The sequence below is a fragment of the Methanobrevibacter thaueri genome (assembly GCF_015062905.1).
GTDB lineage: Archaea > Methanobacteriota > Methanobacteria > Methanobacteriales > Methanobacteriaceae > Methanocatella > Methanocatella thaueri_A.
Genome location: NZ_SUTK01000011.1, coordinates 1 through 45,148 on the forward strand (window position 1 = coordinate 1; position 45,148 = coordinate 45,148).

Annotated in this window: 58 protein-coding genes and 2 rRNA genes; 17 read left to right on the forward strand and 43 right to left on the reverse strand. The window is 38.3% G+C overall.

Annotated features, from left to right (window positions below):
* Positions 1-87: 87 nt before the first annotated feature.
* The 33 genes from E7Z79_RS03500 to E7Z79_RS03655 all read right to left on the reverse strand — a co-directional run bounded on the left by E7Z79_RS03500 (position 88) and on the right by E7Z79_RS03655 (position 21,516).
* A complete protein-coding gene (locus E7Z79_RS03500) occupies positions 88-513 on the reverse strand; it encodes a DUF3021 domain-containing protein (protein ID WP_303738592.1) in 426 nt (141 codons plus the stop codon).
* Positions 514-521: 8 nt separating this feature from the next.
* Complete coding sequence (locus E7Z79_RS03505; RefSeq protein WP_303738593.1) at positions 522-962, reverse strand: LytTR family DNA-binding domain-containing protein; 441 nt, start codon at positions 960-962, stop codon at positions 522-524.
* 3 nt (positions 963-965) lie between these two features.
* Positions 966-1,238: a 2TM domain-containing protein gene (locus E7Z79_RS03510; RefSeq protein ID WP_303738594.1), complete on the reverse strand. Its 273-nt coding sequence runs from the start codon at positions 1,236-1,238 to the stop codon at positions 966-968.
* A gap of 1 nt (position 1,239) precedes the next feature.
* Positions 1,240-1,491, reverse strand: a complete 252-nt coding sequence (locus E7Z79_RS03515; protein ID WP_303738595.1) for a 2TM domain-containing protein — start codon at positions 1,489-1,491, stop codon at positions 1,240-1,242.
* Between the two features lie 126 nt (positions 1,492-1,617).
* Positions 1,618-2,316, reverse strand: a complete 699-nt coding sequence (locus E7Z79_RS03520; protein WP_303738596.1) for a diacylglycerol/polyprenol kinase family protein — start codon at positions 2,314-2,316, stop codon at positions 1,618-1,620.
* Positions 2,313-3,434, reverse strand: a complete 1,122-nt coding sequence (locus E7Z79_RS03525) for a tocopherol cyclase family protein (RefSeq protein WP_303738597.1) — start codon at positions 3,432-3,434, stop codon at positions 2,313-2,315. Before E7Z79_RS03525 ends, E7Z79_RS03520 begins: the two co-directional genes overlap by 4 nt.
* A gap of 234 nt (positions 3,435-3,668) precedes the next feature.
* The gene (locus E7Z79_RS09710) at positions 3,669-3,815 is read right to left on the reverse strand and encodes a DUF2116 family Zn-ribbon domain-containing protein (RefSeq protein ID WP_369693424.1); all 147 of its coding nucleotides are present in this window, start codon (positions 3,813-3,815) and stop codon (positions 3,669-3,671) included.
* Between the two features lie 12 nt (positions 3,816-3,827).
* On the reverse strand, positions 3,828-3,929 hold the full coding sequence (locus E7Z79_RS03530; RefSeq protein ID WP_303738598.1) for a zinc-ribbon domain-containing protein: 102 nt from the start codon (positions 3,927-3,929) through the stop codon (positions 3,828-3,830).
* Positions 3,930-3,940: 11 nt separating this feature from the next.
* The gene (locus E7Z79_RS03535; RefSeq protein WP_303738599.1) at positions 3,941-4,366 is read right to left on the reverse strand and encodes an EamA family transporter; all 426 of its coding nucleotides are present in this window, start codon (positions 4,364-4,366) and stop codon (positions 3,941-3,943) included.
* A gap of 21 nt (positions 4,367-4,387) precedes the next feature.
* Positions 4,388-6,295, reverse strand: coding sequence for a cysteine peptidase family C39 domain-containing protein (locus tag E7Z79_RS03540; RefSeq protein WP_303738600.1), 1,908 nt, complete (start codon positions 6,293-6,295; stop codon positions 4,388-4,390).
* Positions 6,296-6,411: 116 nt separating this feature from the next.
* Positions 6,412-7,407, reverse strand: a complete 996-nt coding sequence (locus E7Z79_RS03545; protein WP_303738601.1) for an NAD-dependent epimerase/dehydratase family protein — start codon at positions 7,405-7,407, stop codon at positions 6,412-6,414.
* 16 nt (positions 7,408-7,423) lie between these two features.
* A complete protein-coding gene (locus tag E7Z79_RS03550; protein WP_303738602.1) occupies positions 7,424-8,059 on the reverse strand; it encodes an HPP family protein in 636 nt (211 codons plus the stop codon).
* A gap of 14 nt (positions 8,060-8,073) precedes the next feature.
* Complete coding sequence (locus tag E7Z79_RS03555; RefSeq protein ID WP_303738603.1) at positions 8,074-8,904, reverse strand: 4Fe-4S binding protein; 831 nt, start codon at positions 8,902-8,904, stop codon at positions 8,074-8,076.
* A gap of 34 nt (positions 8,905-8,938) precedes the next feature.
* Positions 8,939-9,877: a carbohydrate kinase family protein gene (locus E7Z79_RS03560; protein ID WP_303738604.1), complete on the reverse strand. Its 939-nt coding sequence runs from the start codon at positions 9,875-9,877 to the stop codon at positions 8,939-8,941.
* 9 nt (positions 9,878-9,886) lie between these two features.
* Positions 9,887-10,777 carry a formylmethanofuran--tetrahydromethanopterin N-formyltransferase gene (locus E7Z79_RS03565; protein ID WP_303738605.1) on the reverse strand — a complete coding sequence of 297 codons (891 nt, stop codon included), beginning with the start codon at positions 10,775-10,777 and terminating at the stop codon, positions 9,887-9,889.
* Between the two features lie 8 nt (positions 10,778-10,785).
* Positions 10,786-11,829 carry a hypothetical protein gene (locus E7Z79_RS03570; protein ID WP_303738606.1) on the reverse strand — a complete coding sequence of 348 codons (1,044 nt, stop codon included), beginning with the start codon at positions 11,827-11,829 and terminating at the stop codon, positions 10,786-10,788.
* Positions 11,830-11,832: 3 nt separating this feature from the next.
* The gene (locus tag E7Z79_RS03575; RefSeq protein ID WP_369693425.1) at positions 11,833-13,203 is read right to left on the reverse strand and encodes a 4Fe-4S binding protein; all 1,371 of its coding nucleotides are present in this window, start codon (positions 13,201-13,203) and stop codon (positions 11,833-11,835) included.
* Positions 13,200-14,228 carry a 4Fe-4S binding protein gene (locus tag E7Z79_RS03580; protein WP_303738608.1) on the reverse strand — a complete coding sequence of 343 codons (1,029 nt, stop codon included), beginning with the start codon at positions 14,226-14,228 and terminating at the stop codon, positions 13,200-13,202. The genes E7Z79_RS03575 and E7Z79_RS03580 overlap by 4 nt, the downstream gene beginning before the upstream one ends.
* 1 nt (position 14,229) lies before the next feature.
* A complete protein-coding gene (locus E7Z79_RS03585; RefSeq protein ID WP_303738609.1) occupies positions 14,230-15,354 on the reverse strand; it encodes a nickel-dependent hydrogenase large subunit in 1,125 nt (374 codons plus the stop codon).
* Entirely contained in the window at positions 15,351-15,800 is a 450-nt protein-coding gene (locus tag E7Z79_RS03590; protein ID WP_303738610.1) for an NADH-quinone oxidoreductase subunit B family protein, read from the reverse strand. The genes E7Z79_RS03585 and E7Z79_RS03590 overlap by 4 nt, the downstream gene beginning before the upstream one ends.
* A gap of 35 nt (positions 15,801-15,835) precedes the next feature.
* On the reverse strand, positions 15,836-16,234 hold the full coding sequence (locus tag E7Z79_RS03595; RefSeq protein WP_303738611.1) for a DUF1959 family protein: 399 nt from the start codon (positions 16,232-16,234) through the stop codon (positions 15,836-15,838).
* Between the two features lie 4 nt (positions 16,235-16,238).
* On the reverse strand, positions 16,239-16,541 hold the full coding sequence (locus tag E7Z79_RS03600; RefSeq protein WP_303738612.1) for an energy-converting hydrogenase subunit EhaL family protein: 303 nt from the start codon (positions 16,539-16,541) through the stop codon (positions 16,239-16,241).
* 8 nt (positions 16,542-16,549) lie between these two features.
* Positions 16,550-16,804, reverse strand: coding sequence for a hypothetical protein (locus E7Z79_RS03605; protein ID WP_303738613.1), 255 nt, complete (start codon positions 16,802-16,804; stop codon positions 16,550-16,552).
* A complete protein-coding gene (locus E7Z79_RS03610) occupies positions 16,801-17,673 on the reverse strand; it encodes a respiratory chain complex I subunit 1 family protein (RefSeq protein ID WP_303738614.1) in 873 nt (290 codons plus the stop codon). The genes E7Z79_RS03605 and E7Z79_RS03610 overlap by 4 nt, the downstream gene beginning before the upstream one ends.
* 9 nt (positions 17,674-17,682) lie before the next feature.
* On the reverse strand, positions 17,683-17,898 hold the full coding sequence (locus E7Z79_RS03615) for a DUF788 domain-containing protein (protein ID WP_303738615.1): 216 nt from the start codon (positions 17,896-17,898) through the stop codon (positions 17,683-17,685).
* 7 nt (positions 17,899-17,905) lie between these two features.
* Complete coding sequence (locus tag E7Z79_RS03620; protein ID WP_303738616.1) at positions 17,906-18,577, reverse strand: hypothetical protein; 672 nt, start codon at positions 18,575-18,577, stop codon at positions 17,906-17,908.
* An 8-nt stretch (positions 18,578-18,585) separates the two neighbouring features.
* Positions 18,586-19,266, reverse strand: a complete 681-nt coding sequence (locus E7Z79_RS03625) for an EhaG family protein (RefSeq protein WP_303738617.1) — start codon at positions 19,264-19,266, stop codon at positions 18,586-18,588.
* Entirely contained in the window at positions 19,266-19,859 is a 594-nt protein-coding gene (locus E7Z79_RS03630) for an EhaF family protein (protein WP_303738618.1), read from the reverse strand. Before E7Z79_RS03630 ends, E7Z79_RS03625 begins: the two co-directional genes overlap by 1 nt.
* Complete coding sequence (locus E7Z79_RS03635) at positions 19,856-20,116, reverse strand: DUF2107 family protein (RefSeq protein ID WP_292886793.1); 261 nt, start codon at positions 20,114-20,116, stop codon at positions 19,856-19,858. The genes E7Z79_RS03630 and E7Z79_RS03635 overlap by 4 nt, the downstream gene beginning before the upstream one ends.
* Positions 20,109-20,378, reverse strand: a complete 270-nt coding sequence (locus tag E7Z79_RS03640) for a DUF2108 domain-containing protein (protein ID WP_369693426.1) — start codon at positions 20,376-20,378, stop codon at positions 20,109-20,111. Before E7Z79_RS03640 ends, E7Z79_RS03635 begins: the two co-directional genes overlap by 8 nt.
* Positions 20,379-20,380: 2 nt before the next feature.
* Positions 20,381-20,632, reverse strand: coding sequence for a DUF2109 domain-containing protein (locus E7Z79_RS03645; protein ID WP_303738620.1), 252 nt, complete (start codon positions 20,630-20,632; stop codon positions 20,381-20,383).
* Between the two features lie 4 nt (positions 20,633-20,636).
* Positions 20,637-21,134 (reverse strand): hypothetical protein, encoded by a 498-nt coding sequence (locus E7Z79_RS03650; protein ID WP_303738621.1) that lies wholly within the window; start codon positions 21,132-21,134, stop codon positions 20,637-20,639.
* Entirely contained in the window at positions 21,127-21,516 is a 390-nt protein-coding gene (locus E7Z79_RS03655; protein ID WP_303738622.1) for an energy-converting hydrogenase A subunit A EhaA, read from the reverse strand. Before E7Z79_RS03655 ends, E7Z79_RS03650 begins: the two co-directional genes overlap by 8 nt.
* A 112-nt stretch (positions 21,517-21,628) precedes the next feature.
* Here E7Z79_RS03655 and E7Z79_RS03660 point away from each other — a divergent pair, with 112 nt between their 5' ends.
* Both E7Z79_RS03660 and E7Z79_RS03665 read left to right on the forward strand, forming a co-directional pair.
* Positions 21,629-22,561, forward strand: a complete 933-nt coding sequence (locus E7Z79_RS03660; protein ID WP_303738623.1) for an NAD-dependent epimerase/dehydratase family protein — start codon at positions 21,629-21,631, stop codon at positions 22,559-22,561.
* A gap of 11 nt (positions 22,562-22,572) precedes the next feature.
* Complete coding sequence (locus E7Z79_RS03665) at positions 22,573-23,379, forward strand: CPBP family intramembrane glutamic endopeptidase (protein ID WP_303738624.1); 807 nt, start codon at positions 22,573-22,575, stop codon at positions 23,377-23,379.
* Between the two features lie 33 nt (positions 23,380-23,412).
* Here the strand turns inward: E7Z79_RS03665 and E7Z79_RS03670 are convergent, their stop codons facing one another.
* A complete protein-coding gene (locus E7Z79_RS03670) occupies positions 23,413-23,784 on the reverse strand; it encodes a hypothetical protein (RefSeq protein ID WP_303738625.1) in 372 nt (123 codons plus the stop codon).
* A gap of 226 nt (positions 23,785-24,010) precedes the next feature.
* Between E7Z79_RS03670 and E7Z79_RS03675 the strand changes: the two genes are divergently transcribed.
* Genes E7Z79_RS03675 through gatE form a run of 7 tightly spaced genes read left to right on the forward strand, consistent with a single transcriptional unit; the run spans position 24,011 to position 32,303 of the window.
* The gene (locus tag E7Z79_RS03675) at positions 24,011-24,562 is read left to right on the forward strand and encodes a helix-turn-helix domain-containing protein (RefSeq protein ID WP_303738626.1); all 552 of its coding nucleotides are present in this window, start codon (positions 24,011-24,013) and stop codon (positions 24,560-24,562) included.
* A gap of 21 nt (positions 24,563-24,583) precedes the next feature.
* Positions 24,584-26,248, forward strand: a complete 1,665-nt coding sequence (locus E7Z79_RS03680; RefSeq protein WP_303738627.1) for an AMP-binding protein — start codon at positions 24,584-24,586, stop codon at positions 26,246-26,248.
* A 9-nt stretch (positions 26,249-26,257) separates the two neighbouring features.
* A complete protein-coding gene (locus tag E7Z79_RS03685; RefSeq protein WP_296782758.1) occupies positions 26,258-26,533 on the forward strand; it encodes a 4Fe-4S dicluster domain-containing protein in 276 nt (91 codons plus the stop codon).
* Positions 26,534-27,649 (forward strand): 3-methyl-2-oxobutanoate dehydrogenase subunit VorB, encoded by a 1,116-nt coding sequence (locus E7Z79_RS03690; protein WP_303738628.1) that lies wholly within the window; start codon positions 26,534-26,536, stop codon positions 27,647-27,649.
* Positions 27,650-27,662: 13 nt separating this feature from the next.
* Entirely contained in the window at positions 27,663-29,102 is a 1,440-nt protein-coding gene (locus tag E7Z79_RS03695; RefSeq protein ID WP_303738629.1) for a 2-oxoacid:acceptor oxidoreductase family protein, read from the forward strand.
* A 9-nt stretch (positions 29,103-29,111) separates the two neighbouring features.
* A complete protein-coding gene (gene gatD, locus E7Z79_RS03700; RefSeq protein WP_303738630.1) occupies positions 29,112-30,422 on the forward strand; it encodes a Glu-tRNA(Gln) amidotransferase subunit GatD in 1,311 nt (436 codons plus the stop codon).
* Between the two features lie 9 nt (positions 30,423-30,431).
* Positions 30,432-32,303: a Glu-tRNA(Gln) amidotransferase subunit GatE gene (gene gatE, locus E7Z79_RS03705; RefSeq protein ID WP_303738631.1), complete on the forward strand. Its 1,872-nt coding sequence runs from the start codon at positions 30,432-30,434 to the stop codon at positions 32,301-32,303.
* A gap of 40 nt (positions 32,304-32,343) precedes the next feature.
* On the opposite strand, the gene E7Z79_RS03710 is transcribed toward gatE, so the two are convergent.
* Entirely contained in the window at positions 32,344-32,982 is a 639-nt protein-coding gene (locus E7Z79_RS03710; protein WP_303738632.1) for a queuosine precursor transporter, read from the reverse strand.
* A 183-nt stretch (positions 32,983-33,165) separates the two neighbouring features.
* Between E7Z79_RS03710 and E7Z79_RS03715 the strand changes: the two genes are divergently transcribed.
* On the forward strand, positions 33,166-33,396 hold the full coding sequence (locus tag E7Z79_RS03715) for a hypothetical protein (protein ID WP_303738633.1): 231 nt from the start codon (positions 33,166-33,168) through the stop codon (positions 33,394-33,396).
* A gap of 556 nt (positions 33,397-33,952) precedes the next feature.
* Here E7Z79_RS03715 and E7Z79_RS03720 read toward each other — a convergent pair.
* The 3 genes from E7Z79_RS03720 to E7Z79_RS03730 all read right to left on the reverse strand — a co-directional run bounded on the left by E7Z79_RS03720 (position 33,953) and on the right by E7Z79_RS03730 (position 37,091).
* Entirely contained in the window at positions 33,953-36,190 is a 2,238-nt protein-coding gene (locus E7Z79_RS03720) for a hypothetical protein (protein ID WP_303738634.1), read from the reverse strand.
* A gap of 237 nt (positions 36,191-36,427) precedes the next feature.
* Entirely contained in the window at positions 36,428-36,667 is a 240-nt protein-coding gene (locus tag E7Z79_RS03725) for a hypothetical protein (protein WP_303738635.1), read from the reverse strand.
* Between the two features lie 13 nt (positions 36,668-36,680).
* Positions 36,681-37,091 (reverse strand): C-GCAxxG-C-C family protein, encoded by a 411-nt coding sequence (locus E7Z79_RS03730; RefSeq protein ID WP_303738636.1) that lies wholly within the window; start codon positions 37,089-37,091, stop codon positions 36,681-36,683.
* Between the two features lie 79 nt (positions 37,092-37,170).
* Here E7Z79_RS03730 and trxB point away from each other — a divergent pair, with 79 nt between their 5' ends.
* Complete coding sequence (gene trxB, locus E7Z79_RS03735; RefSeq protein ID WP_303738637.1) at positions 37,171-38,085, forward strand: thioredoxin-disulfide reductase; 915 nt, start codon at positions 37,171-37,173, stop codon at positions 38,083-38,085.
* Here trxB and E7Z79_RS03740 read toward each other — a convergent pair.
* Complete coding sequence (locus tag E7Z79_RS03740) at positions 38,082-38,225, reverse strand: hypothetical protein (RefSeq protein WP_303738638.1); 144 nt, start codon at positions 38,223-38,225, stop codon at positions 38,082-38,084. The genes trxB and E7Z79_RS03740 overlap by 4 nt on opposite strands.
* Positions 38,226-38,292: 67 nt before the next feature.
* Here E7Z79_RS03740 and E7Z79_RS03745 point away from each other — a divergent pair, with 67 nt between their 5' ends.
* From E7Z79_RS03745 to E7Z79_RS03770, 6 genes are all read left to right on the forward strand, one after another.
* On the forward strand, positions 38,293-38,784 hold the full coding sequence (locus E7Z79_RS03745) for a hypothetical protein (protein WP_303738639.1): 492 nt from the start codon (positions 38,293-38,295) through the stop codon (positions 38,782-38,784).
* Positions 38,785-38,851: 67 nt separating this feature from the next.
* The gene (locus E7Z79_RS03750; protein WP_303738640.1) at positions 38,852-39,409 is read left to right on the forward strand and encodes a GMP synthase subunit A; all 558 of its coding nucleotides are present in this window, start codon (positions 38,852-38,854) and stop codon (positions 39,407-39,409) included.
* 8 nt (positions 39,410-39,417) lie between these two features.
* Entirely contained in the window at positions 39,418-39,678 is a 261-nt protein-coding gene (locus E7Z79_RS03755) for a hypothetical protein (RefSeq protein ID WP_303738641.1), read from the forward strand.
* 1 nt (position 39,679) lies between these two features.
* Entirely contained in the window at positions 39,680-40,606 is a 927-nt protein-coding gene (gene guaA, locus E7Z79_RS03760; RefSeq protein ID WP_303738642.1) for a glutamine-hydrolyzing GMP synthase, read from the forward strand.
* 48 nt (positions 40,607-40,654) lie between these two features.
* A complete protein-coding gene (locus E7Z79_RS03765; protein ID WP_303738643.1) occupies positions 40,655-41,836 on the forward strand; it encodes a hypothetical protein in 1,182 nt (393 codons plus the stop codon).
* Positions 41,829-42,776 (forward strand): DegT/DnrJ/EryC1/StrS family aminotransferase, encoded by a 948-nt coding sequence (locus E7Z79_RS03770; RefSeq protein WP_303738644.1) that lies wholly within the window; start codon positions 41,829-41,831, stop codon positions 42,774-42,776. Before E7Z79_RS03765 ends, E7Z79_RS03770 begins: the two co-directional genes overlap by 8 nt.
* On the opposite strand, the gene cgi121 is transcribed toward E7Z79_RS03770, so the two are convergent.
* From cgi121 to E7Z79_RS03790, 4 genes are all read right to left on the reverse strand, one after another.
* A complete protein-coding gene (cgi121, locus tag E7Z79_RS03775; protein WP_303738645.1) occupies positions 42,760-43,251 on the reverse strand; it encodes a KEOPS complex subunit Cgi121 in 492 nt (163 codons plus the stop codon). The two genes, E7Z79_RS03770 and cgi121, sit on opposite strands and share 17 nt — an antisense overlap.
* Position 43,252: 1 nt before the next feature.
* Complete coding sequence (locus E7Z79_RS03780; RefSeq protein WP_303738646.1) at positions 43,253-44,722, reverse strand: (R)-citramalate synthase; 1,470 nt, start codon at positions 44,720-44,722, stop codon at positions 43,253-43,255.
* 80 nt (positions 44,723-44,802) lie between these two features.
* Positions 44,803-44,920: ribosomal RNA gene (gene rrf / locus E7Z79_RS03785) — 5S ribosomal RNA — on the reverse strand.
* A gap of 134 nt (positions 44,921-45,054) precedes the next feature.
* Positions 45,055-45,148: ribosomal RNA gene (locus E7Z79_RS03790) — 23S ribosomal RNA — on the reverse strand; the annotation flags it as partial.

The window sequence follows — 45,148 nt, forward strand, 5'->3', positions numbered from 1 at the left end:
AAACAATACTTGTTTTAAAAAAATCGAATTGGAGAATTGAGTAATCTATATGAAAAAATAAAAAAAGGAAGCAAATAGCATAGCCATTTACTTATTTAGGATTTTCTTATTTATTTCACGTGCGACAAGATAATAATAGATGTAAAAACCGCACCATGAAATTGCCGCAAAAATGCATGCTATGATGATCCATTCAATGATAATGCCGATTCCCAAGTTGACCGGCATCCACTGAAGGTAAACGGCAACTATAAACAGAATCAACATTCCGATTCCCATTTGAAATGCAACCTGAAGAGAAAATGCGACATCTTCCCTTTCATATATCAGCCCAGTCAGGGAAAATCCCCAACCGACAACAATTGAACCTAAAAATGCATTTATTATTGTAACTCCGTCAAAATGAACATTTTGAGGGCCGCTCTGTAAAGAAATTAAGACCATAACAAGCATCACGATAAAACAACCGACAAAAGCGCCCATCGCTAATCTTTTAATCAAATCAATTTTCATTTTCTCACCTACAAATCCAAAGCCTGTTTAAATTCAGGCAAATATTTTCTTGAGATATTGTCCTTTAAGCCATTTTTCAACTCTATAAACATCATTCCCTTAAGTGAAGGGGCTACACGCTCAATCTTTTTCAGATTAACGATAGTGGATTTTGAAATTCTTACAAAATCACTGCTTAAAGTCTCTTCAACCTGATATAATGGCTTTTTAATCAGATACTCACTATTTTCAGAATACACTTTAACCTGCTTGTCTTCAACCCTGAACATGAATATCTCATCCATCTGCAGAAGTGCAATGTCAGATCCCTTCTTTACGGCAACCATATCAGATGATTCATCACTTTCCAGAATGGACATGGCTTTTGCAACATTATCCGTCAGTTCATTAGTGTGAATATCTGCATAAGGCTCTTCAATATCCCTTGAAACAAATAAGTTTACCTTCATAATCTATGCCTTCAATTTTTCCATTTCCTCTTGAATTTTACGTTCTCTGTAATCGTCACTGAACCTATCAACAAATACAAATGCCATTAAAAAGTCTTTAAAAACACCTATTCCCCAGAAAAATACCGGGAACAATACCCACCAGAATTCCGGTGTGAAAAACCAATTAATCACAGCCAAAAATGCATTGACTATAATATATGCTTGTAAATTCCTATAGAATTTTATTTTTTTCTCAACTATTTCTTCAGCTCGTTTGTATAAATTATCAGACATCTTATTCACCCATTTTTGAAATTTCCTTTTCAATCATTTCTTCTCGATAGTCTTTAATGGAATAGGCTTTGAAAAACTTATCCAAAACGTCAAATCCCCAAAAAATCATCACCAAGAACAATAGCCAAAAACTTTGCAGGAATAACAGGCAAATAATTGCTATTATTACATTTACGATTAAATATTTAAATAGATTTTCTTGAAATTCGATTTTCGCATCAACTCTTTTTTCAGCTCTTTGTCTTAAATCCATTTTTACACCTATTAACAATTCGTTAATATAACTTGGTAAAAGTCTATATAAATGGCTATTTGGCGATGTTTCCAAGATGCAAAAATTGGCCACTGAAATGCAAAAAAAAGATGTTAAAAATAGTAGCTATAATACAGCTACTAAATAATATAAAATTGCAGTTACTGCAGGAACTGACAAGTTGTCAATTCCACCATAACTGAACGCTTCACATATTGTTGCTACCGCTGAAATCAGCAATATGTTGACAATATTGAATTCAGGCATTGTACATCCGATTGATGTGAAAACCATCCAGACAAATACGCTCATTACGGAGGTGATTACGAACATGGTAAGTGATCCTTCAAGAGATTTTGTACCTCCGAACACTGTGTATTTGACCTTTCCGAATTTTTGACCTATCAATGCTGCAAATCCGTCACCGTATACCATAGGAACAATGGCCAATGCCACAATCCATATGTAGTATTTAGGATCGTTTGCCGGTGAAATCATTGCAAATACTGCAATCAATACTGTCCAAATCAGCGCATAGAAAAACAATCCCAACGCATGGCCGGATTCGGTTACGCTGTTTTCTATTTTGATTGGTGAGTATTCAGTCAAGAAGAACAGTCCTATTGTGATAGGCAGTGTTAAAAACCATACCATTACCCATGGATCTGAGAAAAACGGCATGGCAAATATCATGTTACCTACCATGATGTGCAGAAACTTACGTGAAACTTCAGGGCGAGTCTTTAAGACCATTTCCGCTATAACGAAAATGACCGCCACATAAACATATACTATAATTAATGCAATGATGTCTGTGAATATCATTCGTCATCATACTCCCCGTATTCACAGCCCGCATTTTCGATTTTTACATGGTCAATTAATGTACCGTCCTTTTTGTATAGTTTGATTTCGCCGTATCCGCTTCCACCATTCCATAGGCGGTTGTGTCGTTTTTTACCGTCTGGCGCTTCGTAGTTGAAAAGCATCATTTCATCACGTTTGCAGTAAAGCACCAGTTCCATTCTTGAGTTTCTGTTGCTTGCATTAACATGCCATGTGTGAACGTCTTCACCTTCCTGGAAATCAAAGTCTATTTTGACCATATTCCAGAATCTGGCGAAGTTGTATTCATACATTGTTCCTTCGTAGTAGAAGCCTATTAACAGCTTACGAGGCAGTTCGATACCAAATGCCTTTGGCCTTCCGCCTCCTGCCTCAAATGCGGAGTTATTCAATTTTTTACCGCTGATAAGGCTTGTTATATTACATGAGGAAATCCAAAGCCATGGTGAGGTGAAGTCCCCTCCCCAGTTCTTATCGGCATATCCGTATGATTTTTCAGGAATCACTTCATATTCTTCCCCATCCAGCCAGACAGTTCCGCTGTATTGGGTTTTGATTCCTTCTGCATGCCAGAACATTTCAAAGGAGTTCAGTTTTCTGAATAATGAGCTTGCACCATAACCCACGTTGAATGTGATTTGCTTGTCAATATCCAAATCCCACATCATGTCTCCTGCGTCGGACATGTATTCAGGGTGATTTTTGGCATCCTCTTCAGACACTCTTGAAAATCCGCTCATATGTGTTTCTGTCAAGCTGCAGTCCCCAACCTGGATGTTAAGCTCATCATCGGGGCAGTTGAAGTATTTCATTGAGTAAAAATTATGAATCTGTTTAGGTTCCTTACCATATGCTCCTGCCTTAATCATACAATATGACGGTTGTTTTCCTGCTTTTTGGTTTTCAGGATCCTGACCAAGGACAGGTTCGTCTTCAGCCAATGCAGGGTTGCATGTAAAATATTCTATGAAAAATGGTCTCGCTTCACCGGTTTTCTTATTGTAACCAGTGAATGAATGCCACCACCAATCATAACCCTTTTTGGCAAGTGGGCCCTTAAGCATGAAATAATCTCTTTTCAAATCACTTTTATTCATATTATTCCTCCAAATGTAAGATAATATGATATTTATTTAAAATCTTTTAAATAATTTATTATAAAAAAAGGAAAAAATAGAAAAAAGAAAAGAAAATTACAATTTGGGTTTATTTAATGCATATATTCACAATAATGCAATCTTACTGTTGAAATTATTAACAAAATGATAATAAAAACCCAAAATATTATATTAATTAAAAAAAAAATATGAATAAATTTAACAAAAAGTAATCTATAATAAAAGCAATGTCGAAAATGAAAAAATATAATGATTAATAAAAATCATCCTCTTCGTCGTCATCATCAGAATCATTATACACACATCAGGGCAAAATGGCTCACCCACATCAATCCAAGATCCGCATCTAGGACAGTTCATGAGTTCAACTTCCTAAAAATCATCTTCCTCATCAATACAGTAAACATCATATCCGCAATTCGGACAGTATTCCTCTCCCGGCTCAACCCAGGCACCACATACAGGACATCTCATATTATCACCATCTAAATATTAATCAGAACCAAACCAAACATGCAAAGGACTACTCCAACAATCTGATTGATTGAAATATTCTCTCTATATAGGAAATAGCCTACAAATATTAAAACGCATGCAAGGCCAATGTTTGCAACTACTGAAGCTGTGCTTACCGCCCAGCCTGCACGATATACAAATACGTATCCCACTTCAAGACCCACAATAGCCAATGCCAAAATGACAGATGTCCAGTTGATTTTAGACAATTCTGCACCCATATTTGAAGGTCCGACTGAAAATGCAAAAATAATCGCAGAAATAATGGCTGCAACAAGGTATGTAACCATCAGTGCACCAAACGGATTGACATCTGACGGCATTGATTTCATGCACACATTATAGAATGTGTTTGAAAGTATTACTATTAAAATCGGCCAAATCAGTCTCCACATAGTATCAAAAAGTAATTTTATTCATATTCCTCCAATGGATTGATGGGTGTCTTTTGCAACCCAATTTTTCCCCATGTTGGAATAATAATTATTAATCTTATTTTTTGTTGAATCGGACAGCTTATAATTGAGTTTTACAATCAGACTTTCGTCAATGTTGGAGAATTTCTTTTTCATGTAGCTGACCTTTACCCATCCTGTAGGGATATTATCGTAAGTGCCGTAGGAATTGCTTACCAATACCTTCTTGCCGTCCTTGCTGATGTCCAGAATGCTTACATAATGGTTATATGCATGGAATATTAAGGCAGCACCACCATTTTTGACTTCTTTCAATGCATATCCAAATGTGGACTTATAAAAATAATCAGCAGAGAACTTATTCTTTTCCATTGCCACAATCATATTGTTGCAGCTGGTTCCATATTCATCTGTCTTGGCCAGTTTTGCAAGGTATCTCTCACAGACATAGTTCTTTAAGACCTGGCTGCACATGCTGCATGAAGTCGGACCGCATGTGTGCCCATTATCCTGAGGGTCCCTTACCCATGGATACTTATATGATTTGCCCTTAAGTGAAACCGTTATCTTTTCCGGCCAAAATTTGTTCCTGTTCTTTTCAACCAGCATATAATTAATCTTCCTTTCTATGACGTTCCACTTTTCACGTTTGATAATGTGGTTTAAGGTATTATGATACTTGGTTTTGAAGAATGTATATTTTGTCAATTTACCATTTAAAAACAAGCAGTAGCTGTCCCTTTTTAAAACTTCACGATATTGTGATTTCTTGAGGGTGTATTTGGCATTTCCATCTCCCCAGACATAATTTTTTGGCATCAAATCAACATCTGGCTTGCCGTTCTTCAATGGAATGATTTCATTTAATGGATCCATAACATATCCATTGCGGCATTTGAGGTTTTTAGTTGAGTAATATTTGCTGTACTTGGCTTTAACATTATAAATTCCTGCCTTAAGATTTGGTTTGATTACTGCAATGCCTTCAGAATTGGTCTTTAGTTTAAATTTCTTGCCGCCAACTTTTATTGTGACTGTCTTTTTGGATATGGGATTATCCGCATGTTTCAAGTAAAACCTGATAAAACCATTTGTAAGAAACTTGGAATTGCCAATATTTATGGAAAACTGTTCTGTTACAACATAAAACTTTAATTTCTTGTATGAAGATGCGAACTGATTGTCCCCATTGAATTTTATCTTGATTGAATTCTTATATTTGTAGGACTTGATTTTTATTGAAACCTGCCCGTTTGAATTTGTCTTTCGGGTATAGGTCTTGCCATTAAATTTTATGCTAACCTTTTTTCCTGAAATGACATTTCGGTTGCTGTCGGTCAACTGGAAATAAAGATACTTATTCCTTTGTACAAAATTTGCGGATTCAGTGATTTGGGTTGACACCTTTGAGACTTTTATGGTGAACTCCTTAGTCACACCTTTGAAACTGTCATCCTCATCAAGAACAACCCTTAAATTATAGGAATTTGCAGGCAAGTCAATGTCTATCCTTGAAGATCCTTTGGAATCGGTTTTAAGCGAATATGTCTTTTGGTTCAACACTGCGGTGAATTGCTTTGATGTTATAGGGTCTCCTGTTGAATTCTTAATATATATCTCCAATGTGTCCTTGCTTTTTACATTGCTGGAGCTTAATGAGATTGCAGGCGTGGTCTTTTCAGTATCCTCATCCTCATTGCCTAGCGTGATTGAAGGAGATGCCTTTTCAATATCATCATCCAAACTCTCTTCGCTATTTAAGGAGGTCGCATTTGCATCCAATTCAAGAATATCCGCATTATCCAGTTCAATATTGTCAGTGGCGTTTGAATCATTAGCTGAAACCGCCGCAATATTGACGCATATGAAAACTAGCAAGATTAATAAAATTACCCTTTTACTTTGCATGAATTCACCTAACTATATTGAAATTTTGTTGAAGTGAATATAAATAATTAATGAAAATTAGAAAAGTTCCTAAAAATCATCAGATTTTCAGGAAAAATGGGGGGAAAAGAGTTCTTTTAGAACTCCGCTGATTTTTGAATGTTTTCCCAGTTCTCACAGAACCAGTCATGAGTCCTTTCAAGGCCGTCATCAAAGGAGACTTTAGGTGAATATCCTAAGATGTCTTTCGCCTTTTCGATTGAAGACAATAGCTTGGTTTTTGCATCCCAATCACGACGGGCAACATAGTTGATTCCGGCTTCGTTTCCGGTCAATGCGTTAACCTTGTTTGCCATGTCGATTACCCTGTGGTCTTTTCCGGAACCCAAGTTAATTGCTTCACCGATAGCTTCCTCTTCGACACCCATTGCAATTAAACCATTGCAGATGTCATCTACAAATGTCCAGTCCCTTGTTTCTGAACCGTCACCGGTAATTGGAAGCGCCTGTCCGTTTTTGGACCAGTACATGAAGTTTGGAATTACGTTTCTGTATTTGCCCGGAACTTCACCAGGACCGAATACATTGAAGAATCTTGCGTTTACGATATTCATGTCATATAAGTTATGGAAGTAGTTGGTGTAAAGCTCTCCTAAGAGTTTTGTTACTTGATATGGGGTGTGTAGTGAAATTGAAATATCATGTTCTTCAAACGGCATTTTGGAATCAAGCCCGTAAACTCCACAACCTGATGAAGAGTAAACAAACCTGTCAACGCCTGTGAGCTGCGCATACTGAAGCACCTTTAGAATACCGATACCGTTGACCATCAGGTCCTTTTCAGGATTATCGACACTGTTCTGGTTTGCAAAGTGTGCCGCCAGGTGGTATACATAATCCGGTTTTTGCTTGAATACCCTCTTTAATACGGCATCATCCAAAATATCTCCCTGAATAAATTCGATATTGTCCCTAGGGGAGATATTCCATTCGTAAGCTGATGAAAGATTATCCAATATGATTACTTTTCCAGCTCCTAAATCTGCAAATTTACGAGTCAGATTACTTCCAACGCAACCTGCTCCACCGGTTACAAGGATTGTCTTATCCTGATATTCATTATATTCACGCATAATTATCACTTTATATTTATTTTTTAGCCCTTCCTACACGGCGGGCAATTACCATTTCTCCAACGGAAATCAAACCGGCAAAGAATTTTTCAAGACCTCCGGTTGCCCAGATAGCTTCACCGAATGTAGAATCCATAATATTGGCTTCATATTCCTCAGGGGAAATCTTTTTACCTGTAGTCTTTTTAGATACCAATGCGGAAGCGGCCATTAACTCTTCCCAAGTTACGCCGTTAAGCTGGTTTTGCATTGCTTTGTATAGTTTTACAACCTTGATGTCATAAAGGTTGGACAGAAGTTCAACAATATCGCAGGCACGAACCATACCGATTACCTGATTGTCATCATTCACAACGGGAACGGTGACGAACTTGTTGTTGGCGGTTAAAATTACTGCCTTTCTTGCAGGATCATCTTCATGGACAGATGCAACTTCCTCACAACTGCTCATTACTTCTGAAATCTTTTCTTTACCTTCCCTTAAACCTTTTGTAATATCAAACGCTGTAATCCATCCTATTAATTGTTTTTTATCATTTACAACAGGACAGGTAAAACGCCTGACATCTTCCATAGCTTTTGAAGCGTCAATGACGCTGTCATCAGCATTCAAGTATACAAAGTCTTTATCCATTAATTCTTTAGCTTTCATAAACAGCCCCCATATTATTCAATTTCTACTCTTTTCAAAGCACCTACAGGACAATGATTTGTGCATTCAGTGCATCTTATGCATTTATCATTGTCAAGGATAACTTCACCATCTACCAGCTCTATAGCACCTGTCGGACAATTCTCTTCACATAAATAACAGTTTACGCAAGATTCATGGTTTATTTCAATCAATCTGGAGTGGATAATTGGTCCGATATACCGGTCCAGATTAATTGCAAAGTCATTTAGTGAGATTTCGCGACAGGCACCGCATCCGATACACATTTTCTCATGGATGTATGGATATAATTCATCGTCGATTAGCTCTATCCCCAAATCCATATTCAAATTCTCAAAGAATTCCTTAAATTCCATAGTAAATGCGTTAGTCGGACATAATGATGCACAATCATCCCAATTGTTATCATCGACCGAATAATCAATTGAAATGTCATTCATACGAATTACTCTATGAGCACAACTGACATTGGATAAATTATATTCAATTACCTCACGTTCGTCCTCATGGTCATAAGTGATTGAATTGTCAATCATCTTTATTGCGGAAACGGGACAAGTTTGAATACAAATTTCACATTTGACACATTTATCAGTTATTTTAGCCATCCTAAAGATATTGGCCGGTTCGATTGCATCAACTGGACATTCTCCGACACAGGTATTGCACCTTACGCATCTCGGTGAAACGGCAAATATCTCCTCATTAGCACTAAAATCATCTAGTTCAAATTGAAAATCGTCACCATCATCATCTAATTCAACAGATTTTAAAAGTACTTCTCGCTCCAAGTCCTTTATCTGTTTTATAAAAGATACATTCATTTTTATACCCACTGAATAATTTATTTAATAAAATTTATATTTTAAAAAAATCCTCCAAATCCTTTAGAGTTGGGAATTTTTCCATTCCAAATCCTTCAATAGCCCTGCTGGCCACCCAATTTCCGATTTTACAGGATTTCTCCAAATCATATCCTTTCAAATAGGAATATAAAAATCCGCTATTGAAACTGTCTCCGGCACCGGTAGTGTCGACAACACTGCATTCGAATGATTCAACCTCACATTCGGTGGAGTTGTTCATTGCAAATACTCCCTCTGCACCTTTCTTGACAACAACGGTTTCAATTCCCAAATCCAAAAATCCAATAGCCAATTCTTTTAAAGGACTTTTATTATTATTACATAATAATCTTAATTCTGCTTCATTTATCAATAATATGTTAGTTCTCTCAAGTATAGGTTTTAATTCGTCAAAACCTTTCTGGACGTATAGCATTCCAGGATCAAAACTTAATACGCATTGGTCGTTGAGCATTTCCAACAATTCGATTTGTGTTTTGAATGAATCTCCAACAAATGAGGTATAATGCATTATCTTGCATCTCATAATGTTCAATGGATTTATTTCACCTATTTTGATTTCATCATTTACTCCAGGGTCGATGTAAAGGCATCTTTCGCCGTCCTCGTCAACAAATCCGAGGCATTTTCCTGTTGAACCTGTTTCTGAGTAGATCAGATTATTTGAATAAACCCCATTAACAGCCAAATGGTATTCTATCAAATCCCCGTCCTCATCTTCAGCAATCTTTCCGATGATTGATGTTGAACATCCTAAGCGGGACAATCCCACTATAGTGTTGGCTGCTGAACCTCCAGGAGTGTCTGTTTCGCTTTTGATGAAACTTTCCTCATCCTTTGAGACTATATTTTCTACTGAATAGAGCTTGTCCACATTCAATGCTCCAAATCCAATGACTTCAGCATTTAAATCATTATCGAATATTTCCATTTTAAAACCTTACTTCAAGATATCTAATAAATTTATATTCTTATCCCCAAGTTTACCGTCAAAGTTACCTGCGGATATTCCAATTACGCCGTCAAATTCCAAAGCAGCATCTATTCCTGCCTTGACGGCCTTATTCATTGATTCCTCATCAATTGCATTTATGACAACTTCAGGAATGTAGTTGACGCCCTGCGGAACTTTGGATTCATCACCCAAGCGTTCCTTCAGTGAAGGGCAATAAAAGTGATTTGTTGTCGGACCGATTTCAGGGAAATTTGTTTCAGGCTTTGAAGCAGCTGAACAGATATCGAATGGTGCGGTTGCACCTTCAACATTCATGATGGCTTCAATGATAGCATCTCCTGCATTTATAACAGCTTCCGGAGTTTCACATAAATACCAGAAGTTGCCTCCCATGGTTCCGTCATTTATTTTGAATTTCTCTTCAATCTGGAAATCCGGCACGGCGATAGGCACATTAATCATCCTTCTTCCGTATTCCTCAACGATCCATTCGTATCCGTCACCGCAGTGACCCACAATGTCCATCATCTCAATATATTCGTCACTGTCCTTATCTGAGTAGTCAAAGATACGTGTGAATGGCTTGACCAATATGTCCTGCCTTAACCTGTATGACAGTTCAAATGCGAACTTTTCCACATCATCCCCGCCTAGCCAGTATTGCACTATTGCACCGAATCTGTTATCCGGAGTCTGTGACTCGTCCAAAAAGCCTTCCACTCCACCTTCAACCCTCCCTATTACTGCACTTGGAGTTGAAGTTGAATCATATGCTGCCCTTTTTACAATTGCCTCAGTAGGTCCTGTAATTAAAGCCCTTACATATTTTCCTTCGAAAGCTTCAAAGAATGTGTCTTCTACTTTATCATAATCCATTTTTACACCTAACCTAATTCGCCTATCTCCTGACCACGAATATTATTCCTCATTTCCTTGCTGACTTTCAATATGTCTTCAAAGTTTTCATCAGTCACTATCTGAATTACTGGACAGTCATCGTCAAATACTGAGAAAAACCTATTTTTGATTTCCTCGTCAATATTGTAGTCATCGAATAGTTTTTCTAAATCTTGTGAAATATTATAATCTTTAATAAATTCTAAAACTTTTTCCTTATCATGTTCTGCATAAATATTTGCAATTACGGCAGTTGTCACGGCACTTGGTGAGACAACAGCTATTTCAGCCACTTTTAAGGGATATTCATTGCCGTTGAATGATATGCTTATTCCATTGTTCCTGCGAGCGAACTCAAGCGGTTCGACATCAGTTATGCTGTCGCCTATATAGAGAATTTCGCCGGTGTCGATGCCGTCCCTTTCAATTATCCTATCAATGGCAAGCTTCTTTCCTTGCCCTCCAACAACTTCCACATCCTTGATTTTATCATATATTCCCATTTCTGTAATCTGGCCAAAGAAAATGTCGTCAAAGAGCTCATAGTCATCAGGATTATCCAAAATCAACTGCTTGAATTCCTTTACTTTTTGAATTTCTTCATCATTTAATTGCAGGGAATCTATATCAACATCTGTATAGAATGTGTTTTCAAAAGGCACTTCCATATAATCAGAGACAGCTTCGATATACTGGCCATAACTTGTACTGACAATGTATGTATTCATAGCTTCCTTCAAGTATTCCAATAGGAATTTTGAATCCCTGACTGCATAGATATTGTTTTTTGAAAACTCGATAAAATCAGAATTTGTGAGATTCTCGACTACAAAGAAAGGCAAAATCAACTTTAATGTATTGCCTGCCTTATAGTTTTCCTTTTTGACAATGTCAACTAGGTAATCATCATATAAACTGAGAATCCTGAATAATTCACCGCCGTCTTCAATGAATTTGGCTGCTATTTCAAAAGCGTTGTCGTTCAATGTCAGCGGTCCTTCACAATCTGTAATAAATGATTTTTCAAACATGATTCACCTGAAATTTACAATTCTTATAGCATCCAAAGGACAAATTGCTTCACAGTTTCTACAATAGATACATTTTTCGCCGTCGAATTCAATCTTATCATCATCAGTCAGTGTCAAAGCATCGACAGGACAGTTCTTGACACAAATGGCACATGCCTGACACTTGTCGTCTGAAAGTGAAAAGTCTCCAATTCTCTGCTTGTATAAGAATGATCTGGCATAGTATAAATCCTGATCTTTGCTGTAGAAATAATCGTCATAAGCGCCAATGGCATCAAACTGGCAAACTTCAACACATTTTCCACAATAGATACAATCATCATTGATTGTGATTGGGTTTGGACCGTTCTGCTCAATTGCATTTACCGGACAGACATTATAACATTCGCCACAGGCTATACATTTCTTATCATAAACCTCAATGTTTCTGTCCATAAGGTATGATCCGACCAATTTTGTGAACTTATCTATTTCAATGTTTGTGTTGAGGCTGATTTTCAGCTCCCTTTCCATCATGTCATTAACCTTGCATTCGATGAAATGTTCAAAGTTCTGGTCGTTGAATTCCAGGGCAATTGCCTTACCCACCTTTTGAAGAACCTTATTCAGACTGATCAAATCAAGGGATAATCTTTTAATGTCATAATCTATGATGCTGGATACGATATCATATGATTTTATCTCACTATACATCTTATAGGCCTTTTTACGTGAAGAGTACCTGATTGCCCCTGAAGGACAAGAATGCATACATTCTTCACATCTTGCACAGTATCCAGGATTGATATAAGGCAATTTATTTGTCCTGCCCACATTAATGGCTCCCATTGACGGGCACACCCTTGTACAGGTCATACAGCCGATACATTTAGGCTGGTTGATGACGACTGCCTTACCTCCCTTAACGGTTTTAGGAAGCAGTTCACCATACTTGATTGCATCGGTAGGACACACCCTAAAGCAGTATCCGCATCTAACGCAGGTGTCCTTGTCTATTTCACTGTGAGGCTCATGGGTTCCATCTGCAACAATGTGGATAGATCCGTTCTTACATGCTTGGACACAGGCTCCGCATGCCTTACAGAGCTTGGTGTTAATGTTCGGAACGTTTTCCTTTAATGGAGGGTCCATTTTGACATCGAGAGAAATTGCATCATAAGGACAGGCGTTACGACATAGCACGCAGCCAAAGCAGGTGCTTTTTAATTTTATAAGGCCATCTGATTCATCAAGATAAACCGCATCGATAGGGCATGATTCAAGACATGGCTTGTCTTTGCAGTCTGCACATTTGGTCTGGTCAATGACAAAATCGACATCAACGTGCCTTAATGGTCTTGGTGTTTTGGTAAAACTGTCAATCATAACACTCACTCCATAAAAATATCCTCATTCAGATTAGATGCCTTTACTGTAACATGAATGTTTTCACCGTCGTCCAGTGAGAACTTGGAAATGAAGTATTTGATTACTGAAAACGGACATGTCTGGTAACAAATACTGCATCTTAAACATCTATCCTTTTCTCTTACAATAGTATCCTCTTTCTCGTCAAATGAAATGCACCCGGTAGGACAGTCAGGAATACATAATTGGCATTTCTTACATTTTGATTTGTCCCAATCAATGATTCTGACCTTAAGCCTGTTAACCGCATTGGTTATGATTTCCAAGGCAACTTCCTCATCGGGAATGATTTTCAATGCCTTATCCCATATGTTGGATAGAGGAACATCATACTGCAGCAGTCCATTCTTTTCAAGAGACCTTAAATCCTCTTCCTTGGAGTTAATGTAATCCTCAAGATACTCAACACATAAAAGAATCAGGTCCCTCTGGTCCTGAAGGTTATCAACAAATACCGCCTTCATTGCACCGCTTACCGGACAGATTTTCACACAATCTCCGCAGGAGATACATTTGAGCTGGTCCACAACAACCTTTCCGTCAATCTCACTGATTGCATCGACAGGACATTGCTTCAAGCACTTCTTACATTTAATACATAAATAATCATCAACAAGATATTGCCTTTTTGATGGAATAATATTGAATTCAGGCATTAGCAGGTGATTTTCACCGCATTCCAAAGTCTTCGGATCAGTCGGACATACTTCAGCGCAAAAACCGCAGCGTATGCATGCTCCCAGTTTGATTACCGGATATGTGAAACCTTCTCCGCTTTCGGAATCCTCATCACGAATCAGCTTTATAGCATTTGGTGAAGGGCAAGAAGATACACATGCTCCACATCCTATACAGTATTCCTTATTTACAACTGGAAAATCCCTGAACCTGTCAGGCTTTTCAGATATTTCAGGTTCATTCTTTGCATTTGCGAACGCATCAGCCCATGCCTTGCGGGCAAAATCAAAAATATACCACATCAGGGATGACATCTTATATCACCTCATCCCATCTTTTGACAATGGTTTTTCCGGCTTCGTCAGTGATAGCTACCCTTTCTGCACATGCAACACACGGATCACATGAAGCGTAGGTAGATACAGCATCTGCAACGGTTGGCACATCACGAATCATGTATTTTGCACAGGAATCCATATTCGGAATACTTGGAGTCCTTATTGAAATGTTTTTAATCAGATTGCCGTTTGTCTCTATCATGTATGTGACTTCACCACGAGGGGCCTCATTTCTACGCATCGCATAGCCTGATTTGATTTCAGCAGGAGTACGGACTTCACCATCAGGCATGTTTTCAATAGCTTGCCTTACAAGGCTAATTGATTCTGGAATTTCGTCATATCTAGTTAATGTTCTTGCGTAATTATCCCCTTCAGTTCTTCTTATGACCTTGAAATCAAAATAATCATCATATGTATAGTGACCTACACGGTAATCTTCCTTAACGCCGGAAGCTCTTCCAATAGGGCCGACTGACCTTCCTTTAATTGCCTCTTTTTTGGACATATATCCTATGCCTTTGCATCTTAAAGCCAGTGCCGGACCTTCTGCAAACAATGCGCGAACCATATCAAAGCGTTCCTCGATTTTCTTAAGGTTTTCAAGTATCGGTTCGAAGTGGCGTTCATCTGCATCCATCTTAACGCCTCCAACAACGTTCCAGCCCATATTGACTCTATTTCCGGTTAAAAGTTCAATTGAGTCCATTGCATATTCCCTCAATTCCAACATGTGCATGAACAGGGTTTCATGATCCATTGATTTGAAAAATGTTGAATTTGCAAGGAAATGGCTTTGAATTCTGTCAAGCTCATTTGCAATAACCCTTAAAAATTGGGCTCTTGGAGGAACATCCACATCAGAAATTGCTTCAATGGTTTCCGCAAATGTCTGGGTGTGTTCATATGAACAGATACCGCAAACACGTTCTGAAAGATAAATTCCTTTCTGCCAAGTCTTTCCTTCAATAATCTTTTCGATTCCCCTATGAACATAACCATATTCAATTTCCGCTTTAACTACTCTTTCACCTTCAGTTTGCAGTTTCAATCTGATAGGCTCTTTTAAAGCTGGGTGAATCGGACCAATAGGCACTATCATTTTTGTTCCCTCCCTCTGTCAGCAATAGCTTGAGGTCCAACAGCCAATATGGCTTCCAAGATCTCATTAGGCCTTGGCGGACATCCAGGAATCTCTGCCGCAACAGGGATGAAATTGGATGCAGGCGCATTTACATGGCCTCCTTCCTGAGCAAACACATCCCCTGATATTGGACAGTTTCCAACAGCTACAGCTATTTTTGGTTCAGGAGCCTTATCATAAATTCTTTTTAGATTGTCCTTCCATTGTTCGGTTACTGCACCGGTCAACAATAGAACATCAGCTTCACGAGGATTGTTGTGAACATAAATACCAAATTGCTCCAGGTCATATCTTGGAGACAATAGCGCAACACATTCCACATCACAGCCGTTGCATCCTCCGCAATTGACTATGCAGACGTGAATTGAGCTTTTTCTCACAACATCCTTAATAGCATCAAACATTGTACTCCCTCTTTTATCTAATAATTAAATAAACATTAATATTTCGCTTCTTTTTTTAACAATTCAAATAATTCTAATTGGCCTTCCTTTAAGGCATCCTCATAAGATTTGCCGTTTTTGACTTCATTAACCAATTTCATTTTAAGGTTTTTCGCATCTTCATCAGATATTATCTCTAATGTGCCATTAAACCAGCATAACCTCAAATCAACATTGAACTTCTGGTATAAGCAGATGTCCTGAGCCGATTCGAATGTCGCATGTAATGCCTGAAGAGATGACATGTCAAATAAATGGAAGAAAACTTCCTCCAGCTCTTCAACAGTACAGTCAAATTCCTCTGAAAGAGGAACTATAACATCTCTTTGCACTGCATAACTTTTAACTATTCTTCTTTGCATCAATTCTAGTTTAGCGTCATCATCCATATCCATCACATCATAATGACCAATTCAATAATAAATATACAATAATTGCTATAATTAAACCTACAGCAGTCTCTTTTCTGCCGTATCCCGGTCTTTCACCCATTACAAAACCTGCAAGGAGAAAACCGATTGCTGATAAAATAATGTTGCCTGAACAAAATCCTAAAACCCATCCTACAATTGAAACGAGTGCAAATGGAACATTGAACTTGGTTACTGCAACAAATGGTTCCCCATGTTGCTTATAGCTGTATAGCAGCCCAAGAATGGATCCTGCAGCAAATGTAATCAAATAAATCATATAGTCTAACATAATATCTCCTACATAGGTTTATAAAGCAATATAAATGAACAAATTATTGCCAGGAATGTTATTACAAAACATATTTTCTCTATACTTTCTATCTTATGTGCAAAATTGCCCTTTGAAAGCAATACAAAAGCTGCCAGGACAATTCCAATTATAACTATCGGAGCAATGAGATATGAATGAAGTGCAGTAGTCAACAATCCTACAACAATTATTCCGATAGCCACCAATGCTGTGAAATAAACAATTACGTCCTCGCTGTTCATGCTACCACTCCTGTAAATATCATCAGTACGGTTCCTGCAAAGCAGATTGCTCCTATGGTAATTTGAGTCATTACTGAATGATTCGGACTTAATAATGGTGTTGTCGCATTAATGAAACCTGTGACAAATGAAATCACAATCATTCCTATCAGATATCCTACTGCATTCAATGGGCCGAAGAATATTGTCAGGAACACCCAGAGCAACACATACCATGCAATTGCCTCTGAAAACAGCATGAAACCTCTTAGGAATCCGAAGTGCTCAGTTTCAAATCCTGAAATCAAAACCTTATCCTTTGTTATAGCAAACGGAGAGTATGGGGATTTAGTAATGATTAACATGAAGAACATCAATGCCGCAAGAGGAATTGAAAATACTAATGGACCATGGGCAGATTGGTATGCTATGATTTCTCCGATGTTCATTGTACCAGTTACCAAATAGACAAACACAATTGCAGCAAACAATGGAAGTTCTGTTGCCGCTGAAAGCACTGCCCTTACGCAGCTTAGCTTACCGTATGGTGAACCGGAACTTGAACCTGAGTTATGCTCCACAATCTTGTAAACCGCATAAACACCGAACAATATCAATAGGGAATCCTTGGCTACAGGCCCTACAATGACACCGACAATCCAGATCAATGCCAGGATAAATACGATTCCAATGTAAAATACTTTAGATACTGTTTTTGGAAATGCTGTTTCCTTAAAGAAGAATTTCAAAGAGTGTATCAATTGCTGGACAATAGGCGGTCCAGGACGTTTCTGTACACGAGCCATCACTTTTCTGTGCAAACCTAGAAGAAGGCTTCCCGCCAGGAATGCAATAATCACTTGAATTAATATTTCTGCCATCAAATTCATAATACCACTTTAATACCCTGTGAATGGCTCCTTCACTCTTTCTTCTACATCTTCAGGTTTTGCTTTGGCCATTGTCAATAAACCAAGAGACAAAACCCATGTTGGAATACCAAATATGGCTACAGTATAAACTATCCATGCCTCAAAGTCTATGACCAGACAAGCAAGAATAGCTATTGTTGATAAAGCCAATAATATGATACAAGTAATTCTTTGATTTACCATACTCCCACTACCATAATACCAATAATAATATTTCAACAGCTCTTACAATAATAAACAATGAACTTAAGTGAATAATAACAATATACGGAGATCCTGCGGTCCTGAACATTTCTGCCTTACTTGCAAAGAACGGTGCAACACCGCTTTCACCCAGAATACCCAATAACATCAGCACAGCTCCGAATACAACCATCGGACTGGCAGGCATTTGAGACAATGCCGCAAGTGATAGTGTACCGGTTGCCGCAAGAATAATTGCAGCACCACCAAACAGTGGCAGACTGCACATCATGGCAATCAAACCATAGTTGAATGCTGAATTCAATACGCTGGTCTGCTTTACTGCTGATACGATACCGATATTCAGGATACCGACCAAAGCCATGAACAATGTAAAGTTGAACAAATCTCCTGTAATCATGGCTCCAGCAGAGGCGAGTCCACAAATAACTGACAGGAATCTTCTTTGCTTAAGCTCCTTTGGACCTACCTTAACTTCAGTATTATTCAGATAATGCATAGTAGCTTCGACTTGAGTTTCAGGCTTACTTAACCCGATCAATAATGTAAATCCGAGCAAAACCGCAAACAGGAACAAGCTGAATGGAGTCAGGTACAATACAATGTCTCCAAGCTGGATTGTTCCAAGCAAATTTCCTCCAAGTGTAACGAAATCCATTTTCTCACCTACTCGTTATCGATGTCCTCTCTCATAAGCAGACCTATAAGACCTACTTTGGAAGCTACCTTTAATAATAATCCACATGCTGCCAAGAATAAACTTAATAACCAATATTGAGGAGTTACAAAGAATAACAGGAAACCTATTATCCATAAACACCATGCAATACCGGAAACACCGGCAATTCCATCCAACATCAATACTGGAAGTCCTCTTGCTTTTTTAGATAATGCATATAACACTATTCCTCCACCAGCTACTGCTCCTCCAGTAAAACCAGTGAGGAAAATTCCATAACCAATCAGGACCAGTGCAATGAAATTCGGTGCAGTGGTCATGATTTCCATATCCAGGGAGAATGCCTGTGGGAAAATTGAAGAAGACTTGGTCAAATTGGCTCTTGGGTCCTGTTCAATTTTACGCATTTCCCTTGTAATCAAAATTTCAGAAATGGCCAAGGTTTCAGCCAGCTCAACAACCAAACCAGGTAAAATCAACGCTTCCGCCAAATCGGTTCCTACTGCAGAAACGACAAAAATCATGGCAAGGCCTACAATGTCGGTCAAGATGAGAATGTGCAATTCCCTTCTGTTGATTGCAATTGCCATTGTTCCTATAAAACCGACAATCAAACCTGCATAGATTGCAGGGAGGTACATGCTAATGAATTCCTGAGGAACATACATCAGTTATCCCTCCTCAGTTGTTTTGCCCTTGCTTTGGCATCATTTGCCTTGACTTGGCTAGCCACCTTATTTGAATCGCTGATAGCCTTTTTTACATCTTTTTTAATTTCGCCCTCATCATTTTTCCTGTTCATGGTATAATTGATAGACAGCCATGAAGCAATGATGAATGACATCATAAGGATACTGGATTCAAGTATTGTATCGAAACCCCTTGTATAGTACAGTATTTCATCTATAAGTCCTCCTGGAGATGAATATATTGATGTACCGAAGTAAGGTGAAACAGATGACACCCATTCTGACAACGGTGACATATATCCTGTAATCATTCCTAAGCTCTCTGCATTTTCAGGATATTGAGGATCGATATTTCCAGGCTCTTTTAAAGGCACTCCACCTCTGTCATAAGGTGCAATGGCCAAACCTTCATCAACTTGCTCCTGAGGAGCAGGTCTTACATATAACTGGTCCGGATTCAATGCCAAAGGCACGACCAAACCGATTATCAAAATTATTCCAAGGCTAAATGCAAAAAGACGTGGAATGTTTTTAGGTTCTGCCAACCTATTCCATAATGCTCCAATCCTCATACATCTGCCCCCATTTCTTCTAAACGAATGATAGCTCTAAATAAAATTAATGTAATAATAACAGTTGTTGCAAGCAGTGTCAATAATGCCAAAACATGATTGTAGCATAATAAGACCAGACAAACACCGATTGAAGCGATTTCAGTATTGAATGTCCTGACTACAGGGTCACTGACTCCCGGACCCCATGCAGTGGCAATACTTCCCACAATCGCTAGAAATATTCCGAAATAGAAAAATAATGAAACACTAATCATTAGCCTCACCACTTGCGATTTTATTGGTTCTGATTTCCTTGATTTTCACAATGGATAAAATGAATACCAGAGTTGACAATGGACCTGCCAATGCCGCAAACAATGCAACATCCAAATATTTGAACAGTACAACAACCAAAACAAATCCTGCATCCATTATGTCAAACATTATAACCTTATCCAATGGTTTTTTCATGAATATGACACCAAATGCCCCAATGACCATTAAAGCTATTGCAATTATTGAAACGAGAAATTCCATTTTCATTCCTCCATCAATATTTCATTATCAAGTCTGTTTAATGTGTAAGCAATAGCATTAGCACTGACTGTTGAACAGACAAAGAATGCTGCTGCAACAACAAGAGCAAATGGAGTGTTAATTACCAATGCAATGATTGCAGAAACTCCAAAACCAATGACATTTAAATATAATAGTCTTTCAGCTCTGTTTCTTGTAACTAAAGCCCTTAATGCTACGAATATGACTATAATACCTATAATTTCAACATACATATAATCACTCTCTAGCATGCCTATTGAATTTTTTGGCGATTTTTCCTAAAACCACAGACATTCTAGCCTGGTCTATGCCCATAATTGTAAATATGGCAATGACCATTCCCACAATGAACATTTCAGGGGTTAAACCTATGAAAGATGTTAAGAATATTATTGCAGTAGCAGTCAAACATCCGGTAGTTCCAGCATATCCCGGATCAGCACATAGCCTATTTCCGATAAATACCAGGAATGCTGCAATGATTCCTCCGGGAATTCCTAAAAGCAGGTATCCAATAGAAGCCATTAATGTACCAGCAGATGCGTCCGGAGAACATAAGATGTTTCCTTGGAAAAATCCGCCAGCAATATCTCCTCCTCTTTTTTCGACATCTTTACCAATTATTCTGGCCCCTCTTACGCCAGGCTGCTCGGGAAGTCCGAAATATGTATCTACAATTACAAAATTCAACCAACAAAGAATTGCGGCAATTATTATTCCAATTACCTCATTCATTTATATCCTCTCCTGCATTATTGTCCAGAGGTTTTGGAAATACGAAATCAAATAAATATTTCACAAATAATGCTGATAAAACACCAATAACAACTGCTAGAACTAAACCGTTATACATGAATGTATAATTCAAAACAAGAAATATTGAAAGAATACCAATAGCAATTATCGGAGTCGGATATAATGCACTCACATCAAAAGAATACCTATATGGTTTGCTAGGAAGTAAAGGTAACCTTAAAACTAAAGCTACAATTATAGAACAAACAATAGCCACAATATAAGCTAATAAAATGTCAAATGAAGATAAACTTATATTGCTTAGCCCATAAAAGTTACTAAACGAAGCAAAATATATGGTATCAAACACCAAATCAAACATATTACTAGACTCCTCTTACTTTAATAATATACATATAAAAATATATAAACATTGTTACTTAAAAATAATATTAATTGCTTAATTATAATTTAAATTAATTAATGGTGGCTTAATGAAAAATAAAAACATTTTAATTACTGGTGGAGCAGGATTTATTGGTTCTCACATTGCTAATGAGCTAATGGACAACAATGACATTACCATTATTGATAATCTCTCCACAGGCAACATTAAAAATTTAAAAAGCGAAGAACATGAAAATTTAAATTTTATTGAAGGAGACATTTGCAATTTTAATTTGGATGACTTGACTTCAGATAAAGATTACATTTTCCACCTTGCAGCCATGGCAAGTGTTCCATTGAGTGTCGAAAGACCTGAAGAGTGCAATGAAATAAACCTTAATGCAACCGTGAGGCTTTTGAAATCAGCCGCCGACAATGATGTTGAAAAAATAGTGTTTTCATCTTCATCTGCAGTTTATGGGGAAAACAAGAATATGCCATTGAAAGAAACCGAGCCACCTATGCCGACTTCCCCTTATGCCGCATCAAAGGCAGGCTGTGAGTTATATCTGAAATCCTTTTATGAAAGCTATGGGTTAAACTACACTGCACTCAGATACTTCAACGTGTTTGGGCCAAAACAGGACAAGAATTCCCAATATGCAGCAGTGATTCCTAATTTCATCAGCGCACTTCTTGAAGGCAAACGGGCTGAAATCTATGGCGATGGCGAGCAGACCAGAGACTTTGTTTATGTCGGGGATGTCGTTAAGGCAAACATCAACGCCTGTGAATCTGACTATAACGGCATCGTCAATATTGCATCCGGCGAAAAGCTAACCGTCAACAGATTATATGGCATCGTGAAAAATACATTGGGAAGCGATCTGGAACCTGAATACCTGCCTGAAAGACCGGGAGACATCAAACACTCTCTTGCCGATGTCAGCAACATGGAAAAAATAAATCTGAAAATCGATTCCAGTGATTTCGAATCACAGCTTATAGAAACCATTAACTGGTTTAAAACTATTTTATAGGATGTTAGAATATGGATAAAAGCGTTACTAATTTTAATGTTCGGCTAAGAACCATTAGAATCAGAGACATGATTGTTGGAATACTCTTGGCATCAATCATAACTGCAATTTTGATGGGCATCTTTCCAGAAATTTATGAGTCAGACGAATTGTTCTTTATAGTTTTCCTGATGATTGGTGCTTTGTTGTTTGTCTGGGCACTTAGAGGAACAAAAGGCCTTGATCAAAACATTGAAAACATATTTGAAGAGAATACTCGGAAAGAAATACTTTACGTTTTTGCAATAAATCTGCTGTTTGCATTCCTATTCACCTTTTTAATATCCTCAATAGACATCATGATAAGCCTGACCGACCCAACATGGATTTCAATGGATATAGAAACCGTCGATATAGATTCAAGCACTGTTATTCTTGATGCAATCGGTGCAATAATCTTCGCTCCGATAATGGAAGAATTAATTTTTAGAGGAGTGCTGTTCAACAGACTGAAAATCAGAACCGGAATCATCCCTGCAATGATAATATCCTCCATCATATTTGGCCTCGGCCATGAATTCGGAGGAATGACAAGCGCATTCATATTTGGAGTCTGCATGTGCATACTATACCTGAAAACTGACAATATACTGATTCCGATGAGCGTGCATTTCCTGAATAATCTAGTTGCAACACTTCTTAATGTCAGCGGCCTGGATTTAGCCATGAACCAATTGCCTTGGATTGTGCCATGCGCAATTCTTTCAATAATCGGAACAGTTTACTTAATAAAATATGTCATACAAGAAGGTAAACAACTTAAAAAACAGTACAACTGAATTAAAAATATAGTTTAAAATAAAAAAAAATAGTTAGTGGAATCCGCATCCGCTGCAGGTTTCACATTTTTCTTCTTCCAAAGGATCATACTGTTTGTCTTCCTGTAAAGTGGCTGACAGGAAATACTGATCCATTTCATCCTTATTTTTTAAAACTGGAGAAATTCCTTTAAAATCACATTTTATATCGCCAGTTCCGCCAATGTCAACAAGAATCGGTTCGCCTAATTTGAATCTTCTAAAATAAGCTTCAACTTCATCCTTTAAAGCTCCCGGAACTCTGAAATTAAAAGATAAAATATTATTCTCCTTCATTTTTAAGCCGACATATTTCTGGTCAATTTCCAAGTTCAAACCTAATTGTTTTTTGAAAATAATGTCAGTTCCTATCTCATTAGATGCCATTTGATTTTTCTCCTTTAAATAATTACATTAAAGTTAAACGTTCGAAGTATTTAAAACTTTCCCATATTTTCAGTTGAAGATTAAAAATAAAATTTTTTGTTTAGAAAATTTATAACGAATTATCATGATTTTTAAAAAGGTTTATATAAAGTTAAATCCAAAACATATAATATTATAATATATCATTATAATAGAAAAAAATCAATAAAAAAATAGGTGTTTATGAATGAATGAATACAACAAAGATATTGGAAATAGAATTAGAGAATTGAGAGAACTATCAGACATTACTATTAAAGAAATCGCACAAGATTTGAACATTACAGAAGAAACCTACATCCAATATGAAAACGCTGAAATTGACATTCCAGCAAGTTTCTTATATGAACTTGCACACATCTTTAAAGTTGATTTAGGATTATTATTAACCGGTGAAGAAAGCAGAATGAACATATTCGATTTAACCCGTGCAAACAAGGGAGTTTCAGTGGACAGAAGCAAAGAATATACTCACGAAAACCTATGTTCTAAATTCATTCACAAAAAAGCAGAAACCTTCCTTGTGGTGGTTGACCCTAAAAAGAACCCTACACCTTCACTAAACTCACACCCCGGACAGGAATTCAATTATGTCCTTGAAGGTTCCTTGAAAATTTATATACACAATAACGAGATCATACTGAACGAAGGAGACTGTATCTTCTTTGATTCAACACACAGACACGCAATGGTAGCACTTAACGATAAACCGGCTAAATTCTTAGCAGTAATCATATAATATTTATTAGGAGTAATTTTAATGACATCAGTAATAGGAGATTTTGTAGAGAGAGTTGACTTTGACTCTTACGAAGACTTTTTTGAAAACTTTAAGCTTACATACAATGAGGATTACAACTTCGGATTTGATGTTGTAGACAAGTATGCGGAAATCGATCCGGATAAAATCGCATTGATATGGACCAATGACCATGATGAGAATCATACCTTCACATTCAAGGATATGAAGGAATACTCAAACAAGGCCGCAAACCTGTTCAAAAGTTTAGGAATCAGGAAAGGCGACTGCGTAATGCTTACACTTAAAAACAGATATGAATTCTGGTTCTGTATGGTTGCATTGCATAAGATTGGTGCAATACCAATTCCTGGAACCCACATGCTGAAGCTTCATGACATAGATTTCAGAATAAAGGAAGCGAATGTCAAAATGGTGGTATCAGTTGAAGAGGATACCTTATTGCCTGATTATGAAGCCGCTGAAGAATCATTAGGAATCGATCTTAAAAAATTGGCAATTGAAACCGATAGGGACGGTTGGATAAACTTTAATGAAGCTATTGAAAAGGAAAGTGCAGTGTTTGAAAGGCCAACCGGTGAAGACAAGACCTATGCTGAAGAGGTATTCCTAATCTACTTTACTTCAGGAACCAGCGGACTTCCAAAAATGGTGTCCCATAAGCATACCTATTCATTAGGACACATTCCAACTGCAAAATATTGGCACAATGTTGTGGAAGACGGAATTCACCACACTGCTGCAGATACCGGATGGGGAAAGGCAGTTTGGGGAAACCTCTACGGACAATGGATTGCAGGAACCGGAATATTCATTTATGATTATGACAGATTCAATGGAATCAAACTGCTTGAAAAGATTATTGAAAACAAGGTGGACACATTCTGTGCCCCTCCAACAATCTACAGGTTCATAATTAAAGAAAATATCGAAGGATATGATCTTTCAAACTTAAAATACGTCACAACCGCAGGAGAACCTTTGCCTCCGGAAGTATCCGAAAGATTTTATGACTTGTCCGGTTTGAGAATCAAGGAAGGATTCGGACAGACCGAAACAACATTGTCAATCGGAACATTCATCTGGCTTGATGCAAAAATTGCCTCCATCGGTAAGCCTTCCCCATTATTCAATTTGGAATTGTTGGATGAAAACGACAACAAGGTGGAAATCGGTGAAGAGGGAGAGCTTTGTTTCAAAATGAACGACGGTCCAAACCCTGGATTGTTCAAGGATTATGTCAACGATGAAGTGAAATACAAACAGCAAATCCATGACGGATACTACCACTGCGGAGACACCGCATGGGTGGACGAAGACGGATACGTGCACTTTGTCGGAAGAAACGATGACATAATCAAGTCTTCAGGTTATCGTATCGGGCCGTACGAAGTGGAAAGCGCCGTTCTTTCCCATGAAGCAGTGGCACACTGCGCAATTACCGCTTATCCTGATGAAGTGAGAGGTCAAATCGTAAAGGCAAGTATTGTTTTGCAGCCTGACTTCGAACCATCAGATTCATTGACTAAAGACATACAAAATCATGTTAAAAGAGTTACAGCTCCTTATAAATACCCAAGAATGGTTGAATATGTGGATGAACTTCCTGAAACCATCAGCGGAAAAATAAGAAGGGTTGAAATTAGAGAAAATGACAATAAATAGATGATATAAATGACAGAAGAGATATCTTATCCAGTTATAAATAAAGAAATATGCAAAGGCTGTATGAGATGTATAGTCGGATGTCCTCAAAATGCAATATTACTTTCACAAGACATGAATGACGCAGGATATCAATTTGCTTATTATAGCGGCAATGGATGTACCGGATGTAAGGACTGCTACTTTACATGCCCGGAACCACTGGCGCTGGAAGTACATCAGTATAAAAAGATTGTAAACGATTCAGTTGCAAAAATGATTAAAGCAAAAGCAGGGGGAAACTAAATGAGCAATCAGATGGTTAAAGGAAATACCGCAGTTGTCATCGGCGCAATGTATGCCGGATGTGACTGTTTCTTCGGATACCCAATTACTCCTGCAAGTGAAATTCTGCATGAAGCCTCAAAATACTTCCCTATGGTTGGAAGAAACTTCGTACAGGCTGAAAGTGAAGAGGCATCAATCAATATGGTTTACGGTGCATCAGGAACAGGCCACCGAGTCATGACTTCCTCATCAGGACCTGGTATCAGTTTAATGCAAGAAGGATTCACTTTCCTTGCCGGCGCTGAATTGCCTGCAGTGATCGTGGACATCATGAGGGCAGGACCTGGACTTGGAAACATCGGACCTGAACAAGGGGACTACAACCAAGTCGTCAAGGGAGGAGGCCACGGAAACTACAAAAACATCGTTCTAGCTCCAAACAGCGTACAGGAAATGTGTGACCTGACCATGAAAGCATTTGAACTTGCCGACAAATGGAGAAATCCCGTTGTGGTTTTAGCCGACGGTACCTTAGGCCAAATGGCAGAACCGTTAGTGTTCCCTGAAAAAGCAATCGAACCTAAAAACGACAAGCCTTGGGCAGTAAAAGGTAATGCAGAAACCATGGAAAATCTCATTACTTCAATTTATAATGACTTTAATGATTTGGAAGACTTCAACTTCAAGCTTCAGGAAAAATATGCAAAAATCGAAGCTGAAGAAGTAATCTATGATGAATATCGGGTTGATGATGCAGACATCGTTCTGGTATCATTCGGTATCAGCTCAAGAATCGCAAGATCAGCCGTTGACAAAAGCCGTGAGAAAGGCGTGAAAGTCGGACTCTTAAGACCAATTACATTATCACCTTTCCCTGTTGATAGAATAAAGGAATTGGCAGACAAAGGAGTCAGCTTCATTTCAGTTGAAATGAGCAATGGCCAACTCTTAGCTGACGTGCAGTTTGCGGCACTCAGAAAAGAGGACACCCATTTGGTCAACAGAATGGGAGGAAACCTGATTGAACTGAAACAGATACTTGCTAAGATTTATGAAATAGCAGGCATTGACGATGAAGACATAGACCTATCCGAAAGAAGTGAGGAAAAGGCCAGTCCAAATATAATAGATTAGAGGATGTGGAAAAATGAGTGATAATAAAAACAAAGATTATGAATTACAGGTACGTAGAAATCCACAATCCCTTTTAGAAGAGTATCCTAGAAAAGGAACAAATATCCAATCTACTCACTACTGTGCCGGTTGTGGACACGGAATCCTACACAAATTGATTGCAGAATGTATGGATGAGTTAGGAATTCAGGAAAGATGCGTTATGATTTCCCCAGTCGGATGTTCAGTATATGCTTATTTCTACTTCAACTGCGGAAACTTCCAGACCGCTCACGGAAGGGCACCAGCTGTTGCTACAGGAATTTCCAGAGCTGAAGACAATGCAATTGTCATGAGCTACCAGGGAGACGGAGACCTTGCTTCAATCGGTTTGAATGAAACCCTGCAGGCTGCAAACCGTGGAGAAAAGATGGCAGTATTTTTTGTAAACAACACCGTTTACGGAATGACAGGTGGACAGATGGCACCTACTACCCTGATTGGCGAAAAGACAGTGACATGCCAGACCGGAAGAGACCCTGACTATGCAGGACACCCTACACACATGTGTGAACTGATTAATACTCTAAAAGCACCTGTATACATTGAAAGGGTATCCCTTGCAAATCCACTGAAAATTAGGCTTGCAAAATATGCAATCAAACAGGCATTGACCGTTCAAAAGGAAGGAAAAGGATATTCCTTTGTTGAAGTATTGTCACCTTGCCCTACCAACCTGAAACAGGATGTTGCAAGTGCACAGAAATTCATTGAAGAGCAAATGGAAAAAGAGTTCCCTGTCAAAAACTTCAGAAACAACTTATACACCAAGGAACCTGTCCAAAGGCCTGCCAGTGACTTTTCAACCGAATCACTGGACAAGATATTTAACGTTAACAGGGGCGAAGGAACAGGATATGTCGATGAGGAAATGGAACCTGTAAGCATTAAGGTTTCCGGATTCGGCGGTCAGGGTGTTTTAAGTGCAGGATTGACCATTGCTCAGGCTGCATGTGCTGAAGGAAAACATGTTTCATGGTATCCAAGCTACGGACCGGAACAGAGAGGAGGAAAATCAAACTGTTCTGTTGTAATTTCCAATGAAACAATCGGAACACCTGTTGTTGATGACATTGACATTCTTATTGCCTTAAACAAGCCTTCACTGGAACAGTTCTCACATGACGTGAAAGAAGGCGGAGTAATACTTTATGATGCTAAAATAGGAGAGTTTGAAACAGACCGTGACGTAAAGGTCATTGCAATGCCATGTGTGGATATTGCAGAGGAACACGGCAATGCCAGAACTGCAAACACTGCACTTTTAGGAGCATTGACCGAATTGGGCGATGTTTTAAAACGCGAATCCTACGAAAATGCAATCAGAGAAATGTTTGCATCCAAACCTAAGGTCATTGATGTGAACATTGAAGTTCTAAAAGCTGGAGCTGAATGGATTAAAAACAATTCATAGTGTGATTTGATGACATATAAAGAAAATGCTGAAAAATATATTGAAAATTACGGTTTGAGTATAGGAGATACCATCAAAGTCAATAAGGAAGACATATCCTATACCGGTATCCTACTTGACAGGCCTGAAGACGCAGATGATGGTTATCTCGTCATAAAGCTGTCAAGCGGTTATAACATTGGAGTGGCTATCGAAGACACCACCGCAGAACTCATTGAAAAGGGCGACAAGCCTAAAATAGGTTATGATGAAACTGAAATTCCACATGACGATTCAAAACAGAACATTTCAATTGTGTCAACCGGTGGTACAGTATCTTCAGTTATCGATTATCGTACAGGTGCAGTGCACCCTAAATTTACCGCATCAGACCTTGTTAAGGCCAACCCTGAACTGTTGGACTATGCCAATTACAATGTAAAGGCATTATACAATATCTTAAGTGAAGACATGAAGCCGGAATACTGGGTAAAAGCAGCGGAAGAAATAGCCAATGACATTTCCAATGGCGCTGACGGCGTTGTGATAGCACATGGTACCGATACAATGCACTATACCTCAGCCGCATTGAGCTTCATGGTCAAAACACCTGTTCCAATCATCATTACAGGTGCTCAGAGAAGTTCAGACAGACCTTCAAGTGATGCCAACATCAATTTAATAGATTCCGTGGTTGCGGCAAAGTCCGACATTGCTGAAGTCTGTGTCTGCATGCACGGAAGCCTTAACGACAAATACAACTACCTTCACAAAGGTACAAAGGTAAGGAAAATGCATACCTCAAGAAGGGACACATTCAGAAGCATCAACGCTCAGCCAATAGCTACAATCGAAAACAAGAAAGTTACTATCAATCCTGAGTACAATTATACAAAACGTGGCGAAAACGAGCTTGAACTGAATACAGGCATTGAGGAAAAAGTCGGATTCATCAAAAGCTTCCCAGGCATTTCCGAAGAGTTTATCGAATATCACATTGACAAAGGATACAAAGGTCTTGTCATTGAGGGAACCGGTCTTGGGCATGTGCCGAATGACCTGATCGATTCATTCAGAAGGGCACAGGACGAAAAGATTCCTGTGGTAATGACCTCACAATGCCTTTACGGAAGGGTCAACATGAACGTTTACTCAACCGGACGTAACATTCTGGATGCCGGAGTAATATCCGGACGTGACATGACCCCTGAAACAACATATGTGAAATTATGCTGGGCATTAGGCCAAAGTGACGATTACGAAAAGGTAAAAGAGATTATGCAAACAAACATTGCAGGTGAATTTGGAGAAAAATCCACAATCAAGGATTTCTTGAACTAAGGTGATAGCATGGAATACGATTATGAAAAATTAGGATTGAAAATGGGACTTGAAATTCACCAACAATTGAACAGTCAGCATAAATTGTTCTGTCCATGTAAAACAGAGCTTGTTGACGATGATTTTGATGAACTTATCCAAAGGAAACTAAGGCCAACCCAATCAGAGCTTGGTGAAATCGACCGTGCTGCACTGCAGGAATCACTCAGAGGATTGAACTTCAAATATGAAAACTTTGCAAAGCACACCTGCCTTGTTGAAAACGATGATGAACCGCCTCACAGCCTGAATGAAGAGGCTTTGGACATCTGTATCACAATCGCATGCCTTATGAACATGCACATTGTTGACGAATTCCACACAATGAGAAAACAGGTCATTGACGGAAGTAATACAGGGGGTTTCCAGAGAACAGGTATGGTTGCAACTGACGGTTATCTTGAAACACCTTACGGCAAAGTGGTCATTGAAAGCTTAGGTCTTGAAGAGGACGCAGCAAGAAGGGTTGAAACCAAGGACGGATTTACCGAATTCAGGCTAGACCGTTTGGGAATACCTCTTGCAGAAATCACAACAGATCCTTCAATGCACCATCCGGATCAGGTAAGGGAAGTTGCATACATGCTCGGTCAGATATTGAGAAGTACAAACGTTAAAAGAGGACTCGGTACAATCAGACAGGACCTGAACATTTCCATTACAGAAGGTGCACGTGTGGAAATCAAGGGTGTGCAAGATTTAGATTTAATGGCGGAAATCGTTAACCGTGAAGTGCAAAGGCAATTGGCATTGATTGACATCAAAAAGGAACTTCAGGCAAGAAATGCAGAAGTCCTTGAGGAAATCCATGATTTGGATGAGCTTCTTGAAGACACAGAATCAAAGATATTGAAATCAGCTGAAACAATAAAAGCAGTTGTATTGAAAGGATATGACGGACTGATCGGCCGTGAAGTGCAGCCTGGAAGAAGATTCGGTACCGAAATTGCAAGCTATGCCAAAAAACGTGGCGTTGCAGGAATTTTCCACTCTGACGAATTGCCTGCTTATGGAATCAAACAGGATGAAGTTGACAAGATTGCCGAATTTTTAAACATTGGCGAAGAGGACGCATTCATCATTGTAGCGCATGACGAGGACATCGCAATATCCGCTTTAGAAGAGGTTAAAAGAAGAGCTCAATTAGGTTTAGACGGTGTCGTTGAAGAGACAAGAAAAGCGCTTGATGACGGCAACACCGAATATATGAGACCTCTTCCAACCGCAAACAGGATGTATCTTGAAACCGACATTCCATTATTCAAGATTACTGAAGACAGAATCGAGCCTATTGCAAACAACCTGCCTGAATTGCCAGATGTCAAACAGGCCAGGATTATTGAAGAGTACAAGCTAAGTGAAGACTTGGCAACACAACTTGTCAAAAGGCAAGAGGCAAACATGTTTGAGGCAATTTTGGCTGATGTTGATGTTGATGCAACACCTGTCGCTTCACTTCTTGCATATGACCTCAGAGAAATCAAAAGGGAAGGGCATGATGTTAATGTCTTAACTTTAGATCATTTCAAAGGAATATTCACATTATTGGCTGACGGCAAAATTGCAAAGGACAGCGTAAGAAAACTTGCAGTCGAAACCATCAAGGCACCTGACACAGAAATTTCAGAAATTGCCGAGAAAAGCAATCTTGTCATGATGAGCGAAGAGGATGTTCATAAAATAATTTCAGACATCGTAGCTCAAAATGAAGGAATGGTTAAGGAACGTCAGATGGGTGCAATGGGTCCATTGATGGGCATGTGCATGAAACAGCTCAAAGGAAAAGCCGATGGTGGACTCGTAAACAAAATCGTTCGTGAAGAAATTCAAAAACTAATTTAAGGAAACTCGAATGAGTTTCCAACAACTCCTTTTTTTAATTCTAGCTAAACAGTGATCCCTCATCCAATGTTCTTATTTTTAAAATCACTTTTCTGGTTAACGGATAGAATATCAGTTCATACAATACCTTGAACACTATCTGACAGCAGATCATGGTCACAATCAATTCATTCGGCAGAACTCCATAGAATGAAATTGAAATGAAAATAACCGAATCGACTGTTTCCCCTATTATGGTACTCACTATAACACGTACAAAAAGCAGATTATGATATTTTTCCTTTAATTTGACAAGTACCTGGGAGTTTAAGAGATTGCCCAGCATGTAGGAAACAAGCCCTGCCACAAATAGCCGGGGAGTTGTTGAGAGAAGCGCTGCAAATGCAGGAGCATTGGGACTGCTTGAAGGAAACATCATGGCAACCTGATATAGGCCAACCGCCACTACATTGATGATAAAACCCAAATAGATAACATCCTTTGTCAGTTTAAAGCCGTAGATTTCAGACAGGATGTCATTAACAATAAAGAGTATCGGAAATGTCAATATCGAACAGGGCAATGCTATGAAACTTATTTCCAAAGTTCGGGTAGCCAATATGTTGGATGCAATCATGCATGCACAAAATATTCCCGCAAGATATGCATATGCCTTAGTCCTGTTCATGTTTCCAAACATTAAATCACCAGTTGAATATTAATCTGTTATTCAGCATTAATTATCTTTTGTATAGGTTGTTAGAAGGATATGGTTAATATATTACAATTATCAGTTTAAATGTAAAAATAATGTTTCTTTTAAAGCAATCCTTAAATAAATGAAATTACAAACTATTTTCACCAAATTAAGAGGTGTCAAATAATGGCGGAAAAGAATATGATAATCGCATTGGTCCTTTCAATCATCTGGTCCGGACTTGGACTGATCTATGCTGGGGATATTCAGAAAGGTATTATCCTGGCAGTGCTTGCAATAATAGCTGAATTAATATTCCTGTTTGTAAGCGCGATTTTTGGTATAGTTGTCTTCATCATATGGGTCTATTCATTGTATGCGACTTATCAGGAAGTTAAAGCGGTTAACGGAGAGTAAAAACCTATATACATCACCATATTTTCTTTTTTTCATCACTGAAAATGGACGTAAACTTTTATGTTAAATTTAGGCATACCTAAAAAAATGCAAAGCTTTATATACTATGGTGACAAAGTAAGTAATAGAGATGAAATTTAGGTAAACCTAAAACACTCTACATTATTAGTCAAAAATACTAATACTCTCCAAACTTAGAATTGTGTTGAATTAGATTTTTCACAATTTTCAAATTTGATACAAGTCGTTGGAAAATTAAAAAAAATCTGCCAATATATAATTTTCCTCAAAAAACACTGGTGTTTAAACTAGTCACTTAAACACCAACACTCTCTCTTTTTAAATCATTGCCAGAAACTTAAATCTTTCCATCAAACAATTACTACCTCCTTGATTTAACGATTGAAAATAGGCATGTTTGAATTAAAAAGCAAGTGAAATATTCATCATTCATGATAGGATAATGAATCATGTTGGAAAATAAGTATGTTGTGAATGGTTAATCTATAGGAATTAATTAAAAAAAATAAAAAAAGTGAGTAACCGCCGAAGCGAGTTACCTTTTAACTTTAGCAGTCTTTTTGACTGTGTCTTTAAGGTATGTTGCCTGATAAGCTACCTTCTTGCCAACTTTGAGCTTTTTCAAGACTGACTTTTTAATGATAACCTTTGCAACACCTTTAGAGTTGGTTTTTGCCTTGTAGGTTTTTCCCTTGAACTTGAAGACAATCCTCTTATTCTTAAGATATTTGCCGTTGACCTTTGCCAAACTTGCAGTCAATACCAATTTTTTGGCAGATTTTTTGATGGATGCTGATTTGAGGCTGACCAGATGCTTTACGACAACCTTATTCTTGGCGCTTGCCCCCTTACATCTGATTTCAATGGAATGTGTACCCGCCTTGAAGTTACTGTCAATTTTAATTGCAACAAATCCGTTTTTATCTGTCTTGAGGTTATGCATCTTGTTGTCAATGAGAACCGCTACGTTTTTCCCTTCACTTTCAGGATTTCCATCATCGCCGATGATTTTGGCCGTATATTGGGCATTTCCCGCATAGTATACTGTCAAGTCATTATTGTTTTCAATGCGGTTTACAATCTTCAATGTCTTTGTCACATTTCCGGCAATCTCTGAAGAAACAAACACGGAATATGTGCCTTCATTCAACTTCGCCCTGACATTAGCAATTCCTTCTTCATCAGTCATTGCATAATATTGATTTGACAGAACAGTAAATGAAATCAATTTGCTTGCAATGCCCTTTCCATCCTCATCAACCAATTTAACCTGATAGTCATAGTCACTGTTCCAGGAGCGAGTCATGTCATATGCATAAAGTGATGCTGATTTGACATGAATGTTGATTTTTGTCTTGTTGGACACATAGTTGTCATCACCGCTGTAGGTTATTTTGGCAGAATGATTGCCTGATTCGAGTTTTGGAAGAACGATCACACAACTTCCGTTTAAAAGTGAAGCTGTATAGACATTATCAGTCAATTTAACTGTTACTGTTCCTGTTGCGTTTTGCGGAAGGACAATTTGAATTTCGGCATTATCATCAGCAGCAAGACTAATATCTGCGACATCCAATGAAACATTTTGCTTATTTTGAGCTTCATGGCTTTCATTTTCAAGTATTTCCATTAATATTCCTTCCCTTACACCATTTTTACAGAAATGAAGATATGTAACGTTGAAATATTCTGCAATTGTTTTTGTAATGATCAAGCCAGGTAAGAAGGTGTTAATCCTTTCCGCATCCACATTGAGAATCTTTTCATAATTCTCCCTGGTTGGCTCGCTGAATTCATTTAACAGGTCATCCAGCATTGAGACCGGAATATAGTTAACATCATCAATATATCCAAGATACTGAAGAACTTTTTTAATTTTTTTAACTGACCCTCCTATACCGAACAGGTCCCCTCTTTGAGTGGAATTATCCACAACAAGTTTGTCAAGCTCGGACAATACCCTATTTTTTATATTAATAATCTCTGTTTGATTTGGAAACATTCCGCTGACATATTCCTGGTAGGAGGACTCTGCACCAATCGGCATGCTTTCAGAAGTTATTATTTGCTTATTTACAAAATCAATTACTTCACAGCTTCCTCCCCCCAAATCAATTACAATACCCTTTTCTGTTGTCAATTCAGTATCCTTTACAGAGTTAAAAGTTGTATTTGCTTCCTTTTCGCCGCTCAACAGATTAATGTCCAATCCGACTTTATTCTTGACTGTTGCAATCACCTCTTCGGAATTGTCAATCTTTCTCAGGCTGGCTGTTGCAAACGCAAATTTTGTTTTGACATTGAAAAGGTTCATGACCTCATCAAAATCCTTCAAAACAGACACCAGCTGGTCAATTCCGTCTTTTGTCAGATTGTTGTCTACAACATAAATTGAAGTCACAGACTTTTCAGATAATGATAATACGGATTTAGGCTTTCCACTATCCTTAATCTTGTATATCTCCAATTTCATACTGTTTGCACCTATATCCACAATACCATACAAGGGGGATTCACCGTCATTTTCCAAAACAGCATCAGATTCCTGTACAGATATGTTTTCATCGTGTGAATTTTCAAATGAATCCTCCGGTGAAACCGTTAAAGTATTATTGTCATCACAAACCGAAATATTATCCGATGCATATATTATCTCTTCATTCTGGTCTTCGGCATTTAAAACATCAAAAGTGGAATTATCTTCAGCACTTACAGCAGAAACGGCCAACAAAGAAATAATGAATAATGCCATCATCATGAATTTCTTATTCATAAAAATTTTCCCTCCTCTAATAAAACATTACATTACAAATATTATGTTTTTAAACAACATATAATTTTTCGATATAAATCTAAATGGAAAGCAAAAAGGGGTGAAATTAGATCGCCAAAAAAAAGAAGGATATCCCCATATTCTTTATTTAAAAAAAATCAAACATATCAATTCTAATCGGTACTGCAGCAACTCAGAAATCTGAAAGCATTAATGGTGATAGGTGCCTTGAGGAGATTACCACAAATCATCTATGATATTTTCCAGATCCTCATCATCGATTCGGTCATATTCCAAATCCTCTAAAGTATAGCAGTAATTCTCCAGTACCCTTTCCACTTCAGCCGCATTATAATCTCTGCCATCGATGGTGACTGTTTCATCCTCTTCTTCATCATCTTCTCCCATGTAGCAACATTCGGGACAGTAAGGTTCTCCTTCATCAACCCAGGACCCGCAGCGCGGACAGATTCCCATAATATCGCCTCAATCAGATCAATTCCTCAAGGATTCTGGCCGCAGACTCAACCATTTTCGGACATAATTCACCAAAGAGATTATTTTCCCGCGCATATTGGACACCCTCTTCAGTGCTGATGTCACAGTCGAGCAAATCCCTGCAGATATAAGAGCCGTTTTCAGATTCAAAATCCTCCAGGAATCTTTTACAAGCCTCATTGCTTTTTGATTTGTCCTCTCCATACTTCAAGCCCAAAACCATCAAAGCACCGGTGCATGCTCCACATACTTCCGCTTTTCTCATTCCGCTTCCAAAGCAGGCACCGATTTTTAGGGCCTGTTCCTTTGAAAGACCAAAATCCTCACTAAAAGCAGCAAATACTGCCTGTGAGCACACGTAACCATCTTCAAACAATTGAACCGCATCTTCTATTCTAGTCATGTTAATTACTTTCATTCAACATATATATTAAAATAACTAAAATCAAAATATAACTTAACAGTAATTGTGAGGCAACAACATGAATGAATATGACATCATTATTATCGGAGCGGGACCTGGCGGACTTACAGCTGGAATCTATGCTGGCCGTCAGGGAACCAGAAACCTGATCATCGACAGAGACCTGGCCGGAGGACTGGGCCGTGAAGTACCGGAAATGGAAAACTATCCCGGATTTGACAACATCTCAGGACTGGAGCTGATTGAAAAGATGAAAGCCCAGGCAACCAGAAACTGCGATTTAAGGGAGATGGAAGAGGTTACAGAAATCACAAAAACTGATGATGAATACAGATTCACAGTGAAAACGACCAAGGACACCTACCGGTCAAAAACAATAATCCTTGCAACAGGCAGTTCCCACAGACGCCTTGAAGCCAAAGGAGAAGATGAGTTTAAGGGAAAAGGTGTGAGCTACTGCGCCACATGTGACGGATTCTTCTTTGCCGGACGTGACATCATCATGGTCGGCGGAGGAAACAGCGCCCTGCAGGAAGCGCTATACCTCAAAAACCTCGGCGCAAATGTGACAGTGGTCCACAGAAGAGATGAATTCAGGGCTCAAAAACACCTGCAAAATCAGATAAAGGAAGCCGAAATTCCAACAATACTCAATGCCACAGTCGAAGAGATAAAAGGAGAAATGCTTGTTGAGTCAGTCATATTAAAGGACACACAAACTGGAGAGCTCACAGAACTTCCTACCAATGGAGTTTTCGTTAGTGTAGGCTACATTCCCCACACTGAACTTGCAAAACAATTGGATATAGACCTTGATGAATCTGGGCACATTATAATAGATAAAAAACAGAAAACCAATGTGGATTATGTCTATGCAATCGGTGATGTCTGTGTCGGTCTAAAGCAATGGGTTGTTGCATGTGGAGAAGGTGCAGTTGCTGCAACTTCTGCCTTTGAAGATTTGAAAAGTTAATATCGTTCCTTTAGGAACATGTAGATGAAAAATGCAATAAGCAACACTACAATTACAGGCAATAACCACATGAATACTTTAAGCAACAATACTGCTGCAAATATAGCAATTATAACAAATATTAAATCTTGAAGTTCCATGTAATTCAAATTTATTAATCTTAATATATAAATTTAGTGAAAAACATTCCTTATAACAGATGATAGAATGAATAAGACAAAAAGAAATCTGCTGATAATAATTGTTTTTATGCTGTTTTTAACTTCCATTGTCGTATTCCTGAATTTTCAAAAGGAAACCGTTGAATTTGAGGACTTTTCAGTTGATGTCCCATTAGGATCAAGCTTTGGAAAAGTTATAGAAAACGACACACTGATAAAAGAGATGTATAGGTGCTATGGGGAAGATCTGACCATTACCTCCTTTGATAAGGGATATGTTGAGGACACATACTACAACAATACCGGCGAAAGAATCGATTTTTCCAAATCAATGATTGAAAACATAAGCGGAAGCGATAACGATGAAATGAAGGAGTTGTCTCCAAATCTGACCCAAATCATCCAAAAAACAGATATGAACGGATATGAGGATACTGATGTCGCCTGCATATATCATGATGATGACCATGTTATCATCATCGAAGGAGGGGATGAGAAATTCATAACCGAAATTGCAAAATCAATCAAAATATTATAAAAAATTAATAAAATATAATAAATAAAAAAGCCAAAAATAATATTATTATATTTTGATGGAGCATAACATGACAATAATAGTAGTTAATAACAAAGGTCAATATAATCATAGAATCGCTAGAAGTTTACAATACCTTAAGATTCCATCCGAACTCGTCTCAAATGATTTGAGCATCGAAGAAATCGAATCTAAAAATCCGATTGGACTTATTTTAGGTGGAGGGCCTTCCCTTGAAGGTGCAGGAAACAGCGAGGAATACATCAAACATTTTGACATTCCGATTCTGGGAATCTGTCTTGGCCATCAATTAATTGCTAAAACATACGGTGGAGAGGTTACCACATCCGATACTGAAAGTTATGCTCAGGTTAAAATTAATATCAATAATGATGAAAACTTATTTAAAGGATTGGCTCCTGAAATGGATGTTTGGTCTTCCCATAAAGACGAAGTGAAAACAATCCCTGAAGACTTTGAAATCCTGGCCAGTTCCAATTTGTGTGATGTTGAATCCTTTAAACATAAGGATAAGGAAGTTTATGGAATTCAATTCCACCCTGAAGTGCATCATACTCCAAAAGGAGAAATAATATTTAAAAACTTTTATGAAATCTGTAAAAAATAGGTGTAACAATGATTGATAACGCTGATGATTTAAGAGATAAAGCAAATGAATTTAAGACCGGATTAAAAAAGCAGTACGTCAACATCCCAATTGGCGATGAAGAATATGGCTTTAGAATTTCTGGTATCGGCCAAAAATCTGTTAAATTAGAAAAATATGTTAAATTTGATGACATTTTTGAAGCTATTGAATCAGGCAATGACAACGGCCTGGAAGCCATGATCAAACAAATAATTGAAGATTACGAAGAAGAAGATGAAGAGGAATAAAATGTTAAGTCCTAAAGAATTTATTGAAGATGCAATCCAAAAAATTAAAGACCAAATTGGTGATGAAAAAGCAATCATCGCTTTATCCGGCGGAGTGGACAGTTCCGTATGTTCTGTACTTGTCCAAGAGGCTATTGGCGATAATCTGACTGCAGTTTTTGTAGACCACGGTCTTTTAAGAGAAGGTGAAGTCGAACAAGTTACCAACACTTTCAAAGACAGGCTAAACTTTAAGTTTGTTGATGCTTCCGATGAATTTATGGATCAGCTTGCAGGTGTTGAAGACCCCGAAGAAAAACGTAAAATTATCGGAAGAGTATTTATCGAAGTATTCGAAAGGGAAGCAATCAAATCCGATGCAAAATTCCTGGTGCAGGGAACCATTGCTCCTGACTGGATTGAAACAAAAGGCGAAATCAAATCCCACCACAACCTTGCTCTTCCAAGCGGAATGGAACTTGAATTGTGCGAACCAATTCGTGACCTCTACAAAGACGAAGTAAGGGAAATCGGTGACGAATTAGGATTACCTGCAACCACCGTTTACAGACAACCTTTCCCAGGACCTGGACTTGGGGTTCGTGTTGTTGGAGATTTGACAAGGGAAAATGTTGAAATCTGCAGAAAAGCAAACAAGATTGTTTGCGATGAAATTGAAGCAGCAGGCATTGATAAGGACGTATGGCAATACTTCGCAGTATTGACCGACACCAAAGTTACAGGTGTGAAAGGAGACCAAAGAGACTTCGGATACCTTGTTATAGTCAGAGTGGTCAACTCAATTGATGCGATGACCGCATCCGTTGCTGAACTTCCTTGGGATGTTGTTCAAACCATTTCAAAAAGAATCACTTCAGAAATTTCCGAAGTTACCCATGTCGCTTTATCAATTAGTGATAAACCACCTGCAACCATCGAATTCTGTTAAAAATACTGAACTCCAGTATTTTTAATTTTTTACTTTTTTTAGAATATTATGAAAACCACAAAAAATGCATATTTAGCCAAACTGACCGAACAAATCCAGATGAAATCTGTTAAGGTCGGCAAAAACCTGGAAGGTACTACACCTCCATCGGTCTTCATCGGCAGATGGTCATATCCCAAGGTCTATGCAGGCCCCATGATGAGTTCCCAAATGGGAGACACACACATAATGGACTCTCCGGAAGAGTGGCTTGGCCAAAACAAAACCCAGGAGGAAATCATTAACTACAGGATGAACCTCGTAAGGGGCAAGCAGCTGGTCAAGATTGATGATTTGGAAAACCCTTTTGTCGAAAAGCTTCAGGACATTTCACTTGCATCCAAATCAATCGACAGTGAAGCCACATTCGGAAAGAGGCCAAGGGGATCAATGCTTTCAGAAGACAGCATGCCACACGGACCGAGTGCCGTCATCGAGAAATTCGACATCGATGCGGTGAGATGGGACAGACAACTGGAAAAGACATTCTATGATACCGATTTGAAGGCAACAGAAGCGGTATTGAACCTGCACAATAAGGATGTTCCATTTTCTGCAATGCAAAAGGCATTTTCTGTAGGCGCAATAGGAACCAAAAACAACAGAAAACTGGTTCCGACACGCTGGTCAATTACAGCATGCGATTCCACACTGGCGGATGAGTTTCTAAAGGAAGTGAGGAAATTTGAAATCCTGGATACGTACAGAGTCTTTGAATTTGGAGCCCTGAACAACTATTACGTAATCATCCTTACCCCTGGAGAATGGGAATACGAATGGTATGAGGCTTTCATCAAACTAATGAAAAACGAAGAATTGATATTTTCGGATTATGAAACCAACGGCGGCAAAAAGGAGTATTCCATTGTTGGAGGTTGCTACTACACCGCCAAAATGGCCGTCCTAGATTACCTGATGAAGATTAAAAAGCAATCAGGACTTGTGATATTGAGAGAAGCCTATGACGGATATGTTCCATTGGGCGTTTTCAATGTTCGTGAAAACATCAAGGAAGCCATGCAACAGCCATATCTGGAATTCGAAACCCTTGAAAAATGTCTGGAATATGCTGGAACCAAACTGAAAATACCTATCAGCAGATATGTGAAGCAGGGAACACTGCTGAATGAGATGCTTCACACAAAACAGACTACCCTTGATATGTACTTTAAAAGTGAGAACAATGTTTAAATTTAAAACCCCTTCAAAGAGAACCTTGGAAATAATGTCTGAAGTTGCAAAAGGCAACGTCGAAAAGGACTATGAGGAAAGCTGCATCAATAAGATTAATGACCTGACCGGAAAGGAGCATGTCAGGATGACCTCAAGCGGAAACAACAGCATCTTCATTGCGCTTTCTGCCGTTGAAGGAGATATCATCATTCCGGATCAGGGAGCATGGCATGGCTTTAAGCAGATTGCCAGATTCCTGAATAAGAACATAATTACTGTAAAGACAGATTTGGGACTCATAAATACAGATTACCTGGACGATTTGGACATTCAAGATTCATCAGCACTCATATTTACAAGTTTTGCGGGTTACAGCGCCGAGCAGGATGTCAGATCCATCTGCAAATACTGCAATGACAGAAACATTACCACAATCGAAGACGCTTCGGCAGGAATCGGAGACGATAAAAACAATCTGGGCAAAAATTCAGACATCATTCTTGCGTCAACAGGTTCACCAAAAATGATCAATGCCGGAAGCGGAGGATTCATTTCAACTGACGATGAGGAAGTTTTCAAAAAAACTGCCCTCCCACAAAAATTAAGCAAAACATCACAAATAGTATGTAGTGGTATAGATAATGAACTCAATCAAGTTAAAGATAATCTTGAAGTATCATTAAATGCAACAGACTATGTAAAAAAACACATACCCGATGCAATACATGCAGATAAAAGAGGCCTTAATGTAATTATACCGAACGATAATGCAAAGTCAATATGTTGGGATTTGAAAAGGACACTGACAACAGACAAAAGCGGATTCATCACAACATGTCCCAACTATAATCGCGTGAAACAAAAGGCAATTTGTGTAGAAATAAAAAATCTTGATTACCCATGCCTGAAAAATGAGTATCTTGATAAGATAATCGATGAGGTCACATGTCGACTGTAAGTTTTGTGATTCTGTCGATAATAATCTCTTCAATAGACATGTTCTGAAGTTCATCATCACTGATTTTGTATATTTCAACCAGATTCTCCTCATTTGGGATTAAAACATCATCATCTCTAGTAAAAATAGAGGACAGCTCCTGAGTGTGATCCTTTGAATTTATCAAAATTGCGCATAGCCCCATATTTCCTTCCTTCAGGCCTAAAATTTTAAATGCCTTCGAAATCTGGCGCTGGGCAGAACACCTTAAAACTATCTCCACACTTAAGTCATTGGCCAAATTCTCACCACGCTCAAAAGCAAGAAAAGCCTGATTGACACCATGAATTATATGATTTTTCGAAACGACCGAATCCGCATTCAGAAGCTGGATAATCTCACCGTCATCCCTAATGGAATTGATTTCATCAAGCACTTCCCCAACAGAATCGATGTTTGCCCTAAATCCCAATATTTGAATATTGTCCATATGCATATTAATCCCTTAATAACCTATTTACACCGGCAATGTAAGCCTTCACACTGGCATTGATAATGTCCGGTTCTGTACCACGGGCTGAAACAACCTTGTCCCCCTGCTGCAATTTAATAATAACATCAATGAAAGCGTCAGTACCTCCGGTGATTGCGTCTACGTGATATTCAATCAAAGCAATATCCTTGAACATGTCCAGGGATTTGAGCGCATTGATTGCAGCATCAACAGGACCTACACCCACTCCCGCATTAAGAATTTCCTCATTATCGATTGTGATTTTAACGGATGCAGTAGGCATAACCTTGTTTCCGGAAACGATGGTTACCTCATCAAGCCTGATTCTGTCTTCATGATTTATCTGCAAGACATTATCGGCAATTGCCTGCAAGTCAACATCGGTAACAGTTTTTCCCTTATCCGCCAAATCCTTAATGTCATTGCAAATCTGATTCAGCTGATCCTTATTGACATTCATGCCCAATTCCTTCAATCTGGAATCAAGTCCATGAGTTCCCATATGTTTTCCGAGGATAAACTTGCGCTTACGTCCGACAAGTTCTGGAGTTATAGGTTCATAAGTGGCGGAATTCTTAATGATTCCATCTGAATGGATTCCTGATTCATGGGCAAAGGCATTTTCTCCAACAATCGCCTTATTGGGCTGGATATACACTCCAGTGGATCTTGCAACCAATTTGGAAATGTCATAAATTTCACCGATTTGAACATTGGTTGAAAATTCGGGAAGCAGTCTGTCAATGCTGACGATACACTCTTCAAAAGAGGTGTTTCCGGCCCTCTCTCCAATACCGTTAACGGTGGTATGGATTTCGCTAGCCCCCGCCTTAACTGCAGATAATGTATTTGCAACAGCAAGTCCAAAATCATTATGGCAGTGCACAGAAAGAGGAGCATTCAAATTGTTTAACCTGCTGAATAAATCATAAGAAGAATCAGGAGTCAATATTCCCACAGTATCACATACGCAAAGCCTGTCTGCTTTATGGTCAATTGCATTCAAAAAGACTTCCCTTAAAAAATCAACATCACTTCTGGAAGCGTCCTCTGCGGATATCTCAACAATCAAACCATGATCCTTACAGTAGTCGATTGCATCATTAGATAAGTCAATGAGCTTGTCCCTAGTTGTATTCAATTTATCTGAAATGTGCAAATCTGAAGTCGGAACAACAAGGTTGACAGCATCAACATCACATTCAAGACAGTAATCTATATCAACATTCAATGGTCTTGAAAAACTTAAGATTTCTGCATTAAACCCCTGTTTGGTAATTTCCTTAATGGATTCTCGTTCACCTTCAGATGTAATTGCGGAACCTGCTTCAATAAAATCGATTCCTATTTCCTCAAGCTTGGAAGCTATTCTTAGTTTTTCCAAAGGGGTTAATGAAACACCAGGAGTCTGTTCCCCATCACGCAATGTTGTATCTAATACTTTAATATTCATAAGAATCACTGAAAAATTTCAATACGGGTATTAAGTAATAAAAAAACAGTCAAAAAAAGTAAGTAATAATTGTAATAGAAGGCTTGCAGCGAAATGAAATTCCCATAGAAAACCATAGTACACAAACAAAACGCAAAAAGACTTCACTACTGGGATCGAAACGAGTCCAGGTATAACCCTCATGCTATGGCCGCAATACCTACATATTACATATGAGTATGAAAAATAAATTATAATTAGTGCAACTTTCACCCTTACTGTTAACACCTAACCAAATTGTTATCAAACTATGTATCACTTGAATAAGTCAATACATACGTTTACTAACAATTAAAATAATGCAAGCGAACAATTGGAAGCAGCGGACTAAACAACTCGGAAAAAAAACCTCGAAGCGTACATCCCTACCCCATCAAACAAGTCTTC

Coding starts and splice junctions, on each gene's coding strand:
- E7Z79_RS03500 (WP_303738592.1), bottom strand. CDS start 513: ATGAAAATTGATTTGATTAAAAGATTAGCGATGGGCGCTTTTGTCGGT.
- E7Z79_RS03505 (WP_303738593.1), bottom strand. CDS start 962: ATGAAGGTAAACTTATTTGTTTCAAGGGATATTGAAGAGCCTTATGCA.
- E7Z79_RS03510 (WP_303738594.1), bottom strand. CDS start 1,238: ATGTCTGATAATTTATACAAACGAGCTGAAGAAATAGTTGAGAAAAAA.
- E7Z79_RS03515 (WP_303738595.1), bottom strand. CDS start 1,491: ATGGATTTAAGACAAAGAGCTGAAAAAAGAGTTGATGCGAAAATCGAA.
- E7Z79_RS03520 (WP_303738596.1), bottom strand. CDS start 2,316: ATGATATTCACAGACATCATTGCATTAATTATAGTATATGTTTATGTG.
- E7Z79_RS03525 (WP_303738597.1), bottom strand. CDS start 3,434: ATGAATAAAAGTGATTTGAAAAGAGATTATTTCATGCTTAAGGGCCCA.
- E7Z79_RS09710 (WP_369693424.1), bottom strand. CDS start 3,815: ATGAACTGTCCTAGATGCGGATCTTGGATTGATGTGGGTGAGCCATTT.
- E7Z79_RS03530 (WP_303738598.1), bottom strand. CDS start 3,929: ATGAGATGTCCTGTATGTGGTGCCTGGGTTGAGCCGGGAGAGGAATAC.
- E7Z79_RS03535 (WP_303738599.1), bottom strand. CDS start 4,366: ATGTGGAGACTGATTTGGCCGATTTTAATAGTAATACTTTCAAACACA.
- E7Z79_RS03540 (WP_303738600.1), bottom strand. CDS start 6,295: ATGCAAAGTAAAAGGGTAATTTTATTAATCTTGCTAGTTTTCATATGC.
- E7Z79_RS03545 (WP_303738601.1), bottom strand. CDS start 7,407: ATGCGTGAATATAATGAATATCAGGATAAGACAATCCTTGTAACCGGT.
- E7Z79_RS03550 (WP_303738602.1), bottom strand. CDS start 8,059: ATGAAAGCTAAAGAATTAATGGATAAAGACTTTGTATACTTGAATGCT.
- E7Z79_RS03555 (WP_303738603.1), bottom strand. CDS start 8,904: ATGAATGTATCTTTTATAAAACAGATAAAGGACTTGGAGCGAGAAGTA.
- E7Z79_RS03560 (WP_303738604.1), bottom strand. CDS start 9,877: ATGGAAATATTCGATAATGATTTAAATGCTGAAGTCATTGGATTTGGA.
- E7Z79_RS03565 (WP_303738605.1), bottom strand. CDS start 10,777: ATGGATTATGATAAAGTAGAAGACACATTCTTTGAAGCTTTCGAAGGA.
- E7Z79_RS03570 (WP_303738606.1), bottom strand. CDS start 11,829: ATGTTTGAAAAATCATTTATTACAGATTGTGAAGGACCGCTGACATTG.
- E7Z79_RS03580 (WP_303738608.1), bottom strand. CDS start 14,228: ATGTCATCCCTGATGTGGTATATTTTTGATTTTGCCCGCAAGGCATGG.
- E7Z79_RS03585 (WP_303738609.1), bottom strand. CDS start 15,354: ATGATAGTGCCTATTGGTCCGATTCACCCAGCTTTAAAAGAGCCTATC.
- E7Z79_RS03590 (WP_303738610.1), bottom strand. CDS start 15,800: ATGTTTGATGCTATTAAGGATGTTGTGAGAAAAAGCTCAATTCACGTC.
- E7Z79_RS03595 (WP_303738611.1), bottom strand. CDS start 16,234: ATGGATATGGATGATGACGCTAAACTAGAATTGATGCAAAGAAGAATA.
- E7Z79_RS03600 (WP_303738612.1), bottom strand. CDS start 16,541: ATGTTAGACTATATGATTTATTTGATTACATTTGCTGCAGGATCCATT.
- E7Z79_RS03605 (WP_303738613.1), bottom strand. CDS start 16,804: ATGAACAGCGAGGACGTAATTGTTTATTTCACAGCATTGGTGGCTATC.
- E7Z79_RS03610 (WP_303738614.1), bottom strand. CDS start 17,673: ATGAATTTGATGGCAGAAATATTAATTCAAGTGATTATTGCATTCCTG.
- E7Z79_RS03615 (WP_303738615.1), bottom strand. CDS start 17,898: ATGGTAAATCAAAGAATTACTTGTATCATATTATTGGCTTTATCAACA.
- E7Z79_RS03620 (WP_303738616.1), bottom strand. CDS start 18,577: ATGGATTTCGTTACACTTGGAGGAAATTTGCTTGGAACAATCCAGCTT.
- E7Z79_RS03625 (WP_303738617.1), bottom strand. CDS start 19,266: ATGTATGTTCCTCAGGAATTCATTAGCATGTACCTCCCTGCAATCTAT.
- E7Z79_RS03630 (WP_303738618.1), bottom strand. CDS start 19,859: ATGAGGATTGGAGCATTATGGAATAGGTTGGCAGAACCTAAAAACATT.
- E7Z79_RS03635 (WP_292886793.1), bottom strand. CDS start 20,116: ATGATTAGTGTTTCATTATTTTTCTATTTCGGAATATTTCTAGCGATT.
- E7Z79_RS03640 (WP_369693426.1), bottom strand. CDS start 20,378: ATGGAATTTCTCGTTTCAATAATTGCAATAGCTTTAATGGTCATTGGG.
- E7Z79_RS03645 (WP_303738620.1), bottom strand. CDS start 20,632: ATGTATGTTGAAATTATAGGTATTATAGTCATATTCGTAGCATTAAGG.
- E7Z79_RS03650 (WP_303738621.1), bottom strand. CDS start 21,134: ATGAATGAGGTAATTGGAATAATAATTGCCGCAATTCTTTGTTGGTTG.
- E7Z79_RS03655 (WP_303738622.1), bottom strand. CDS start 21,516: ATGTTTGATTTGGTGTTTGATACCATATATTTTGCTTCGTTTAGTAAC.
- E7Z79_RS03660 (WP_303738623.1), top strand. CDS start 21,629: ATGAAAAATAAAAACATTTTAATTACTGGTGGAGCAGGATTTATTGGT.
- E7Z79_RS03665 (WP_303738624.1), top strand. CDS start 22,573: ATGGATAAAAGCGTTACTAATTTTAATGTTCGGCTAAGAACCATTAGA.
- E7Z79_RS03670 (WP_303738625.1), bottom strand. CDS start 23,784: ATGGCATCTAATGAGATAGGAACTGACATTATTTTCAAAAAACAATTA.
- E7Z79_RS03675 (WP_303738626.1), top strand. CDS start 24,011: ATGAATGAATACAACAAAGATATTGGAAATAGAATTAGAGAATTGAGA.
- E7Z79_RS03680 (WP_303738627.1), top strand. CDS start 24,584: ATGACATCAGTAATAGGAGATTTTGTAGAGAGAGTTGACTTTGACTCT.
- E7Z79_RS03685 (WP_296782758.1), top strand. CDS start 26,258: ATGACAGAAGAGATATCTTATCCAGTTATAAATAAAGAAATATGCAAA.
- E7Z79_RS03690 (WP_303738628.1), top strand. CDS start 26,534: ATGAGCAATCAGATGGTTAAAGGAAATACCGCAGTTGTCATCGGCGCA.
- E7Z79_RS03695 (WP_303738629.1), top strand. CDS start 27,663: ATGAGTGATAATAAAAACAAAGATTATGAATTACAGGTACGTAGAAAT.
- gatD (WP_303738630.1), top strand. CDS start 29,112: ATGACATATAAAGAAAATGCTGAAAAATATATTGAAAATTACGGTTTG.
- gatE (WP_303738631.1), top strand. CDS start 30,432: ATGGAATACGATTATGAAAAATTAGGATTGAAAATGGGACTTGAAATT.
- E7Z79_RS03710 (WP_303738632.1), bottom strand. CDS start 32,982: ATGTTTGGAAACATGAACAGGACTAAGGCATATGCATATCTTGCGGGA.
- E7Z79_RS03715 (WP_303738633.1), top strand. CDS start 33,166: ATGGCGGAAAAGAATATGATAATCGCATTGGTCCTTTCAATCATCTGG.
- E7Z79_RS03720 (WP_303738634.1), bottom strand. CDS start 36,190: ATGAATAAGAAATTCATGATGATGGCATTATTCATTATTTCTTTGTTG.
- E7Z79_RS03725 (WP_303738635.1), bottom strand. CDS start 36,667: ATGGGAATCTGTCCGCGCTGCGGGTCCTGGGTTGATGAAGGAGAACCT.
- E7Z79_RS03730 (WP_303738636.1), bottom strand. CDS start 37,091: ATGACTAGAATAGAAGATGCGGTTCAATTGTTTGAAGATGGTTACGTG.
- trxB (WP_303738637.1), top strand. CDS start 37,171: ATGAATGAATATGACATCATTATTATCGGAGCGGGACCTGGCGGACTT.
- E7Z79_RS03740 (WP_303738638.1), bottom strand. CDS start 38,225: ATGGAACTTCAAGATTTAATATTTGTTATAATTGCTATATTTGCAGCA.
- E7Z79_RS03745 (WP_303738639.1), top strand. CDS start 38,293: ATGAATAAGACAAAAAGAAATCTGCTGATAATAATTGTTTTTATGCTG.
- E7Z79_RS03750 (WP_303738640.1), top strand. CDS start 38,852: ATGACAATAATAGTAGTTAATAACAAAGGTCAATATAATCATAGAATC.
- E7Z79_RS03755 (WP_303738641.1), top strand. CDS start 39,418: ATGATTGATAACGCTGATGATTTAAGAGATAAAGCAAATGAATTTAAG.
- guaA (WP_303738642.1), top strand. CDS start 39,680: ATGTTAAGTCCTAAAGAATTTATTGAAGATGCAATCCAAAAAATTAAA.
- E7Z79_RS03765 (WP_303738643.1), top strand. CDS start 40,655: ATGAAAACCACAAAAAATGCATATTTAGCCAAACTGACCGAACAAATC.
- E7Z79_RS03770 (WP_303738644.1), top strand. CDS start 41,829: ATGTTTAAATTTAAAACCCCTTCAAAGAGAACCTTGGAAATAATGTCT.
- cgi121 (WP_303738645.1), bottom strand. CDS start 43,251: ATGCATATGGACAATATTCAAATATTGGGATTTAGGGCAAACATCGAT.
- E7Z79_RS03780 (WP_303738646.1), bottom strand. CDS start 44,722: ATGAATATTAAAGTATTAGATACAACATTGCGTGATGGGGAACAGACT.